The sequence below is a fragment of the Verrucomicrobiia bacterium genome (assembly GCA_035629175.1).
In the GTDB taxonomy this organism is placed as follows: Bacteria; Verrucomicrobiota; Verrucomicrobiia; order Limisphaerales; family DASXHY01; genus DASXHY01.
Genome location: DASPIL010000066.1, coordinates 1 through 57,671 on the forward strand (window position 1 = coordinate 1; position 57,671 = coordinate 57,671).

Here is a 57,671-nt window from a genome sequence, read left to right on the forward strand (position 1 = left end):
TGTCTGGAGGAACTCGAAGAAGCGAAGAAGACGAGAAGAAGGAAGAAGAGCTTTGGCGCGGGAAGAGCGAAGAAAATCAGCCGGAAGAAAACGGAATTTCATCCCGCCACTTTTCCACCGCTATCATTCCGCCGCTGACAAACAAGCCACGTAAAGTCTGCGACCACGTGGCAGGACGGGGAGAAAGCGGCGTGGCGGGTCGGAGTTAGAGAATTGGCACTTGTGTTTGTGCCCTTGATCGCGGAAACAGCAGGAGGAGGAAGTTTTTCAGCAAATTTTCCAGCGTAGTGATCCCTCTACGTTCCCGTGTAACGGGTGACAAACTCAAGCCTATGGCGGAAGTTTCGCGCCGGTATTCTTTTTCCTGTTCTTCCAGCGGAACGTGACGGATTGGCCGGCAACATCGACCAGGCTCGCGTCGTTGATGGCGGTGCGGGCGACATAGCTGCCCGAGATATTTAAGCGTGCTGGCACCAGGTCCGGCAGCTTGAATGTGAACGCCCCAGTCCGTATTCCAGACGGACGGATCGCCTTGCGCCCCCGCCCACGCGGTCCCGGCCGTACAACTGCATCCCCCATTCGGGGGAGCGGTCTGACACCCGCTCGGGGGATGGTCAGATCACGGCAGAGAATTATCATTCAAACTCTGTCACGACGAGAAACCATTCAACAATCCCAACCGGTACTATGAAAAGCTATCACCTGAAGACACGTTTGTGCGTTGTCGCGGCCGCTTTGGTCATCGGAAGTCCGCAGCTCAAGGCCGATCTTGTGGGACCTTACACGCCTGACGCCAACACGCTCTTTCTCTTTCACTTCAACGAACCCGCAGGCTCCTCAGCCACGGTGAACGCAGGTTCCAAGGGCGGCAATTCATACACGGTTCAGAACGACACGGCTGGCACTGGGCAGCCGAATCCTCCCGCAGTGACGGACCTGCTCGGCGCGGCCGGCTATTCCAGCGGTCCAATCAATTTCGGAAACAGCGCGAACTTCCACACAGCCGGATACCTGATTGGATACGACTTCAATGCGAATGGCGCCTACGAAGCCGATGTGCAGGGCGGACCCGTGAGTCCCGATCGCTTCGCGATGACCAACTTGAACGTGGGAAATGGAGGGCAATCCCCTTTCACGATCGAGGCGCTGGTTGCGCCCACCCGCATTGACGGCGCGCAGCAGGAGATTGTCTGCACCGACAGCTACGCGGGGGCGAACCGCGGATTCCAATTCCGCATCGTGGGCAGCCAGTTGCAGCTTCAGATGCTCGACGGCGCAACATTCTTCAATTCGTCGGCCCCCATTCCGACCACGGGGCCGCACGGGTTCACGAATGGTTTTTGGTATCACGTGGCGATCACGTACGACGGGTCATCTGTGAAGCTCTACTGGACCCGGTTAGATCCGAGCGTGAATGCCGCGAACCAGATTTCATCCGAAAATCGCGTGATCACCACGGGTCATGGAAACGTCCTGGCTCCGCTGGTTTTTGGAAATGACAACCGTGGTGCATCCAGCGAAATGTTTTCAGGCAGCATCGATGAGTTGCGGATCAGCAATGTTGCGCGCGGGCCCGGCCAGATGCAGTTCTTCTCGCCTGCGGTGACCATCGTTGCGAATCCCATCAGCCAGAACATCGATTACACCGAAACCGTCCGGTTCTCCGTCGTTGCCGCAAGTCCGACCCCAATGGGTTTTCAATGGCGTTTCGATGGCAATCCAATTTCGGGGGCGAACAGCAATGTTTATGTGATTTCACAAGTGGGTGCTGCGAATGCCGGGCTTTACGATGTCGTCGTTACGAACTCTGCGGGCTTTGCTTCAACGAGCGCACCGGCGAATCTCGTTGTCGGCGCAGCCAACTTCCTGGCGCATCGCTATAGCTTCAACGGCAATCTCAATGACAGCGTTGGCACGGCCCATGGCACCAACTTCGGGAATGCAACCGTGGTCGACGGCGCGCTCGTCCTCGACGGAACTGACAGCACCTACGCGCAATTGCCGGGCGGCCTGCTTGCGGGGTTGAACTCTGCGACTGTGGATTTCTGGGCAACGATCGGGACGACTCCGACTTCGTCACGCATCTTCGATTTCGGCAACAGCCTGCCCGATTTCACGAGTGCGATCGTTGGGTTCAACTATCTGTTTTTCACCCCGAATTCCGGTGGAGCCCATCGGCTGACGATTTCTTCGGGCGACGTTTCGTTCGAGCAGAATGCCGCGGGCACGGGCACGCTGGAGAATCAGACGGTGCACGTCACGTGCGTGGTCGATCCTCCCAACCAGAGAATGCTGCTCTACACGAATGGCGTCCTGGAAACGATCAACACGAACATGACCGCGCCTCTGTCGTCGCTGAATAACGTGCTGACCTATCTTGGCCGCTCTCTGTATGCGGTTGATCCGTATCTCAACGGCAGCATCGATGAGTTCCGCATCTACAACGGCGCGCTGTCGCCGATCACCGTGCAGCAGAATCACGAACAGGGGCCAAACATTGTTCTCAGCGATGGTCCCGTGGATTTCGTCGTGAACCCGGTCAGCACAAACATTCCTGTCGGCCAGACGGCGACCTTCACGGCAACTGCGGTCGGTTACCTGCCGATTCGGTATCAATGGTATAAGGGCGGTGTCCTGGTGCCGGGCGCGACGAATGCAAGCTACAGCCTCGTGTCGCAGCTGGCGGACAATGGCACATCGATCCAGGTCTTCGCCACCAATGTGATTGGCTCAACCGTGTATTCCGATGCAAGCACCGTGGCGACGCTGAACACCTTTGTGCCGCCGACGCTTGTCTGGCTGGGCGCATCGCATGGCGACTGGGATATGGCCTCGCTCAACTGGACGAACCTCGCGGGCGGCGCCCTGACGGCTTACACCTCCTTCGCATCGGCTCTGTTTGATGCTCGTGGCAGCGCGGCACCGACGGTTAACGTAACGCAGCCCGTGAACCCGGATTTGCTGACGGTGAATTCCGGATCCGATTATCTGATCACGTCGTTTGCCTTGAATGGTTCTCTTGTCGGGCAGGGCCGGCTGGTGAAGCAGGGAGCAGGAAGGCTTACGATCGATGTCACCAACAATATGTCGGGCGGAATCTTGATTTCCGCAGGCACGTTGCAGATTGGAAATGGCACGGGCACGGGAACGCTAGGAGGCGGTGCGGTCACCAACAACAGCGTCCTCGCGTTCAACCGCGGGGATACGCTGGCAGTTCCGAATGCCATCACAGGCTCAGGTTCAGTGCGCCAGGATGGCAGCGGTGCGGCCGCGCTTTCCGGGAACAACACCTACACGGGCCAAACGCTCGTGAACAGCGGCGTGATGTTCGTGCAGAGCAGCAACGCGCTGGGAGCCACCTCAGCCGGCACGGTCGTGGCCGCGGGCGCGCAGGTGTACATCACTGCCAACGTGAATCTCAGCGGCGAAGCGCTGACGATCAGCGGATCGGGCGCCGACAGTTCGGGATCACTTCGCAAGGGCGGAGCCGGAGCCACTACGCTCGGCGGACCCATTGCGCTGGCTGCGGACGCAACCGTGGGAGTGGACGGAGGCGCCGTGCTGACCGTCAGCAACTCGGTTTCAGGCGCTGCGATTCTTACAAAAAATGGAGACGGCACCCTGGCACTCAGCGGGCCGGGATCCTATACAGGCGGCACATTGCTCACGGCGGGCGCGCTGCAGTTGAATTCCAATAACAGCATAGGGCGGGGCAGCGTCACCGCTGAAGGCAACGGCCGGGTGATTCTCGGAAACGGAGTTACTCTGACGAATTCGGTGGTATTCAATGGCGTCAATCCCGGCGCTGCGCTTGGTGCCATCATGTTGCCGGACGGTTCCAATGCGATCGCGACTGTGAGTGGCCCCCTCACATTCCATGCGAACGCCGCGACCGGAGGGCACTTTGCCGGGCCGACAAATGGCCTGCTGAACGTCACGGGGCCGTTATCGTTTGAGAGCGGCGCCAATGTGCTGATGGTTCGATTGGGCAATGTCAGGTTGAGCGCGCCAGGGATTGGTTACACAGAACTGCAAATCCGGGCGAACACGACCAGCATCGGCGCCAACAACGCCATTGCACCGGGAACGGTTGTTGACATCGCAGGCAATGGAACTGCGACCGATCCGACCAGTCTGGACCTCAACGGGTTTAACCAGACGGTGCTTGGCTTGCGAAATGAAGTGGCGCCGGCAAATCTGGCGTGGGTCACGAACAGCGCTGGCTCCTTGAGCACCCTTACAATCGATCCGCAGGGCGGCGCCTATCTGTTCAGCGGCAGCATCGTGGGGAATCTATCGCTCGTGCTTGCTTCAGGCTCGCAGACCTTCCTGACCAACGGTTCCGCTTTGAGCGGTCTTCATACTTACACCGGCAACACGCTCATCAATGGCGGAACCCTCTCGCTCGGAACTGGCGTCCGGCTCACCGGGACTCCAGTGATTCATGTGGCAAATGGGGCGTCGCTGGACGTGACTGCTGCGGGATTGGTGATCGGACCGGGTCAAACACTGCGCGGCGGCGACGGCGCCTTCATTGTGAACGGCAGCGTCACCAACAACGGCACAATCGAGCTCGATGTGAACAAGGCGGGCGCGACGTTGAGCAGCGACAGCATCCAGGGACTGAACCATATTCGATTCGGTGGGACGTTGAAGTTGAACGTCACTGCTTCGCCAGCCCTGACGGCGAGCGACAGCTTCAAGCTGTTCAACGCGGCTGGTTACTCGGGAACCTTTGCATCGTTCGTTCCGTTCAGGCCAGCCCCGGGTTTGTCTTGGGACCAGAGCACGCTCGCGGTGGATGGAATCTTGCGCATTGCAGTCGGCGGAGGACCTGACACGACGCCGACAAACATGGTGACTGCGGTGACGGGTGGCGGAACTCAGTTGGAACTCGCATGGCCGGCATCGCATGTGGGATGGCGTCTGCAGGCACAAACCAATTCGCTGGCCACTGGCCTGAATGCAAGCTGGGTGGACGTCTCTTCTTCCACGGCCACCAACCGCATCATTGTGCCGATCTCGAAAACGAGCGGCGCGGTGTTCTACCGGCTGGTTTATCCCTGACGAATCTCAGTTAACTCAAACCACAAAAACGAAATGAAACACAGACTCAAACAGAACATGGGAGCGTCCCTGGTGCTCGCGGTTATCGCCTCATCGGCGGCAGCGGCCAGTGCGCAGATCACAATCTATTCGGACAACTTCAGCGGGAGCGGCGGGGCATTAAACGGCAGCGCTGTTGATGTCGGCGGCCAGAACTGGCAGGCGGGAAGCGCGTTCCTCGACAACGGAACAGTTAACACCGTTGTCGCTGCTTCCGCGAACGGCCAGGCCGCCTGGCTGCCGTTTGCCCCCGTAAACGGAACTGTTTACACGGCGACGGCAACCATCCTGAACACAAATCCCGATTGGATTGCGTTCGGATTCATGCCGGCGCTTCCGGTCGGTGGCGACTGGACGGCAACTGACTTCGGCGTGCGTCACTCCAACAGCGGTGCACACGCGTGGGGTTTTTCGCGAAACAACGCGACGCAGAATGACCAGGAGTTCTTCAATGGCGTCAATACCAGCAACAACACGGGTCTTGGCGGGAATCTTGCAGATCCGGCGAATCCGATCACGCTGGGAATTGTTCTGGACACGACTGGCGCAACGTGGACTGCGCAGTATTTCTTGAACGGGGTGCAGCAGGGTGGCTCGTTCAATCTTCCAGCTACCGCGAACACAGGCATCGGAGGTATCGGTTTCAGCCGCGACCGCAACGCAACTGCAGGCACCGGCGGTGTGATCTCTGCCTTCTCCCTGACACAGGTTCCCGAGCCCACCACGTTTGCGATGCTGGCACTAGGGGCTAGTTTGCTTGGGATGCGGCTGCGCCGGAACTTGAAGTAGTCGAAGGCAGAACAAGCGAGAGTCATTTGTTGAAAAAAGGGATTGGGTTCAATTCCCGGTCCCTTTCCAGTGAAAGTTGAAATGAAAGTGATTGAGCGAAACAAGAGCGTCCGAAACGGTTTTACCCTGATTGAGTTGCTGGTGGTCATTGCAATTATCGCGATCCTTGCGGCGATGCTGCTTCCGGCGCTGGGCAAGGCGAAGGAAAAGGCCAAGCGCACCCAGTGCCTGAACAACCTGCGACAGGTCGGGGTGGGTGTGATGCTGTATGCGGGAGACTTCAACGACCGCGTGTTCACCAACATTCATCCGCTCTCGCTCCATATCGGGCAGGCCGATGTCCTGAAGGCTTACGGAATGACGCTCAAGCAGGCGCCGAGTGAAGCAAACAACATTTGGAGCTGTCCCACCCGAAATTTTCTGCCGCGCCGCGACACGACCTATCCCAACGAAATTGCCCTGGGTTACCAATATTATGGAGGCATGAGGAACTGGCCGAACAACCCTGCGGGTCTTGGCAATTCCGGCAATGCACCCAGTCCCGTGAAGCTCGGAACTTCCCGCCCGAACTGGGCGATGGCGTCCGATGCCAATGCGCGGTTCACAGACCAGACGGCAAACAATGGGTGGGGGTATGACGGCCTGACGCCGGGACAGCCTCCACGGGTTCCGCATCAACGCCAGGGAAAACGGCATCCTGACGGAGGCATGGTGTTGTATGTCGACGGTTCCGTTCGGTGGATCAAGTTCGAGAGCATGTACATGTTCACTACCTGGAACCCGACCCGCCGCCTTTTCAGTTACCAGGAGGATTGGGGATCCTTGAATCCCACTGCGGCTCAGCTGCAGTTGATGAAGCCCACCACGGCAGATTTGCAGTAGCCCGCCTTGACCTTTGAAGCCATCTCCAGTCGCATTCACCCTGTGCATACACTGATGAGACGAATTGCGGGACTGTTCGCCGGGGCTGGCATGCTTTTGTCGTTGGCGGTTGTTTCGGCTGCGGACCTGGAGAGCGGTTTCGCGAACCCGCCGCGCGAGGCGAGGACGCGCGCTTATTGGTGGTGGTTGAATGGCAATGTCGACAAGGCCGCGATCACACGCGACCTGGAGGAAATGAAAGCGAAAGGGTGGGGCGGCGCCCTGATCTGCGACGCCGGCGGAGCGGAGCAGGACGGCAACGATCGCGTGCCTGCGGGGCCCGCTTTCTTCAGCACCGAATGGCGCGAGCTTTACAGGCACACATTGAAAGAGGCGAATCGCCTGGAGCTTGAGTTGAGCTTGAACATCCAGAGTGGATGGAACCTGGGCGGACCTGATGTTCTGGCTGAAGACTCCGCAAAAAAGGTGATCTGGTCTGAACTGGAGATTACCGGCCCCACGAATTTCAGTGGCGCACTTCCGCTGCCGCGCGTGCGGGATAATTATTCCCGGGAAATCGCCGTGCTCGCATATCGGATTCGTCCTGAAGTGCCCACCAACCGCCCCCCTCTTAAACACTGGCGCGAAAAGGCGATTCACAACGAGCTTCACTTTTCCGCGCCGGAAACAGCGATCCTCCACGAGGAGAACCAAGGTCTTCCAAATGAACACGACGCGCGGGTGGAGGACGTCGTTGACCTTCGCGGCAGGTTCGGTGCGGATGGTATTCTGCGCTGGGAAGTTCCGGCCGGCCGCTGGCAGGTGTTGCGCTTCGTCTGCACAATCGGCGATCGTTCGTATGTTTCCACTTCGAGCGACGGGTGGAAGGGATATTCGCTCGACGTACTGGACCAGGAAGCCTTGAAGAAATACTGGGATTCGGTGGTTGAACCCTTGATCGCCGACGCGGGATCGTTCGCCGGCAGCACACTTAAATACCTGCATACCGACAGCTGGGAAGTGGAGCCGCTGAATTGGACCCTTAAGTTCCCGCGGAAATTCCTGCAGTATCGCGGATATGACGTCACGCCGTGGCTGCCTGTTCTCGCAGGTCGTATTATCAATTCGCGGGAAGACAGCAATCGCTTCCTGCATGATTTTCGGCGCACGTTGGGCGACCTGGCCGTGGCGGAGCATTACACGCCATTTCGCGATTGGGCGCATCGCCACGGAATCCTGATTCATCCCGAGTCGGGCGGGCCGCACGCAGTTCCGATCGATGCGCAACAATGCCTTGGGATGAACGATGTGCCGATGTCTGAGTTCTGGGCGTGGTCGTGGCGGCATCGGGTCGGCGACCGCAATCGTTTTTTCCTGAAGCAGCCGGCTTCAGCGGCACACACCTATGGACGGAGGCTTGTCGCGGCGGAAGGATTTACCACGATTGGGCCGCACTGGCAGGAAACCGTTTGGGACAATTTGCGGCCGTCGTTCGACCACGCCCTGACTGAGGGAATGAACCGCCTCGTGTGGCATGCGTTCGTCTGTTCGCCTGAATCGGCCGGGATGCCGGGGCAGCAGTATTTTGCGGGGACACATTTCAACCCGAACACAACGTGGTGGAACCAGTCGGGCCCCTTCATCCAGTACATGAATCGCTGCCAGTTCATGCTGCAGCAGGGATTGTTCATCGCCGACGCATTGTATTACTACGGTGATCACGTGCCGAACTTCACCCAATTGCGGAGTTCCGATCCTGCAAAGGTGGGGAAAGGTTATGACTACGACGTGATTACGGAGGAAGCCATTCTCACCCGTGTCAGCGTGAAGGACGGCTTGCTCATACTGCCGGACGGAATGAGCTACAGGCTCATGGTTTTGCCGGAACGCGAAGTCATATCGCTGCGCGTGCTGGAGAAAGTGCGTGAATTGGTGAACGACGGCGCCACGATCATCATGGTGCGGCCCAGCCGGGCGAGCGGGCTGGCTGGGCATGAAAAGGCGGATGCCCGCGTCAGGGAAATCGCTGCGGAACTTCTTGGACGCGAGCCAGCGGCCGCCGCGCAGAGCGTGCGCAGATTCGGCAAGGGACGTGTTGTTTCCGGCCGCACAGCGCGCGAGGTTCTTCAGGCTGACGGGGTCGTTCCCGATTTTGAAGCGGCCGCCCCGAACGCCGATGCCGAGATCAACTACATCCATCGGCGTGATGGGCGTACCGACTTCTATTTTGTTGCGAACCGTTCGACGAACGCTGAAGAGGTTTCGTTGACGTTCCGTATTGGAGATCGCGCGCCCGAACTGTGGGATGCAGTCACTGGGGAGCGGCGGTTTGCCGCGGACTATCAGCAGTCGCAGGGACGCACCATCATTCCCGTTCAGTTGCCGCCGTGTGGATCGATGTTCGTGGTGTTTCGCGAGAATGCGTCAGCCCCCCCGGCAGCGCGGAGCCGAAATTACGATGAATATTCTCCGGTTCACGAGATTGCGGGTTCGTGGACCGTTGCATTCGATTCCAGGTGGGGCGGCCCGGGAACCGTGACATTTGACGATCTGGTCAGCTGGCCGGAGCGGCCTGAATCGGGCGTTCGTTTCTATTCCGGAACCGCAACCTATCGACGCCAGTTCACACTGCCCGAGGACGAGGTGACGAGCGGGCAGGGGGATCTCTACCTGGACCTGGGCGATGTGCGCGAGATGGCGGAAGTGAAAGTGAATGGAAAATCATGTGGCATTGCGTGGACGCCTCCGTTTCGTGTGAATATTGCCGGGGCTGTTCGCGCCGGAGTTAACGAGTTGCAGATCGAGGTCGTGAATTTTTGGCCGAATCGGATTATCGGTGACAGTTCCCTTCCACGGAACGAGCGCCTCACCCGAACCAACGTCCGAAAATTTACTCCCCAGTCCGCGCTCATGCGCTCGGGTTTGTTCGGCCCGGTGAAGGTGGTTCGGCGCGACGCAGCGGGTGGCCCCCGTGTGAGCCTGTCGACGGAAAACTTCAACGAGCACATGAGGTGAGGGAAAGGTTCACAGGATTCCCCAGTTCAAGGCAGGGAGCCATCGAGTTTTGAGAAATTCAATTCGTGCACTGTTGTTTTGGCTCACGCCATGTTCGGTCTTCAGTTCCGTTGCGCTCGGATGCGTCCTCCTTGCGGCCTCTATTGGGTGGCTGGGTGCCGCTCCGCAACCTTATGTGCCGGACGGATGGACGCTGCATCTATGGCATTTGGACGAAGCCACGACACCGTGCATCGATTCCGCGCCGGGAGGCACAAACCTGCTCGCACTGGCGGGAGGCGCAACGCTCGGGTATCCATCCCATGCAGGTTTTGGCACCGCGTTGAACACGGCCGATGGCGGGCAGACAGCGACAGGCGCATCGGGCCGGAATGCTGTGTTGTCAGCACTGCCGTTGGCGGATGGTTTGGATGACAATGTGCGAACATCGTTTGCAGATCCAGTGACGGGTGCTTTCACCTTTGAGGCAATCGTGCTCCTGCAGTTCGATCCGGCTCTCAACCTCGCCGCACGCGGGTCCGCGATGCAAATCCTCTCAGCAGATGCGGAAGATTCCGAAGAATCTTCGGGCCGTCTCTTCCAATGGCGTCTCGCGCCTGTCGGAGTTGGCTCAGGCGATGCCACGGTTCCGCGATTCGAATTCATCAACCTGCGGCAGGGCTTCGGCATCCAGACGCTGGTTGCGCCGATCCCAACAGTCGGACGCCACGCCATCGCGTCCAACGGCTGGTACCACGTCGCGGTGAGTTACAATGGCCTTGAGGGATCGGCCACCAACTTCAGTGTTTATTGGACGTCGATGAAAGCGACGAACGCAACGGCGAATCGTGTTTCGGCCTTGTCGCTGGATGATGATTTGGCCAGCGGCCTCGCAGCGGATCTCTGCATCGGGAACGAGGGCAGGGCGACGGGTGGATCAACTGATAACTTCATCGGGGCCATCGACGAGGTCCGCGTGAGCGGCATCGGCCGCAGTTCATCGCAGTTTTTCTGGAACGACGATTCCGACAATGACGGGCTCGCGGATGCGTGGGAACTGACGTTCTTCACGAATCTAACGCACGCGGCCGAGGGGGACTTCGATAACGACACGTACAGCAATCTCGAAGAATTCGAAGGCGAATCGAATCCAGCCATCTCTGCTTCAATTCCCGGAGGCACCGATCCAGACACGTTGCCAGAAGCAGGGCCTAGTCTGCCCCATACGCGTTATGTCCCGGTGGATGATGGGGATTCCAACACGAGCGAGTACGCGTATGCGGGATCGTCTGCGATCAATGCCGTTTCGTTCATTTGTTCGGCGCTGACAACCGTTAGCAATCAACAGTTCATCGCGTATTACGGCAGGCACCAGACGAATCCGGCTTTTCCTTTTAACAACCGGATTTGGATTGGGCGGCGAACAGTGGGTTCCAGCCACTGGGAAGTTTTCCGCACGACGTTCGCCGCCAACGCGATCACTGATGGTCATGATGTGGTTTGTTTTGGCATCGATGGCCATGGATTCATGCACATGTCCTGGGGCATGCATGGAGACGCATTTCATTATGCGCGCAGCCTGACGAATGTGATCGGAAGCGAACCCATCGCGTTCGGTCCCGATTCAACGATGACGGGAGCTGAGAATGCGGCGACATATCCGCAGTTCGTTGCAGTTCCTGGTGGCGATCTCTTGTATCTCTACAGGAAGGGAAGTTCTGGCGCGGGGGACACTTATTTGAACCGGTACGTGCTCGAATCGCGCACCTGGACGAATGTTCACAGGAGCGGATCCAGCGCGGTCCCATTTATCAAAGGCACTGGATGGCCGCTGGATTACAACGCTTACGGACAAATGCCGTGCATCGACGAGTTCGGGCGGTTGCACCTTGTGTGGACATGGCGTTACACACCTGCCTTTCAATCGAACCATGACTTCGCCTACGCGACGTCGCCGGACAGCGGCTTGAATTGGGAACGGAGCGACGGCAGCGCCTACGCCCTCCCGATTTCTGAGAGTCTCACCAACGGCGGTCCTGGTTCCGCGAACGTAGCCGAGCGCATCCTGGCGATCGCGCCGAACTCGAGCTTGATCAACCAGGCGGGCATGTGCCTCGATGCCGGCGGGCGCCCCGTCATCGCGACCTGGTGGTCTCCTGGGGCGGCGACCAACAATCATCGGCGGCAGTACATGGTGGCATTTCCAGACGATGCGAATGTTTGGCAGGTCCGCCAGATTTCAAATCGGACGAACGACCCTGTGGGAACCGTGCTGGGAGACTCCGCGGTTCGCGACCTTGGGCGCCCCGTTGTGGTATGCGATCGCGCAAACCGCATCGTGGTTCTCTATCGAGACAATGCGGGGAGCAACGGCTTGACCATTGTCCATAGCCTGCCGAAAGCGATGGATCCGGACCGCCTTGCGTGGACAACTGTGGATTTGACGACGACGAACCTTGGGAATTACGAGCCCGTCATTGACCTTGCGCGCTGGCAGCGGGACAACGTCCTGAGTGTGTTGTATCAGCCCAGCAGCGGCCTGGGCTACACGCCACCCGCGAACACGGCCTCGGAAATCGGAGTTCTGGAATGGGACGCGGCCGATTGGTTTTCGCATCGCCCTGCTTTGGAAGCCACCCTGGGGCATTCAGGCGAACAGGTCTCAATTGGTTTTCGATCTCAGCCAGGGTGGGGATATCGGCTTCAAGCGAGCAACGACCTTTCGGCCTGGACGAATGAGACTGCGTTCGACGGCACGGGCGGATTTCTGCGCCATGTGGAAACCAACGCGACCGCCAGCAGCCGTTATTGGCGGCTCATTGTTCGTGAAGGCGGATTGACCGGGTTGTGATCGACCGAAGCTCCTGCGCCACAAGTTTCTCCTGAAGATTGCGCATCGGTGGCCGATGACCATCCGGTGCAACCTCTGGTTGATTGCATTTTTGATTTTGCCTTAGAGCCGCGCGCTCCCGATCGCCTGTCACAGGCCATATGAAACGCGCGCGCCTGCCTGTATTCTTATCTGCGGTGTGCCTGTTGCTGTGTGCAGCATTCTCCGTTGCATCCGCGGACGGCGTGGCTGACTTCAGTCTGGAGGAATTGATCAACATTGAGGTGACTTCAGTTGGAAAAAAGGAGACTCGACTTCACCGCGCTCCGGCTGCGATTGCTGTCCTCACGGACGAAGACCTTCGGACGCTGGGGGCGAACACCATTCCCGAAGCGCTGCGCGCCGTGCCTGGTGTCCATGTCGCGCGAATCAGCGGAAATCGCTGGGCAGTGTCAGCCCGCGGGATGAACGATGAGTATTCCAACAAGCTCCTGGTCCTTATGGACGGGAGGAGTGTCTACAGTCCGATGTTCGGCGGGGTGCACTGGAACACCCCTGACCTTGTGCTGGAGGACCTTGATCGCATCGAGGTGATTCGCGGTCCCGGCGCCACATTGTGGGGAGCCAATTCGGTCAACGGCGTCATCAACATCATCAGCAAGAGCGCGCGCGAGACCCAGGGCGGACTCGTTTCCTCTTCATTTGGCACGGAAGAGCAGCCGTCCGTCAGTGCGCGTTACGGCGGAACCCTCAGTTCGAATTTCTTCTACCGGGTCTATACGAAATACTACAACCGCGAAGGTTTTGACGGCGCCAGCGGCAACAGCATGTCCGATGATTGGTCGCTTGCGCGCGGCGGGCTGCGGATGGATTGGGAGCCGGGAGACCAAAACCGGTTCACACTCCTTGGTGAGTATTACGGCGGCGTTTTCGGTGAGCAGATCGGGAAGATCGCCATTTACCCGGCGCCGGCCTTTCGCAATATCGGAATTGAGGCTGACGCGTCGGGCGGAAATCTGCTGGGTCGCTGGATCAGTCACTTCTCTGACGAGTCTGAGTTGAGCCTCCAGGTTTATTATGACCGCTACCAACGTGAACATGCTGTTGGAGGCGGAACCCTGGTCGCATCGCCCAACGAGTTTGCACCGGGCCAGAATCACGTTACCGAAACGCGCGACACATGGGACGTGGATCTTCAGCATCGCTGGCACGGACTCGCACGGCACGAGTTTGTGTGGGGCGCCGGTTTTCGCACCACGCGGGACTACGTTGATGCTGGCGGAGCAGAAGTGTCGTGGAATCCGGCGCGAACCAGCCAGAACCTGTTCAACGCATTCGTTCAGGATGAGATCTCGATTGTTGAGAACGCTTTCTCGGTCACGATCGGTTCTAAAATCGAGCACAATGATTACACTGGATTTGAGTTTCAACCGGGCGGGCGGCTTCTCTGGACGCCAACGGAACAGCAGACAGTGTGGGCTTCCCTGGCCCGGGCAGTTCGAAATCCAACGCGATTGGAAAGAGACGGAAGGATCAACATCGGGGCAGTGCCCCCGATGGCGCCCACCGATCCTGCCGTGATTGTCACGGCCACCCCGAACCGCCACGCGGATTCTGAAACGGTAATCGCTTATGAACTCGGCTATCGCATCGAGCCAAGCGCGTCGCTCTCGTTTGACGTGGCAGGCTTCTACAACGACTACGAACTGCTCGCAAACAGAGTGGGCGGCTTTTCATTCCAACCAACGCCCGTGCCGCATGTTGTACAGGATTACGGCCCGAAAAATGGCATCAGCGGCTACACGTACGGCGCTGAGTTGTTGTCGCGCTGGCAGGTCAGCCCGGCCTGGCGCCTCACGGCCTCCTACACCTGGTGGCGCAGTCACTTCGAGGTGAGTCCCTATTCCGACGTCACCAATCCAGAGCACCAGTTCAACGTTCGGTCGACCGTGTCGTTCGGCCGCGGATGGGAGATGCACGCGGCGGCATATTACGTCGGCTCTCTGGGAGCCGTGCCGCAAAACTCCCCAGGGCCCGTGCGCATTCCAGCGTATCTCCGGGGCGATCTCGGGCTGAGCTGGAAGCTGAGCGACAATTTTGAATTTTCTGTCTGGGGACAAAACCTTTTCGACGGCGGACACCCGGAATTCGGCGGCTACAAGTCGGCGCGTTTCGCGGAGATACCCCGATCGGTTTTTGGGAAGGTGACGGTGCGGTTTTGAACAGCCGATTACACGTTGACTGATGTTGATACTGCCTGCCACGAACCTTCTGGTTCAGCGCGCTCTGCGACGCTGCTGGGCGTTCGTGCTTGCGTCCGCGATGCTCGGCGGCCTTGGGGCGCTGCCGAACGCAGCGGGTTCAGACCTGGTGATGACGGAGCCGCAGGTGAAGGCGCTCTGCCTCCTGAATTTCGCGAAATACATCAGTTGGCCCGCAGAAGCCTTCGCGACAACGAATGCTCCCATCCGAATCGCGATTGCAGGCGACGAACGCATTCACCAGGAGCTCGAGCGCGCAGCGAAGAACAAGGTGATCTCGGGCCGGCCCGTGCTGGTGCTGGATTACGAGGACGGGCGTGTTCCGGAGAACTGCCACATGCTGTTCATCGGCGCGACGCAGAAGTCACGCACGCAGGAGATTCTTAAGGCAGTATCCGAAAAGCCAACGATCACGGTTGGCGATGCTGACGACTTCGCGGATCGCGGCGGGGTTATCATGTTCGTAAAGCGGGAGAATAAAGTGCGTTTTGAGGTGAACCTGAAGGCGGCGCGCGCTGCCCAGCTGCAGATCAGTTCCCGTTTGCTGGCACTGGCGGATGCCGTAAGGGGAAAGGAGTAGACGCATGCGATTCTTCACCAACGCATCCATCAAGCGCAAGCAGGTCCTGATCATCCTGCTGACCAGCGCTGCCACGCTGCTCCTCGCGTGCACGGCATTTGTGTGGTACGACGCAACGACATTCCGCAAGGAACTCGTTGAACAAGCCAGCAGCCTTGCTGACATCATCGGACGCAACTGCACTGCTGCAGTTGATTTTAATGACACCGAATCGGCGGAGGAAACCCTTGGCGCGCTCCACGGCGAACGCAACATCCTGGCGGCTGCTGTTTTCAAACGCGACGGGGCGCGTTTCGCGATGTTCCAGCGCATACCCTCGGCGCCCGTTGAACTTGCCGCTCCACGGTATCTGCACGCGGACCACCAGTTCACCAATGATTCCCTGATCCTCATCCGCCCTATGCTGCATCAGAAGGAGGCGATCGGGACCATCGTGGTCGTGTATGATCTGAAGGAGCTTTCAGAACGTCTGAAGCGTTATTTGTGGATCGTCGCCGCCGTCTTTGCAGTATCGCTGCTCGTTGCATTCGTGCTCTCCGCGCAACTTCAACGCGTGATCTCGCAACCGATCCAGAGCCTTGCACGCGCTGCCCGGGCGGTCGCGATCGAAAAGGATTATTCGGTCCGGGTGAAGAAGGAGAGCGAGGACGAACTGGGACAGCTGATCGTCGGATTCAATGAAATGCTTTCGCAGATCCAGGAGCGCGATTGCCAGCTTCAGAGCGCGCGGGATCAGTTGGAGAACCGTGTGCACGCGCGAACTGCGGAGCTCGCCAGCTCGCTCTCCTTGCTGAATGCAACGCTGGAATCGACCGCGGACGGCATTCTTGTCGTTGCCGAGAACGGCCGGGTCACGAAATACAACACCAAGTTCCTTAAGATGTGGAGCATCGGCGACGAGCTCATTTCGCAGCGGGATGACTCCAGGCTGCTTGAGTTTGTGACGTCACAGGTCAAGGATTCCGAGGCATTCCTGAGCCATGTCCGCGAGCTGTATGACAATCGGGAGGCGCAAAGTTCCGATATCATTGAGCTCACGGATGGACGTGTTTTTGAGAGGCACACGCAACCGCAGAACGTGAGCGGCAAGTATGTCGGCCGCGTTTGGTGTTTCCGCGACATCACGGAACGCAAGAAGGCTGAGGAGGCGTTGCGCGAGCGGCTTTCCATGCAGGAGCGCCTTGCGCGGATTGCGGCAACGGTTCCCGGCGTGATCCACACCTTCCGATTGAATGCCGACGGCACGACCTGCATGCCCTACGCAAGTCCGCGAGTGGAGGAAGTTTATGGCGTCAGCCCGCAGGAAGTTGAACATGACGCATCGGTGATCTTCAGCCGGATTCATCCTGACGACACCGGGCGCGTGCGCGCGTCCATTGAGGAATCAAAGCAGGCGATGACACCGTGGCGCGACGAGTTCCGCGTGCGCCATCCGGATGTTGGCGAAATCTGGGTGGAACTGCATTCGGTTCCGACATGTGATTCCGACGGCGCAGTGGTCTGGCATGGGTTTCTAAGTAACATTACCGAGCGGAAAAAGTCCGAGGCCAAGATCGCCGCGCTCAACAAGGAACTGATTGAAACATCGCGCCAGGCGGGCATGGCAGAAGTCGCGACCGGGGTGCTGCACAACGTTGGCAATGTGCTCAACAGCGTTAACATCTCCGCCACGCTGGTCGCCGACGGCATCCAAAAATCCAAGGCCGCCAATTTGCCGAAGGTGGTTGCGTTGTTCGAGGAGCATGGCGAGCGCATTGGAGAATTCATAGCTCGTGATCCGCGCGGCCAGCAACTGCCGCGGTATCTGCAACAACTCTCCCAGCAGCTGATCCTGGAACAGAAGAAGAATGTTGCCGAACTGGACCTGTTGCGGAAGAACATCGAACACATCAAGGACATCGTCGCGATGCAGCAAAGCTATGCGAAGGTGTCAGGGATCACCGAGACAGTCGCGGTGGTTGAGCTTGTGGAGGATGCCCTGCAAATGAATGCCGGCGCGCTGTCGCGGCACGAGGTGGAGGTTGTCCGTGAATTCTCTCCTGTGCCCACCGTCACCCTTGAGAAGCATAAGGTGCTTCAAATCCTCGTGAACCTCATCCGCAACGCCAAGTTCGCGTGCGATGAGTCGGGACGCTCTGATAAACGCATCACGGTTCGCGTCGCCGAATCGGGCGGGACGATCAGCATTGCCGTTGCAGACAACGGGATTGGAATCCCGCCTGAAAACATGACGCGAATCTTCAGCCATGGGTTCACCACCCGCAAGCAGGGCCATGGTTTTGGCCTGCACAGCGGCGCACTGGTGGCGAAGGAAATGGGTGGCATCCTGCGGGTTTGCAGCGATGGCCTGGGACGCGGCGCAACTTTTATTCTCGAATTGCCCATCGCAGTTCCCAAAGCCCGATGAAATCGAATTCCATTCACATTCCGCACCGATTGCTTGTCGTCGACGACAACCCGGCCATTCACGCAGATTTTCGTAAGATCCTGGAACCGGCGGCGGGGGCGCCGCACGTCATGATCGACATGGAGCAGCAGCTATTCGGGCCGGTTGATTCACGGGACGCATGCAGCCAGCCGTTCCTGCTATCATGCGCCAGCAGCGGGCAGGAAGGCCTCGCCCTGGTGCAATCGGGCGTGGCTGCAGGGAAGCCGTTTGCCATTGCGTTTATCGACGTGCGGATGCCGATTGGCTGGGATGGAATTGAGACCGCGTCGCGGGTGTTGCAGGAGGATCCGAACATCCAGATCGTGATGTGCACCGCGTTTTCGGATTATTCCTGGGGTGAAATGATGGAGAAGCTCGGCCAGAGCGACCGTATTCTGATTTTGAAGAAGCCGTTCGACAGCATTGAAGTGCTGCAATTGGCGCATGCGCTTGGCGAAAAGTGGCAGTTGGGCCAGCGCGCGAAATTACACCTGGCAGATCTCGAGGACACGGTGCGGCGGCGCACCGAGGAGCTGCAGAACGCCAATGCGCAATTGAAACTGGAGATGGAGGAGCGGGCGCGGGCAGAGGAGGCGCTTCGGCAATCGCAGAAAATGGACGCGCTCGGCCAGCTGGCTGGCGGAGTCGCCCACGACTTCAACAATCTCCTCACGGTGATTCGCGGCTACGCTCAGTGCCTGCTCGCGGACCCAGCGCAGGGAAACTCCGCGCTGGAAGCGTTGTCGCAAATCGACATCGCCGCGGAAAGGGCTGCGAATCTCACGTCGCAAATGCTGGTATTCAGCCGCAAGAAACGGATGCACAGGGAATTCCTGGACTTGAACGAGGTGATCACGCATTTGAACAAGATGTTGCGCCGCCTCTTGGGTGAGGACATCTGTCTGCAGTTCCAGCCTTCTGGCGCGAAGCTGGGCGTCAAGGCCGATCGCGCCATGGTTGAGCAGGTGATCATGAACCTCGTTGTGAACGCGCGCGATGCGATGCCGTCGGGCGGCTCGCTGATGATCCGGACTGACGAGGTGGTCATCAGCGATCCAGCGCGAATGACACTGCCCGCGGCGCGGGCTGGCGTTTTTGCCTGCATCACGGTCATCGATACGGGCTGCGGAATATCACCTGACGCATTGCCGCACCTGTTCGAACCTTTTTACACCACGAAGGAGCCGGGGAAGGGCACGGGCCTGGGTCTCGCCACGGTCTATGGGATTGTGAAGCAGCATGACGGCTGGATTGATGTGCAGAGCCGGCCCGGACGCGGCTCGACATTCAACGTGTTCCTGCCGTTGATTGCTGAAGATCGCCTGATGACGCATCACCATCGTCGAACCGAGAGCCCGGCCGGAGGAGACGAAACGATTCTGCTGGTCGAAGACGAGGAAGCATTGCGCGAGTTTGCCGCGAATCTGTTGAGGCAGAGCGGCTATCGCGTTATTCCGGCGGGTTCGGGCGTGGAAGCCCTGAAAATATGGGAGCAACGCGGTCATGAGATCGACCTGTTGTTGACGGATATGGTCATGCCTGAGGGGATTTCGGGCTGGTCACTCGCACAGCAGCTGCAACTCGCCAAGGCGGAGTTGAAGGTAGTTTATACGACTGGATACAGTCTCGAGGCGGTCGACCAGGAACACGCCCTTGCAGAGGGAGCCAACTTTCTGTCCAAGCCGTACCATCCGATTGATCTCATCTCCATCGTTCGGCGAAACCTGGATCAGCGGGCGCTCGAGCTTGCGATGTGATGAAGATCAACGGGCGACCGGAGCGGCCGCTGGAAGTTCATTGAACAGCACCCAATACATTCCAACGTGCCCCACGGCTTCGACAAACTTTTCGAAGTCCACAGGCTTGTAGAGGTAGCTGTTGGCGCCAAGATCATAAACGTCGGCGAGGTCCCGTTCTTCTTTTGAGCTGGTGAGCACCACGACAGGCAAGTGATGTGTGCGGGCGTGGCCGCGAATCTCACGCAACACTTCAATGCCGCTGACCTTGGGCAGCTTGAGATCAAGCAACACAACTGCAGGAAGAAACTCGCTGTCGGCGGTGTGGGCGGAATTGCCCTGTCCAAACAGGTATTCAAGAGCCTCGGCGCCGTCGCGCGCGACGATGACCTCATTCATGATATGGCTTTTGCGGAGCGCCCGCAGCGTGAGTTCTTCGTCATCGCGGTTGTCCTCCACCAGCAGGATTGTCTTGCGCGTGAGCGTGCGGTCCTCAACGGGTACAGTGATCTTTGTTGCCATAATGTTCGGAGCTTGCTGCACCTTATGGGAATCGTTCCTCACGCCACAACCCGGAGTTCACCCCATCAACGATGGGCTTTGCGCCCCCCGGAAAACGGATTCCGCAGCGCGGGCGCATCGAGCGAAAACTTGTTTTGACAATTCAAGGGCGGCCCTTAGATTTCCGTCGCTCTGGATGGGGTCGTAGCTCAGTTGGTAGAGCACCACAATGGCATTGTGGGGGTCAGGGGTTCGAATCCCCTCGGCTCCACCATCCACGCCTGCTTGGGTTTCCCTGCGATTTCGCATTCTCCGTTTTCGCCCGGCTTCCGTGTGTCAGGATTCTTCTCCGTGATCGATCTCCCGTTCCATCCTCCGCCCGATCGCGTCAACGCAAGCGATGCGCCCGCCTGTAACGAGCGCTGATGGACATCATCAGACAGAAAGAATCGGCTTGTTCTTTTTTAAGACAACACCGCGGCATGATGTCTTGAAACGGCGGTTCAACCGTGTCTCTCCACATGGGGAACTGGAGCTGTTCGCGTCCGTGTTTGAGACAGATTTGGCGCGGATCGGCGAAGGTTTTTGGGACGCGGCGGTACACTGAACGTTTCTTCAACCTTGCTGACGAATTCCGCACCGTTGGCAGCCCTTATGCAATGGGGAGTCCTCGTGATGGACTCGAATGTATTTTGTCGCTGCTGGACACGCCTTGCACTTCTGCTGGTTGCCATCAGTTCTCTCGTGCTCGGCGCTTCAAACGCGCGCGCCGCTCAAAGCGTAACCCTTATCTGGAATGCGAGCGCCGATACCAACGTCATCGGATACAACGTCTACTACGGCGTCGCCAGCCGCACTTACACGAACCGCATTGATGCCGGTGCGACGACAAACCTGGTCGTCAACGGGCTGCTTCCGGGCGTGACTTACTATTTTGCAGCGACCGCCTACAACATTCTCGGAATGGAAAGCGAATACTCCAGCGAGGTTTCCTACACGGTTCCGGTTCCTGTGAACACGCCGCCGACTTTGGACTCGCTTCCCAATCTGAACATTGTTGAGGACTTCGGCCTGCGCACAGTGCAGCTTTCCGGAATCAGTTCGGGTTCCGCCAGCGAAGTCCAATCCTTAATCGTCACCGCCTCTTCAAGCAATCCATCCCTGATTCCGCATCCTGTCGTAACCTATACTTCGTCGCAGACCGCCGGGTCGTTAAGTTTCACTCCTGTAGCCAATGGGTTCGGAACGGCGACGATCACTGTAACCGTCGATGACGGCGCCGGCACAAACCGAATCACGACCCGCTCTTTCCTTGTGACAGTTTCTGCTGTGAATGACACACCGACGCTGAACGCGATCAGTGCGATAACCATTAACGAAGACGCGGCCGCGCAAACGGTGGCGCTCAGTGGCATTTCATCAGGTGCGGCAAACGAGGCTCAGGTTCTGGTCGTCAGCGCAACGTCCAGCAATCCCTCTCTCATTCCCAATCCCACGGTTTCGTATGGCTCCCCGGCCGCTGCGGGTTCATTGACCTTCAGCCCCGTTGCAAACGCGTTTGGAAACGCAACGATTTCCGTGACGGTCAATGATGGCAGCGCGAACGTGACCCGGACGTTTGTGGTGACCGTGAACGCGGTGAACGATTCGCCGACGCTGAACTCAATTGCCAATCTTTCTGTTCCGCAGAATGCAGAAACGCGCATCGTGAACCTGGCTGGAATTTCTTCGGGCGCCCCCAATGAAAATCAGACCCTTGTCGTGTCCGCTGCTTCAAGCAACCCCGGGTTGATTCCAACGCCAGATGTTTCCTATGCCAGTCCGTCTGCGTCGGGGACACTGACGTTCACGCCCGTGACGGGCGCCAGCGGCACCGCGACGATTACTGTCACGGTGAATGACGGCGGTGGAAACAACAGCTCGGTTTCACGCAGCTTCGTGGTGTCCGTGGCGCAGGTGAATCAGGTGCCAACGCTCGAGCCGCTTGCAAACCTTTCTATCCCCGAGAATGCCGGCCAGCGCATCGTGCAGCTCAACGGCATCTCATCAGGATCTTCGACTGAAGTGCAGACGCTTACCATCACTGCTTCATCGAGCAACACTAACCTAATTGCGACCCCTGTTGTGACATACACCAGTCCTGACACAACAGGCACGCTGCGATTCTCGCCCGCCACCAACGCGCACGGGACCTCCACCATCACGGTTTCTGTGCGCGATGGCGGGTTGAGCAACAACATTGTCACCCGCAGCTTCACGGTCACCGTTTATCCGGTCAATACGCCGCCCACGTTGCAGCCTCTGGCCAATCTCGTTATTCCCCGCAATTCGGGCCAGCAAACCGTCAACCTTGCTGGAATCAGTTCGGGTGCCGCGAATGAAACGCAGGTGTTGTCAGTCAATGCCGTGTCCAGCGTCCCCGGAATCATTCCTAACCCCACGGTCAGTTATTCCAGTCCTGCGGCGACGGGCAAACTTACCTTCTCCCCGCAGTTCCTGGCAACGGGCACGACGCTCATCACCGTTACTGTCAATGACAACGCCGGGAGCAATAACATCGTGCAACGCTCGTTCTCCGTAACAGTTACGGCGCCGCCCACGATCAGCGATATTCCCGACCAACTGGTTGGAATCAACTCCAACACCGCACCCATAGCGTTCACCGTTGCAAGTGCTGATGTCGATCTGGGCGCGCTGACAATTACTGCAACGTCCACTGCTCCGGGATTGATTCCCACGACGAACATCGTCTTCGCCGGAACTGGCGCAGCCCGGACCGTGCGGCTGATGCCGATCAAAGGGCAATATGGCAAAGCCACAATCACAATCAGTGTGAGCGACGGCGTTGCCACTTCCAGCACATCCTTTGTATTGGAGGTCGTTGCTCCGCCTTCAGCCCCGGGTATGTTGATGATCCTCACCGCAGGGGACGGGACCGTCTCGGGCGCCAAGAGCGGACAACCGCTGGTGGCGGGAAAGGTTTATTCGCTCACAGCTGTCCCCGCCAAAGGCCAGGAGTTTGCCGGCTGGAGCGGCAGTTTTAGTTCGTCAGCCACAAAGATTCGTTTCACTGCGCGCTCCAACATGGTGGTGCAGGCCAACTTTGTTCCGTCGCCGTATCGAACTGGCGTTTACAGCGGGCTCATTCACGAAGAGGAAGGTATTCGCGTGGGAAGTTCCGGCATGTTCAACCTGGTGGTGGCGAATCACGGCCGATATTCAGGCAGGATTCAAGTAGGCACGACACGCGTCGCTTTCAGTGGAAAGCTGGATCTGCAATGCCGCGCAACGAATATCATCAACAGGCCCGGTATCGCTCCCATGGTCCTGACTCTGCAAATGGGTGAAGACGCCACGGTAGACCAGGTGTTTGGAATGCTGGAAGGCTCGGTCAACATGGTCTTGCGAGGTGATCGTTCCGTTTTCAATCGCACCAATCCGGCTCCTTTCGCCGGCAACTACACCATGGTGCTGCCTGGATCGGAAACATCCGGCGGGCCTGAAGGACATGGACACGGGATCATTAAAGTGAATGCGCTGGGCAAGGCGATGTTCGCCGGGTTGCTCGGCGACGGCACCAAGGTCACACAGAGCGCAGCGCTGTCGAAGGATGGCACATGGCCCTTCTTCGCAGCCCTCAATCGCGGACAAGGCGCGGTGATCAGCTGGCTTCAATTTACAAACCGCATCAACGATGACATCTCAGGTACGGTGTATTGGGTGCGGAACGCGGCTCAAGCGCGGTATTTCCCCTCTGGCATCAGCCACACCACGGAAGCAATGGGATCGCGCTACACGGCCATTCCCGGCACAAACGTGTTGAACAGCCCAGTGGCAACCATCGGATTCTTTGGTGGAAACCTGGAAGCTCCCGTTCAGAATGCCCTCGAAATCTCGCCTTTGAATCAGGTGTTGAATTTGAGCACGAACGCGATCGCCCTGCGATTCGCGCCGGGCAGTGGTTTGTTTAGCGGAAAAGTTTCGGTGCCCGGACAATCCAAGCCTCTGGCGTTCTCCGGCGTGGTGCTGCAAAAGCAGGGCGTTGGATACGGCTTCATGCTGGGAACCGACTCATTGAGCGCCGTTGAATTGAACGGGAACTAAGCGCGATCTACTCGAGGCCGAGGACCCGGCGGCCCTGCTCGGTGATCATCGAGTGATGCCACTGGGGATCCCAAACAATATCGACTTGGGCATCCTCCACCCCGGGCAAACCCAGAAGTTTCTGCTGCGCATCCCCCGCGATCACGCCACCCATTCCGCAACCTGGCGCGGTCAAGGTCATCTTCACCTGCACTGAGCACCCGCCGCTGGGGCGCGGTTCACGTTTCATTTCGTAAACTAGGCCGAGGTCCACGATGTTTACGGGGATTTCGGGGTCGTAACACGATTTTAACGTTTCCCACACCTGCTCATCCGTGGCGCATTCCCCGCTCGCTTTCGTGACAGATTGCTGCTCCCGAACATCGGCAAGGCCCAGTGCATCGGCATCGCCGCTTGCAATGCGAAACAAACCCCCACCCGTGTGCACGGTGTAGGTGCCGCCCAGCGTTTGCGTTATGTCGACCGCTGTTCCAGCAGGCAGGATGACGGAGTGGCCAGCGGGAATCTGGACTGCCGGGCAATCGCGCTTTAATTCAACTGTGGTGACCTGATGCATAATCTGGGATGGCTGAACTTAACCAACCAAGACGCGGATGCAATGCAGATTCGGAACTTTGAACTTTCAACTGCGAACACGATCTCCCTAGCCTGCAGTCCGTGAGCGACGACCTGCCCAGCGTCTCTGTGATCATCGCCGCCCGGCCCGATCAGTCCGAGATCAAGGCCGTGGCGGCGGCGCGCTGCCTGGAGTACCCGAAGGAACAACTGGAGATTCTTGTGGCGCGCGGACGTCAGCCATCAGTGCAGCGCAACACAGCGGTCCGCGCCGCGAGAGGGGAGCTTATCTATTTCCTGGATGACGATTCCGTTCCAGCTGTGACGAACCTGTTGCGAGCTGCGGCGCATTTTCGCGATCCCAAGGTGCAAATGGTTGGCGGGCCGAACCTGTGTCCGCCTGATGCCCCGCACATCGAGAAGGTTTTTGGCGTGGTGCTCTCGAGCTGGATTGCATTTGGTCCCAGCCGCGCGCGGTATGTGAAGACGGGGAAAGTCCGGGCCAGTGGAGAAAAGGAATTGATCCTGTGCAACCTCATGGCACGGCGCAGCGCGCTTTTGGACGCGGGCGGATTCAACGAGGCGCTCTATCCGAACGAGGAGAACGCGTTGATGGATGCATTGCAAAAACGCGGTTCAACTTTGCTGTACGATCCCGACATCTTCGTTCTTCGGCGGCCGCGACCTTCCCTGCGTTCGTTCGCACGCATGTTGCGGACGTATGGCCGGGGCCGCGCGGAACAATTCCGCCTTCACCCAACATTCGGCTCGGCGCCGAATTTTGTGCCGCCGTTGTTCGTGCTGTACCTGCTGTCGCTTGCGGCGATGGTTTTTGCGCCCGGAAATTTCCGGGATGCTGCGTGGAAGATTATTTGGGCGGCGCCGCTCGCAGGGTACGGACTTGCGTTGCTCCTCCAAACAATCGGCTCCATCCCAGCGCACGGCATGATCCGCAGCCTGTTCGCGCTTCCGTTGCTCTTGCTGAGCCACGTGTTCTATGGGATCGGATTCTGGCGTGGATTGTTCACGGACTTAAAACGCGATGCCGCCGATCGTCCACAAGTTCCCGTGATGCTTGAAACCGTGGCGCGATAGGCGTTGCAGATTCAATCCGTCATTCGGCTTTGGCCGGCGACGGCATCAATACCATTCGGCTCACAACGGGAAAGTGGTCACTTGGCCATTTGCCATCGGGACGTGTTGTGACGATCTCAGTCGAATCGACGCGAACATTGCCGCGGGTGAGAATCCAGTCGATCCGTGCGCCATTCGTGCGGATGGCTTGAAAACCGTTGAACGTCGCAATGCCTTCGCCGATGCGTTTGGCGGCTTCTGTCCAAGTGTCCTTGAGGAAACCCTCCCCCGTGAGCGCGTCGTAGACAGGGTTTGACTCAGCGTTGGTATTGAAATCCCCAACCAGGAGAACAAACGGGGAATTCACCTTGCCCAGCCGTTCGCGGATGAGTTGTGCGCTGCGGACGCGGGCGACCGGCACCTCATGGTCGAAATGCGTGTTTACAAAGTCGAAGGTGATTCCCGTTTGCCGGTCTCGAAATGCGACCGACGTCACCATGCGGCGGGTTCGGTTGCCCCATGAAGTGGACGCGGGCACTTCGGGTGTGTCGGACAGCCAGTAATGATTCGTCGACAACGGCTGAAGCCGGTTGGTGCGATAGAACACGGCCATGAACTCTCCGTTCATGCCGCCGTCGCGGCCCGCGCCAATCCAATGATATTGCGGTAATGCTTCGGCAATATCGTTCAGCTGAGGCAGGAGCCCTTCCTGCGTGCCCATGACGTCAGGATTCATGGCGCGAATGACATCGCACACCAGCGGCCGCCGCTCAGGCCAGGCGTTAGCGCCGGTGGGGCTTGCGTAGCGGATGTTGTAGGTGGCGACGCAGAGTTCGTTGGTTGGGCTTTCCGCTGCGTTCGCAGCGATGCACGACAGCAAACACGCGCTCCATGCAAGGGAGATTTGTTGAATGAATCGTTTCATAGTTGTTGGATCATACATTGCGGCGTTGGCGGCTGGCTTCATAGAGAAAAACCGCGGCTGCGGCGTTGACGTTCAAGGAATCGACGTTGGGCGGCATTGGAATCGCCACGCAGCTGTCGCAGATCTTCAGCACCTCGGGCGACAGCCCGCTGCCTTCGCTGCCGAAGACGAGGCAGCAATCGCCCGCGAACTGCGCATCCCAAAGCAAAGAGCCCGACACGTGCGGATGAGCGCCGATGACGCGAACGCCTTCCCGTCGAAGTGTCTGCAGGCTGTCGACGAGGTTGCGGCTTTCGATGATGGGAAGGTGAAAGATGGCACCCATGGAGTTGCGAACGGCGCGGCGGAGGTAGGGACTGGACGAATTCTCGCCGACCAGCAGCGCGTGGGCATTGAACGCGGCGCAGTTGCGCACAATCGTTCCCACGTTCTCCGCGCTGGTGAGTCCGTCAATCGCCACCCACAAACGCGGTGCAGCGGTTCGATCCAGCACATCGCTGAGGCTGGCGCGCTCCGGGATTTTTCCAACGGCCAGAACTCCCTGGAACATTGGGAAACCCACCAGTTGCTCCAGCACCTGCATTTCCGTGACGAATACCTGGAGGTCCTTTTCCGGCCTGGCCCGAACCAATGGTTCGTAATCGGCGACCCATTTTTGCGGCAGGAGCAACGAGACCACCTCGAATCCGCTCTCAAGCAACCGCCGCACGACCTTTTCACCTTCGGCCACAAAGATTCCGCGGTCGCAATGCTCCTGTGGACGCCGCATTGTGCGATAAGGTTCCAGTTCGGGGAGCTCGAGCGAGTCGATGGTGCGAACCGTAAACATGCCGGGCCGTGTGCCCCTTCAAAGGCTGAGCGTGGGGCAGGGAGTGTCCTGGCTGGCGACGGTTGTCGGAAGGTGGCTTGCGCCGATCTGTTCCAGCCGTTGCATCACGGCGGCATGCGCCAGGGCTGGCTTGTTGCATTCGCGGCTTAAATGACCAAGGAACAGATGCTGCAGGTTCGCGGACATCACGTCTGCGATCGCATCCGCTGCCGCCGCATTCGACAGATGCCCGTGTCTTCCAAGAATCCGCTGCTTCAGGCTCCAGGGCCGATGAGGGCAATCCTGCAGCAGCTTGACGTCGTGATTTGCTTCCAGCACGAGAACGTTTGCCGTGCGGACCCGTTCCGTCACCAGCTTCGTCATGTGGCCGAGATCCGTAAGGAACGCAACGCTCGCGCTCCCCGCCCGCAGCACATAGCCCACGGGATCCTGCGCGTCGTGGGGGATCGAAAAAGTCTCCACGTGGACATCGCCGAGGTCGAAGGATCCGCCTGTCGCAAAAAGGCGGCAATCAATCTTCACGTTGAACTGGAAACGAATGGCGTCGTGCGTGGCGCGATTGCAATACACGGGGATGTTTAACTTGTGCGCGAGAACTCCAAGGCCGTGGATATGATCGATGTGCTCGTGGGTGACGAGGATCCCGGTGAGATTCTCGGGCGTGCGGCCTATGGAGGCGAGGCGCTGTCGGATCTGCTTGGCGCTGAATCCGCAGTCGATCAGCACACGCGTTTCGGGTGTTTCCAGATACGCGCAATTTCCGGCCGAACCGCTGCCGAGAATGGTGAATTGCACAGGCACGGTTGACGTTATTCACCGCGTGAAATCGGGGCAATCAATTTCGCCAAAACGCGAGCGGCTACTCAGTTTGGGGTCGTCACCCTATTTGTGCGGCAACATCGTCCTGTTAGAACACTCGCAACAAACCTATGAGAAAAATCTCCGTGCTACTCGTTGATGATCACACTGTTGTTCGCCAGGGCCTCAAGGCTCTGCTCCGCCCTGAAGAGGATATTGAGGTAATTGGCGAAGCTGAAAATGGCCGCGTCGCTGTCCAGATGGTCCGCAAGACCCCGCCGGACGTTGTCGTCATGGATGTCGCGATGCCGCTGCTGAATGGACTCGAGGCAACCCGTCAGATTCTGAAGGCGGTGCCTTCCACGAAGGTTCTGGTTTTGACATCCTACAGCGATGACGATTGTGTGCAGCAGATGACGGAGGCTGGAGTTTCCGGTTACCTGTTGAAACAGACCGCGGCGAACGACCTGCTGAAGGCGATCCGCGAAGTCCAGAAGGGCAACGCCTTTTTCAGCCCGACGATCGCCAAGCGCCTGCGCGACCAATGCCGCGAAGCCTTTGCAAACGGCCAGCCTGTGAAGAAGAGCATTGAGCTCACCTCGCGCGAGGCGGAAGTTCTGCAACTGATTGCCGAGGGATTTTCCAACAAGCAGATTGCCGCCGAGCTCTGCATCAGCATCAAGACTGTTGAAAAGCATCGGCAGCAAGTCATGAACAAGTTGAACATTCATGATGTGGCCGGATTGACCCGGTATGCCTTGTCCAAGGGACTGGTCGATCGCGGTGTGCCGGCTGGCGTTCTTGCCTGAGCGGGGATATCCTGAACTTTGCGAAAAGCGCGTCCGCAGCCGGGCGCGCTTTTTCGTGTCAAGATGCGGTTCTCCTGGCCTTTTCTTTAGGAAAATATGCAGGGAAAAGCGAAAGCCGTGCCAATTGATGCTTGTGCTTTATTGGCAGGCCTTTAGATTACCGGCCATACATGGCACAGGGCTTACAACTGTCGCAAAGATTGACGCAGTCGCTGGTGCTGGCGCCGCAGCTCCAGCAGTCGCTTGCGCTGCTTCAAGCGCCGACCCTGGAACTCAAGGCTTTGGTTGAGCAGGAGCTTCAGCAGAATCCGGTTCTTGAGGAGATTGCTGATACGGACATGGATATGCAGGAGCGGGAACGGGAGAGCGACGCCGCAGCTGAAGCCGCGGATCCCAGCGAGCCGCCTGCAGACTTGAATTTTGATCCCGCGACGGAACAGCCCTCCAGCGAGCCTGTCGACGACTTCCAGGCGGAGTTTGAGCGGCTTGTTCAATTGGACCAGGAGTGGCGCGACCATTTTTCCCAGACGAACACGCCAACGCGCATGTCGCCTGAAGATGAAGAGAAGCGGCAGTTTATGTTCGATTCGCTGGTTGCGGGCACTTCGCTCCAGGAAATCCTGATGGAACAGCTTCGGGAATCCGCCCTTCCAGAGTCCGACCGGCCGATTGCCGAAAATATCATCGGCAACATCGATGACTATGGTTATCTGAAGGCCACGGCGGAGGAATTGGCAGCCAGTTCGAATGTCCCCGTGGAGAAGGTGCTGGAGGTTCTCAAGGCCGTGCAGGCGTTTGACCCGCCTGGCGTCGCTGCGCGGGACCTGCAGGAATGCATGCTCATCCAGCTCAGCCGCTCCGGCAAGGAGACCACGCTGGAATTTCAGATCATTCGCGATTACATGGAAGCCTTGGGCAAACGCCGCATCCCCGAAATCGCGAAAGGAATCGGCATTGAGGTCGACGAAGTTCAGGATGCGCTGGAAAACATCGCGCGGCTTGAGCCGCGTCCTGGGCGTGCCTTTCTTCCCGACAACGATCAGTACGTGCTGCCTGAGGTCTTCGTTTTGCGATCGGGCGATGAATTTGTAGTCACCACCAACAACGAGCACATTCCTCACCTGCGCATCAGCAACACCTACAAGGATCTGATGTCCCAGGGAGAAAACTCCAGCGAGGTTCGCAATTACATTCGCGAGAAGATCCGTGCCGGGAAATTTCTGATCAAGAGCCTGCACCAGCGGCAGCAAACCATTCTCAACATCGGCCGCGAGATCGTGAAGCGTCAGCGCGAGTTTATGGAGAAGGGCGTCGCGCACCTCAAGCCTCTCACAATGGTGCAGGTCGCGGAGGTGGTGGGTGTCCACGAAACAACCGTGAGCCGCGCGGTGTCAGGCAAGTACATGGATACGCCGCAAGGCATATTCGAAATGAAGTATTTCTTCACTGCCGGCATCCAGACTGAGAGCGGCGCGGGAATGTCGAACACGAGCGTGAAGGACATGATTTCCGAGATCTTCAGCAAGGAAAACACAGCGAAGCCGCTGTCAGACCAGGAAGTTGTGAAGATGCTGAAGGAAAAGGGCATTGTGATTGCCCGGCGGACCGTCGCCAAGTATCGCACCGAGTTGAACATCCTGCCGTCGAACCTGCGGAAGGTTTACTGACGCGCGGATTACTTCTTCCTCGCCTTCAATTCCGCCTTCGTCTCGGCCTGGAGCATGTCCAGCTCATCCTGCACTTCCGCCTTCGCGGTCTTGTCCATCCGATCTATAAACAGAATTCCGTGCAGGTGATCGGTTTCATGCTGGACAGCGCGCGCGAGCAGGCCGCCGCAGCGGAACTCGAATGGATTTCCATCCTTGTCGAGCGCCTTCACATCCACGCTTTCCGGCCGCAAGACATCGGCATACACCTCGGGGAAACTCAGGCATCCCTCCGGCCCTGGCACGGGTTCGTTGATGGGCTTCACTTCAGGATTGATAAGGACCAGCGGCATGAAGTCTTCGGGGACCGCCGGTTTGCCATCCAGTTCCAGGGTGGACGGACGGTCGGTAACGCCGCGGATGTCGATGACTGTGAGTTGAACCGCCACGCCGATTTGCTGCGCTGCAAGACCGACGCCCTTGTAGGCGTACATCGTTTCAAACATGTCCGCGATCAACTGCCGAATCTCCGGCGTGATTTTTTCGATGCGGCTGCCCTTTTTGCGCAGGATAGGTTCTCCGTATTTGACGACTTTTAAGATCATCCCGTCTCCTCGATGCTAATCCGTGGTCACGCCGACAATCTGCAAAATCCGTTCGAGATCGTCGTCGTTAAAAAATGCTATTTCCAGCGCTCCTTTTCCCGAGGCGTATCGCAGCTGCACCTTGGTTCCGAATCGTTCGCGCAGCTTGCCTTCAAGGCTGGTGATGTTGGCGTCCCGGATCGGTGTCTTGCCAGGCTTTCGGGGATCGGTGCCGCGTGCCTGCAGCTTGGCGACAAGGCCTTCCGTCTGGCGCACGTTCAAACCGTCCTTGATGACCCGTTCCGCCGCGCCCTGCTGTTCTCGATCCGTGGGCAAGCCGAGGATCACTTTTGCATGGCCCACCGAAAGGCGATTTTCACGGAGGTAACTTTGCAGCGCCGCGGGAAGCTTGAGCAGCCGCAACGCATTCGCGACCACCGCGCGGCTTTTGCCAACCTTCTGCGCAACTTCCTCCTGGGTGAGTTGAAACTGGCTGACCAGCTGCGAATAGCCGAGTGCCTCTTCCATCGGGTTCAGGTTCTCGCGCTGCAGGTTTTCGATGAGCGCAAGTTCAAGAACCGCGCGATCATCGGCCTCACGCAGAATCACTGGAACCTCCGTCAATCCCGCAAGCTGTGCGGCACGCCAGCGGCGTTCCCCGGCGATGAGTTCGAGGTGATGACCCACGTCGCGGACGATCAGCGGTTGAACGATGCCTTGCTCCCGGATGGAATCGGCGAGCTCCTGCAGTGCTTCGGGCGCGAAATCCTTTCGCGGCTGAAACGCGCAGGGCTGGATGCGATTCAGGGGCACCCGTTGCACGCGTTCACGATCGTCGGCGACAATGGCAGCGGAAGGAGCGGATGCGGGGGACGCCTGGGCAGGGGACGGCGATGGCGGTTTCGCCGCTGTGGGCGCACCGCCCAGAAGAGCGCCGAGACCTCGGCCCAAAGCTGGTTTTGCCATGCACGCAGAGTGTCGCAGCATGGAAGCGATGTCAACGCGACGCGAGCATCTCGCCGCTTGCAATGGTCTCCTTGCGTTTGTTTAATCCCGGCGTGTTACATCAGCAGACACTCAGTCGCCCTGCAGAGTTCTCCGGTGTTGGCCTGCACAGCGGCAACCGGGTGAACATGACCTTCCTGCCCGCGCCCCCCAATTCCGGCATCCGATTCCGCCGCATCGACCTTGATGGCAAGCCGGAGATTGAAGCGCGCGTTGAGAATGTCGCGGAAACAAACCGCTCCACAACGCTGGCCAAGGGCAACACGCGAATTCACACCGTCGAACACGTGCTTGCTGCGTTCGCTGGTTACGGGGTCGACAACGCAGTGGTGGAGCTGGATTCAAATGAACCCCCCATTGCGGATGGCAGTTCACGCGAGTTTTGCCGCATGATCCAGGATGCAGGCTTCGCGCCGCAGAACGAACGGCGCGATGTTTACAAGGTGTCAGCGCCGATCGAACTGCAATTGGGCGAAACGGAAATGACGTTGTTTCCGTACGACGGCTTTAAAATTACTTGCACCAGTTCGGATCGCGGCGGGCGATTCACGCAGTTCTACAGCGTGGAGTTGACCCCCAAGACGTGGGAGGAGGAACTCTCCAACGCGCGCACGTTCTGCTTCTACGAAGAGATCGAATACCTGATCAAGAACGGACTGATCCGCGGCGGCAGCCTTGAGAATGCGGTTGTCATTCGCGATGACGCCGTGCTGACGACTGAACCGCTGCGTTATGCGGAAGAATTTGTTCGCCACAAGATTTTGGACATCGTGGGCGACCTGTCACTCGTCGGGCGTCCGCTGCAGGGACATTTGATCGCGGTCAAACCGAGCCACATGGCGAACTGTGAATTGGCGCGCCTTGTGACCGCGCAAATGCAGAAACCCTTGCGGGCCGCCCAGGCTTTCGGGCCGCCGCCACCGAGCGATGGCAAGGAGTCCCTGGTTGAAATCATGGACGAGCAGGGGGCGCTCGATGCCAACCAGGTGATGCGAATTCTGCCGCATCGCTATCCGTTCCTCATGGTCGATCGCATCACGAAGATCGAGGGGAATTTGATTGTCGGCGTGAAGAACGTCACAATCAACGAACCGTTTTTTCAGGGCCATTTTCCCGGGCACCCCATCATGCCGGGCGTTCTGCAGCTCGAGGCGATGGCGCAGGTTGCAGGCATCCTGATGTTGCGCCGGGCAGAGAATGTCGGCCAAATCGCCTATTTCATGGCTGCTGAAGACGTCAAATGGCGCAAGCCCGTGGTGCCTGGAGACGTGCTGGTCATGGAAGTGCAGATGACAAAGATTCGAGGGAAGCTCGGAAAGGCGAAGGGCGTCTGCAAGGTGCGGGGCGACATTGTGAGCGAAGCGGAAGTCACGTTCATGCTGGTTGAAGCCTGAGTATGTCCGACATTCATCCTTCCGCCGTCATCCATCCCTCCGCGCAGGTCGGCGAAGGCTGCAGGATTGGGCCGTATTGCATCGTCGGTGAGCACGTGAAGCTCGGCGCGCGCTGCAGGCTCCACTCGCACGTGGTGATCGATGGCCATACCACGCTGGACGCCGAGAATGAAGTGTATCCGTTCTGCAGCATTGGGTTGCAGACGCAGGATTTGAAGTGGAAGGGCGGGTTAACGCGAACCGTCATCGGCAGCAACAACACGTTTCGCGAATACGTGACGATCCATAGCGCGACAAGCGACGGCAATGCAACGACGCTGGGTTCGCACAATCACGTCCTTGCATACTGTCACATCGCTCATGACTGCCGCGTGGGCAGCCATATCATCATGTCCAACGCCGCCACGCTTGGCGGCCACGTGACTGTTGAGGATCATGCGGTGATCAGCATCTCCGCCGTTCATCAGTTCTGCCGGGTTGGCAGGCTGTCGATGATTGGGGGTTGCTCCAAGGTGGTGCAGGATGTCCCGCCATTTATGCTCGCGGATGGCAACCCGGCCGAGACCCGCACGATCAACAAGATAGGTTTGGAACGCCATGGCGTTGCCGATGAAACCATCAGCGCGCTGCGGCAGGCCTACAAACTTCTCTTTCGGGAAGGGCTTACGTTGACGAACGCAATTGCCCGGATCGAAAAGGAACTGCCGCAATCTCCGGAGATGGCGCACCTTGTGCAATTCGTCCGCACGAGTGAACGTGGCATCAGCAAGTGACAGCGCCGGCGGGCTGAAGCCTTTCGCCACTGAGTCAACCATGCCGAATGACCTTCCCCCATTGGCGCCAGGAACGCTTTACCTCGTCGCGACGCCCATCGGCAATCTTGAGGACATCACCTTGCGCGCTCTTCGGGTGCTGCGGGAATGTGATGTGGTTGCCGCCGAGGACACCCGCCGTTCCGGGCAATTGCTGAGGCATTTTGAAATCAGCAAGCCGATGTTGAGCTACTTCCAATTCAACGAGGCGCGCCGCAGCGAAGAGATCATTGAACGCCTGCGTCGTGGCGAAAAGGTCGCGCTCGTGACCGATGCTGGCAGCCCTGGAATCAGCGATCCGGGCGGACGCGTGGTGAAGGCGGCAATCGCTGCAGGCTTGCGGGTTGAGTCCGTTCCCGGCGCGAGCGCGTTGGTGGCGGCGCTTACTGCGAGCGGGCTGCCGACTGACGAGTTTCATTTCGTGGGCTTCCTCCCGCACAAATCAGGGCAGCGGCGCAATCAGTTGCGGGGACTGGCAACGGTTCCCGGAACTCTGGTGTTTTACGAATCACCTTACCGCGTGGAAAAGTTGCTGGGCGAATTGCTCGAAGTCATGCCGGAGCGGCAGGTGGTGCTTGCGCGCGAACTCACAAAGAAATTCGAGGAATACCTTCGCGGCACTCCCGCCGAACTGCAGGAGAAGCTGAAGACGCGATCGCTCAAGGGCGAATTTGTCGTCTTGGCCGCACCCAGCCTTGCGCCCGCACGCGCGGCGGAGTAGTTCTCTGCCGTGGTCCAACTGCAGGCATTGAGGCAGATTTCGCGGGACGATTGGCTGCGCCCGTCCGTGATCGCGCTGCTCGCCGCCAACCTCGTTCCGATCTTCGGCGTGCTGCTCCTCAAGTGGGACGTCTTCTCACTGATGTTCCTGTTCTGGGTCGAGAACGTCGTCATCGGCTTGTTCAATGTATTACGGATGGCTGTCGTTCCTCCGACGCCCGGTTTTCCCCGCGCCACGAAACTGTTCCTCATCCCGTTCTTCTGCTTTCACTTCGGGATGTTCACGCTGGTCCACGGAATCTTCGTCCTGGCGCTGTTCGGTGAGGAACCGGGCGGCGGCATGAGTTCACCCAACCCGATGCTATTCTTGAACGTCATCCGCGAGTATCACCTGTTCTGGGCTGTCGTCGGTCTCGTGGCCAGCCACGGGGTGTCTTTCGTCTCGAACTTTTTGCGCGGAGGCGAATACAAACGCGCCGATCTCGGACGTCTCATGGCTCAACCGTATGCGCGGATTTTCGTGCTGCACGTAACAATTCTTGGCGGCGGACTGCTCATGGCTGCGCTGAAGGAGCCGTTCGCAGGCCTCATCGTCCTCATTGTCCTGAAGATCATGATCGACCTCGCCAGCCACCTCGCTGAACGGAAGAAGTTTGAATCCGATCCCGCGACCGCTGCATCCAGGCACTGACGATCAGCTTTGAAGCGGGTTATTTCGGCTTCAATTGCGGGAACAGGATCACGTCGCGAATGCTCTCCTGGCCGAGCAGCATCATGCACAGGCGATCGATCCCAATTCCGATCCCGCCTGCGGGCGGCATCCCATGCTCGAGCGCGATCAGGAAATCCTCGTCGACCTTCTGTTGTTCGCCTCCCGCCTGATGCTCCAGGCGGTCGCGCTGGACGATCGGATCGTTCTGCTCGGTATAGCCCGGGGAAATCTCCTGGCCGTTGATGCAGCATTCGAAGACTTCAACACACGTGGGATCCTCAGGCGACAGTTTCGCGAGCGGCACGAGTTCCTTGGGCAGATGCGTGACGAACGTTGGCTGAATCAGGGTCGGTTCAATCAGCTTTTCGAACACCGCACCCGTGACTTCAAAATCCTCGTAGCCCTTGGCAATGTCGCCGGCGAGCTTCAGATCTTCCATGGCCCGGCGGCGGCGTTCTTCGGGCGTGACGTCAAACCAATCATTCCCCGCCACACCACGGACGAGATCCTTGTACTTCGCGCGCTTCCAATGCGGCGTCAGGTCGATCGTCTTTTGCACGCCGCCTTCAGCGTCCTTGTGCTCGATCACCAATGTTCCAAGGACTTTCTCAGCCACGTGGCAGATCAGCGATTCCACGGTCTCAAGCATCACCTCATAATCCGCAAACGCGTGATACGCCTCGAGCATTGTGAATTCCGGATTGTGCCGCCGCGATAATCCCTCATTGCGAAAGTTCTTTCCGATCTCGAACAGTTTGTCGATTCCGCCGACGAGCAGCCGCTTGTGGTAGAGCTCGGGCGCGATCCGCAAATAGAAATCGCTGCCAAGCGCGTTGTGAAACGTCTTGAACGGCTGGGCCGCGGCGCCGCCGGGGATCGGCTGCATCGCGGGGGTCTCCACCTCGATGTAACCGCGGCTGGCGAAGAACTGCCGGATCTCGTGCACAATGGCGCTGCGCTTCAGGAAGACGTTCTTCACGTCAGGGTTTCCGATCAGGTCGAGATACCGCTGGCGATAGCGAATCTCCATGTCTTCAACCCCGTGCCACTTTGCCGGAGGAGGCCGCAGGGCCTTTGAAAGGATGGTGAAGGATTCCAGCTTGATGCTTGGCTCGTTTGTCTTGGTGCGGAACAGCGTGCCCGTGACGCCAATGAAATCACCCAGGTCGAGATGCGTGAAGATGCTGAACTGCTCGTCGCCAATGACGTTCTTCTGCGCGTAGACCTGGATTCGGCCGCTTTGATCGCGCACGTCGATGAACATGCTCTTGCCCATGTCACGGTGCGCGGTGATCCGGCCAGCGACGGAGACACGTGTGCCTTCGGGCAGTTCGCCCTGGTCGAACCGCGAGCGGGCGTCGTTGCAGGAACGGTCAGGCGTGAACTTGTTCCTGAATGGATCAATGCCCTTGCTGCGCAAAGCCTCGAGCTTCGCCTTCCGCTGCGCCATCAGCGCGTCCAAAGATTGATGCTGCTGTTCCATAAATGCAGCGGGCAGGAAACACCAAAGCGAAGGCGAATCCAAGAAGCGAATCGCTGGAGCGCCGGCTTGCAGCCTAATGCCTTACGATGATCAAGGAACCGATCGCGCGCGAATTGGCGAATGGCGGATGCCACAAAGGAGAAACGTGTCGCAAGGTTTTTAGGTGCCCGCATTCACAGCAGCCTGCCGGCTTGGAAGCGCGGCGATACAGTCCCGACTCGTCGCGAGAAACCGGCGCCACGGCCGGACGCTGCGCAGTCCCGCTTTGACACCTTTGTCGAAACGGGCTTTGCTACGGGCATCCAGATATGAGCCGTGAAGCAACTGAAATGACTGTGGAGTCAGTGACAAGTGAAGTTTCCGACACGAAAACCGTTCGGCTCAAGTGGCCTGACCGTTACAACCCCGACTTCAAAACAGGCCAGTTCATCACCTGCTTTTGGCCCGACGAACCGAATTACAAGCGCGCCTATTCGCTTTCCTCCTGCGCGCTGGATCGCGGCTTTTATGAGTTCACTGTTCGGCGCGATGGCAAGATGGGCACGCGCATTGTGGATTGGATCAAGCCGGGCCAGAGGATGATGGTCCTTCCGCCGACGGGACGATTCCTTCCTGTTTACGAGCCGGGCAAGCATCTCATCTGCATCGCGGGCGGCTCGGGTGTTACCCCCTTCCGCAGCTTTGTCCGTGAAGCCACATGGCGAAAGCTGGAGACGAAGATCACCATTCTCTACAGCGTTCGCACAACAAACGACGTCATTTTCAACGAGGAATTTCGCCGCTTGGAACAGGAGAACCCCAACTTCAAGTTCCTGGTGACCTGCACGCGCCTGGCAGCGCAGGACCCTTGGATCGGCCGCCGCGGCCGCATCGAACCTGCATGGCTCCGCGAGCATACAACGGACCTCGCCAACACAGTTTTTTATGCATGCGGGCCCAACGCGCTTGTCGAGTTTGCCGAGGGCATCGTCTTTGAACTGGGTGCAACGAAGCAGCAGATGAAGACCGAAAAGTGGGGATAAGCGTCCTTCCCGTGGCGCACACGAATCAGCGAAGCCGTTGATGATCAGACAGAAGGGTGAGTCGCCCAGGCTCAGCTCCATCTTAACTCCCTCTCTTCCGCTCGGAGCGGAGGAGAGGGGCTGGCGAAAGGAGGAGCGTTTAGACCTGAAATTGACGTCACGCTGTAGGATGAATCAGAGCTCCCTCTCCCCCGACCCCTGGATGCTGTGGGAGAAACCGGCTTTTCATTTCCCGTCTTCAAACCTACCTTCAACCGCCATGTTGAAACGAACACCCCTGTTTGAGTCGCACCAGAAGCTTGGCGGCAAGCTGATCGAATTCGGAGGCTGGGAAATGCCCGTGCAATACACTAGCATCAGCGACGAACATCTCGCCGTGCGAAACGGGGCAGGGGTTTTCGACATCTCACACATGGGCGAGATCACCGTGAGCGGCGACGCAGCGTCGGAGTTTCTGAATTCGGTCCTCACCAACGACATAAAAAAACTCTCCCCAGGTGAGGGCCAATACACCTTGATGTGCAACGAACGGGGCGGCGTTGTGGATGACCTGTATGCCTATCAGTTGTCGGAAAACGTTTTCCTGCTCGTCGTCAATGCCTCGCGAACTGTCGGTGATGTCGCATGGTTGCAGCAGCGGCTTCAGGCATTCGCGAATCAAGCCAGCGTGAAGATGACGGACGCATCGCATAATTATGCGGCCATCGCCGTTCAGGGGCCACGCGTGGCTGAGTTCATCAACGAATGCATTCAAGGCCCGTCCACGTGCGGGCTTCGCGTGGGGCGGGTAACCGACCTGAAGAAAAACCAGATCGGCGGCTTTCCCTGGCACGGTGCCACGGTGCTGGTCTCGCGCACGGGCTATACCGGCGAGGACGGTTTTGAAATCGTCGGTCGCGATGAGTCGATCCAGCAGATTTGGGATTCCTTGCTCCTGCATGGCCAGCCGTTCGGTATCAAGCCGTGCGGCTTGGGGGCGCGCGACACGCTTCGAACCGAAGTGTGTTATCCGCTTTACGGCCATGAGCTCGATGAAAACACCACGCCGATCGAGGCGGGACTCGCCTTTTTCGTAGCGCTCGACAAGGGAGATTTCGTTGGCCGGACTGTGTTGGCTGAGCAAAAAGCGAACGGCGTCGCGAAAAAATGCGTGGCCTTCAAGATGTCGGACAAATCCGCTCCGCCGCGGCCGCATTATCCGATCTGGATCAATGGCAAGCAGGCCGGCGAAGTTGTCAGCGGAACGCAGAGTCCTTCCCTCAACGCCGGGATAGGTCTTGGATACGTCCCGGCTCAATTCGCGAAGGCAGGAACCGCGATTGAAATTGAAATCCGCGGCAAACGCTTTCCCGCTGTCACGGTGAAAAAACCGATTCTAACGAAACGCGTTTCGGGTAGTCCCGCTACGTAGCGCAGGTCTCCGAACCTGTCCCGCCCTCCGCAGTAGCTGCTACGAAGGACGGGCCGCATCGCCGCGCGTCCAGGCCGGCTGGGGGTGAATCTCGCCGGGCAGAAGAAAATCTGCGAAACACGCACCTTGGAAACCGGCCTGGAAATCTGCCCGGCGTTCGAATTGAAGAATTCAGTTTCCAAACGAGATGCAAGGCGTAATCTGCTGCGGCTTTTAAACTGTTATGAGCAACGTTCCTTCCGATTTGAAATATACGAAATCGCATGAATGGGTGCGGATTGCGGGCGATGTCGCCACCGTCGGCATCACCGACCACGCCCAGCATGAACTGACCGATGTGGTATTTGTCGAGCTGCCTGAAGCTGGCCGCAAGGTCAAGGCAGGTGAGCCGTGCGCCGTGGTGGAGTCGGTCAAGACAGCGAGCGACATCTATTCTCCCGTGACTGGCGAGATCACCGAGATCAACAAATCGGTCACGGACAATCCCGCGCTTGTAAACACAGATCCTTACGCTGGCGGCTGGTTCTACAAGGTGCGGCTCTCCAACACGGGCGAACTCGACGGCCTCATGGCTGCCGCAGAATACCAGGCGCAGATCGGCGGATGAATTTTCCAGCGAACACCCGTTGCATTTTTATCGGGCGTGGCGAGTTTATACCGTGAATGCGAAAAGGATCCGACTTTTCATCAAGCCGTATTGCGGCTGGTGTCACAAGGCAATGCGATGGCTCGACGATCACGACATCGAATACGAAACCATTGATGTCATGGCGGATGAATCTGCCTACGACGAAATGATCCGCATTTCCGATCAGGAGCTGGCGCCCGTCATCGATGTGAACGGCGAGGTGCTCGCCGACTTTGGGCCGGATCAGCTCGAAGCGTTCTGGAACAAACTGGAAAAGAAAAATGCCCGCGCCTAGTTCGACGGAAATCCGCCCGCGTCCGCGCCTGCCGGAATGGCTGCGCATCAAGCTGCCGACGTCCGACACGTTTTCCCATACCCGCTCGCTGCTCGACGAGTTGAAGCTGCACACGGTTTGCGAAAGCGCCAAGTGCCCAAATCATTGGGAATGCTGGAGCAAGGGAACGGCGACGTTCATGATCGCAGGCGATCGATGCACCCGTGCTTGCGGTTTTTGTGCGGTCTCCACGGCCAAGCCATTGGCGCTCGAGGCGGATGAACCGCAGCGGGTCGCTGAGGCCGCGCGGCGGATGCGATTGCGGCACGTGGTGATCACGGCCGTGGCGCGGGACGACTTGAAGGACGGCGGGGCGGAACATTTCCGGAGAACAATCGAGGCAGTGCGCCAGTTGAGCCCTGGAATCGTGATTGAAGTGCTCACGCCTGATTTCAACGACAGCGACGCGTGCATTGAGAATGTTCTTCACGCACGGCCGCAGATATTCAATCACAACCTGGAAACTGTGCGCCGCCTCACGCCCGCCGTCCGGCATCGCGCCACCTACGATCGCTCACTGAGCGTGTTGCAAAAGGCCAAGTCGCGAGCGGACTATGCCCTGCACACGAAGTCGGGGATGATGCTTGGTCTTGGCGAGCGGGAGGACGAGGTTGTCGAAGCGATGCGCGACTTGCGCGCTGCGGGTTGCGACATCCTCACGCTTGGCCAATATCTGCAGCCGACGTTGAAACATCTGCAGGTCGTTGAATTTGTCAGCCCCGCCCAATTTGAACGGCTGGGTGCGATCGCGAGGGAAATGGGATTCGTGCACGTCGCGAGCGGCCCGATGGTGCGGAGTTCGTATCATGCGGACGAGTTTCACGGAGCCGAGCAATCTGCTGAACCGCGCTGCTAGCCGGCAGCCGCATTTCGGCGCAGCAGGAAGATCATTGCGGCCAGCACCAGCAGGCCGAAGATCAATGCGATCACGGTTGCGATGGTTTTGACGGTCTTCGCCTTGTTCAGCGCCCGCGCTGTGCGCTGCTTTTCTGCCTGCATGAAGAGCGCCAATTCCTTCTCCAATGAAACGATTGAGTCCTCGTCCTTGAGCGACAGGGTCAGCCAGGGGGTTGATGAACTTCCAATTTCGGCTGGCAGGCGCTTCAAGACTTCAGCCGACGCAGGCTGAAATCCATTTTGCTTCCAAAAGGGAGCGTCTTCACGCGTCCAGAGCCGTGCGATCCCGTGGTTCAACGCCAGCGACTGCATGCGTTCCCAGAACATTGGACGCACGGTCTCTGCGAGGCTGAAATCGGGGAACGCTTCCCCGCGCAACACAGCGTGCCGTTGAACGATCTGAAACCCAATTCCGCCCACAACGTTTTCTGCGCCGTCCACGGCGACCTGATACTCGGTCAGGCGGCGTTCCATGTCTGGCACGTCGAATCGCATGCTGTTCCATAGCGGACGCAGGGCAGGGAGGTCATCCAGAGTGGCGCGGCGCACGCGCAGGGGACCCGGGTTCATGATTTGTGATCTTAGGCAACCCAGTTGCGAGGTTCAATAGCTGGGTCGCGGAGAGTTCCAGGGCGGTGGTCTGTCGCGAGTATTGCACGTGTGGGAGTTGTCCATGTGAAGCCCGCTTGGAAGCCAGCGATAGTCCCGACTCATCGGGAGAAACGCGCGCTACCTGTAGCGCCGACTTCCGAGTCTGCTGTGTCGCAGGATTCCCTACCTGTCCGGCGCGATTCACGCAGTACCGCTTTAGAAGCGCGGCGATACTGCCCTGTCGTCGGCAGCGGGGTTTTGTGAATGGCAGGAAAGGTTTGGAAAGGTGCGCTGCGCTTGTTGGAAACGGCTTGCTTCAGGTGCGTCCGGGTCTAAGTTTTGCGCCCATGCAGAATCAGACGTTGACGCTTGGCCACTCGCCCGACCCGGATGACGCTTTCATGTTTTACGCCCTGGCGAAGGACTTGATCCCAACGAGCGGATTCCGTTTCGAACATATACTCCAGGATATTCAAACCTTGAACGAGCGGGCCACGCGCGGGGAGTTGGACATTTCCGCCGTGAGCATTCATGCGTATGCATATGTGAGTGATCAATACGCGCTGCTGCCGAGCGGTGCCAGCATGGGTGACGGTTACGGACCCATGCTCGTCGCGAAGCAGCCGTTTACGAAGTCCGAGATTTCGAAGCGCCGGATCGCCGTCCCCGGAACAATGACGAGCGCGTTCCTTGCCCTGCAACTCTGGCTGGGAAAACCTGCGAAGGAATTTGAGTTTGTCGTCGTGCCGTTTGACCAGATTTTCGAGGCTGTCCGATCGGGGAAGGCGGATGTGGGCCTGATCATTCACGAGGGGCAGTTGACGTATCAAAACGAAGGGCTCGTTGTCTGCGAAGACCTCGGCGTGTGGTGGGGTCGCGAAAACGATGGCTTGCCGCTGCCGCTCGGCGGGAATGTGATACACAAGCGTTTCGCGCCCGAGGTTCGCAGCACGATTTCCGAAGTTCTCACGGCAAGCATTCAGTTCAGCCTGGATCATCGCGCTGAAGCAGTGCAACACGCGCTCCAGTTTGCGCGCGACATGGGCCGCGATCTTGCCGACAGGTTTGTTGGAATGTACGTAAACCATTGGACCCTGGACTATGGCAAGCGCGGACGGGAATCGATCCGCCGTTTCCTGCATCGCGGATTCGAGCAGGGGCTCATCCCACATCGGCAGGAGTTGGAGTTTGTGCACTGAGTGGGAATAAGTTTTTGAGAATCCTTTTGACTCACAAGGACATGGGAGTACGGTTGTCGGCATCACCGGAAGAACCACCTGATCCCGGTATTATTTTTTTCGCGGAATGAATGAACGAGACGCGACATCAACATCGGCTGATTTCGACAGCGGCGGGACCAAGCCCCGAGAGGGCATCACGGTCCTGCATGTCGACGATGACCCCAATGACACTGCGCTTCTGCAGGCGGCCAGCCGCAACGCGCGGGTCGACTTTCGTTTGCATAATGTCGAGGACGGCGAGCAGGCGATCGCCTACTTGAGCGACGCCCAGCAGGCGCGTGGGCCGATGCCATCCCTGGTGCTGCTGGACATGAAGATGCCGAGAGCGACGGGCTTGGAAATTCTTCAATGGATCCGAAAGCATCCTGACTTGAATCGGCTTCCAGTGATCGTCTTGTCGGGATCGGAACTTCAAGAGGATATTCGCAAGGCCTACGCCGAAGGTGCGAATTCGTATTTTGTAAAGCCTCTGGGATTTGATGCGCTCGTGGACCTGATCCGCAACATCAGCAGTGTTTGGCTGGCGGAGAAGGACGGCACGTCGGTGTAGATCTTCAAGGTGCTGAGCGTTGCGCCGCTTCAACGCGCGAACAGTGCACGTGTCCGGCGTGGTTTCAAGAGCTTCAAGGAACTCCCGGTGGTGAACCCGGCAACGCCCCGGGACTGACATCCGTTTTAGTGCGAATTGCTGAAGCCGCTTGCTTTGTGATGGAGTGGGCGGCACATGAAAACCCGTTTTGATTCCGCCTTGCACAAGCCCGTTTCGGGCAGCGGCGTTGTCGGGTTTTCTACGCAGAAGACCCGTTGGAAACCTTTCCATTCCAACGGCTTAGGCCGGAACGACACAGGCGACATTACCGAAAAGAATCGGTGTAAAGTGTTGATCCACAAGCAACTGCGGCAACTAATCATCTGGGGTGTTCACCCCGGTATGGAATCCGCTAACGCGTTAATGTCCCCTTCTGCCCAATTGTGTCGGGCGCTTGGGATTTTTATCTGATCGAAACCAAAGAACAAAAAGTCAAATGAAACACTCCATAGTTATCGCTGCGCTCGCACTCATGGCTACCGTGCCCAGTGCCCTCGCTGTTGCACCTCCCCCGAGCGTTCCCGATGCGGGAGCAAGCGGGCTCCTCCTCGCAATTGCCTGCGGCGGCTTGATGGTAGTCCGACGCTTTGTGTCTAAGCGCGACTAAACAAAGCACGACTGAGGATTCCCGCTGGAAAGCGGGAATCCTCGGTTTCGCTCCTCCAGAATTTTGATCACGGTTTTTCAGAAGGTTAGTTGAACTCTACGGACTCATGAAAACAATCCAGTCACTCCGGGCGCTTTTTCTCGGCCTACTTTTACCTTTCGCTACTGTTCCCACAACCCAAGCCATGACGAATGGCTGCTGCCTTGAACTCCCGGCCATTCCGAATAACGAGGCGGATGGTTTGGTAAAGGTCGCTTGGGGCAATCAACCTAATTTTCCAGGAGTTGCTCCGGAATTCAGCTGGTTTACCGTCGACATTCAGCCGGGCGGACCAGGCGTTCCAACGCCACCGATTCCCGCTGGCCGCTATGCCGCGTGGTGTTTCGATGTCGCGACCGAGCTCGCCCCGCCTCCCAATGGAATCCTCTTCGGCGGCTATTTGTTTTCCAGTTGCGATCCCTCCGTTGCGTTCAATCAGTACCTCCCCGGTCACCCGAACGTGCAAAAAGATGCCGCAACATGGAAACGCATCAATTACCTGATAAACCATCGGTTTCAAGCATGTGGTGGTCTTGTACCCCGGATGTGGGAAGTGCAACGCGCGATCTGGACGCTCATGGGTCAGCCCCTTACGACTGTTCCCAGTCCGCCGTATCCTCCTTATAGGGCTAACGTAGTTCAATGCCTGGTTGACAGTGCCATTGCGAATGCTCCGAGCTGGCAACTATCCTGCGGCGACAAAATCGCTGTTATTTACAACGTCGATGTAAACTGGGACACAGTCGCGCCTGAAGTTCAGCTTATCTTCCTTGAAGTCCCGTACTGCCCCCCGATCAGCTGCCCGCCCGACGTCACAGTTAATTGCGAACAGGTCGCAAGCGGCGCGCTCACGAACCTGACACTCCTCGGCCAACCCACCACCGATCCTTGCTGCCCGATCACAAATCGGTACGTTGATGTGATCACCCCCGGCAACTGCCCGAACAGCTACACGATCACGCGCACCTGGACTTCGATTATTTCCTGCGCAACGAAGACATGCGTGCAAACGATCACAGTCGTCGACAACACGCCTCCCACCCTGACGGTTCCCCAAGGTGCCGCTTTGGGATGTAATCCGACCCTCGTTCCGACCGACGATCTCATTCGATCCCTCGTGACAGCGACTGACCTCTGCGGCCAGGTGATCACCAACGTTTCACACATTGATGAACCGAACGGTTGTAGCATTACCCGCACGTTCACCGTGACTGCTGTCGACGAATGCGGCAACACCGCAGGTCCGAAGACAATCGTCTTCACGTGGAAGGTCGACAAGGAAGCTCCTGTTCTGATCGGTCTGCCCCCGGCAACCGCGACATATTCCTGTGAGATGCCGGTCCCTGCGGCTCCGACAGTCACCGCGCTGGACAACTGCGATACCAATCTCACGGTCCATTTCACCGAAACGCCCTCTGGCGACGCCTGCAGCCGCACCCTTACGCGTGTCTGGTCTGCGGTGGACGGCTGCGGAAACCCTGTTTCGTTCACCCAGGTAGTCACCGTTCGTGACACCACGGGTCCTGTGCTGACGATCCCCGACAATGTTGAAGTTGAGTGTGATTCCATCCCTGAAGTCGGCATCGCCACCGCGACCGACAACTGCGACAGCAATCCTGTCATCACATTCGTTGGCGAAACCAACATGCTCCAGAGCTGCACGAACTTCCTGCTGCGCACCTGGAAGGCAGTGGATGCTTGCGGCAATCCTTCGTTCAAGACCCAGACCATCACATTGGTCGACACCACGGCGCCTGTGCTCGACGGCGTCCCGGATGATGTAGCGGTCGAATGCACGGATGTGCCCGCAGTTCCGGAAGTGACCGCGACGGATGCGTGTGACACGAACACGATCGCTGTCATCTTCAGCCAGTTGCGCACCAACGGCGACTGCACCAACAACTACACGCTTCTGCGCACCTGGATTGCCACGGACATCTGCGGCAACTCCGTCACCAACACGCAGACGATCGTCGTGACGGATACAACAGAGCCTGTGATTACCGCGCCGGCCGACCGGACAGTCGAGTGCGGCCAGTCCTGGGCCTTCGGAAATCCGACGGCAACCGACACTTGCGGCAAAGCCGTTGTGACCATCCTCGGCACCGAAACGAATCGCACGGGCTGCGGTTTTACGGCCACGCGCACATGGGTCGCGACCGACGCCTGCGGTAACACTGCGACAGCGACACAAACGGTCTCGGTTGTTGATAACACTCCTCCCGTGATCACGTGCAGCCCGAACAAGACGGTTGCCTGCGGCTCAGCCCTGTCGTTCGACGCTCCGACGGCGACTGATAATTGCGGCACAGTCACGATCAAGATCATCAGCACTGTGACAGCAACGAACAAATGCGTCGTCACATCCACGCGCACCTGGAAAGCCACAGATGCTTGCGGCAACGTTGCGCAATGCAGCCAGACGCTGACCAGCGATTGCGGATCACTCTGCGTCAAGAAGGTCTTCAAGTTCGACGGCAGCACGTCGTCCTACGGAACCTGCGGAAACGTCCGCACCTACACGGTCAACGGCCTCTCAGTCCGCGTTAGCGCATTCAGCCGCGTGAAATCGACCGGCGCATGGGCAACGGCGTTCCTCGGAGCGTATAGCGGCGGGCTTGGCGTGACCGACACCAGTGAAGGCACAGGTTCCGGCAACTCGCACACGGTTGATAACATTGGCCGCGACAACTTTGTCCTGTTCGAATTCTCGGAGCCCGTCGCTGTCAAGAAGGCGACCCTCGGCTACGTGGTTGATGACAGTGACTTCATGCTCTGGGTCGGCAACTTCGCCAATCCTTACGCCAACCACATGACGCTGAGCGATGCCCTTCTGGGAAGTTTCTCGCATGTTGAGACAAACCTGACGGGCAGCTCCTCGGCCCGCACGGCCCTGTTCAACAACGACGACGTCGTCGGGAATGCGTTCGTCGTGGCAGCACTGCCGGGCACGAGCTGGTGCGATGATCAATTCAAGATCTCGATGCTCGAGATTTGCCAGAGCACCTGCGAACCGCCTCCTCCTCCATGCTCGGGAAGCATCTGCGGCAAGATCCTTCGCGACTGCAATGCCGACGGATCGCTCTACGGCGAAGAAGGCCTGGAAGGCATGACCGTCAAGTTGCGCAATTCGGCTGGAACGATCGTGGGTTCCACAATGAGTGAGCCCGATGGCGAGTTCTGCTTCAGCGGCCTCAGCGCCGGATCCTACACGGTTGAAGTCGTCCCTGGCGACTACTGCCAGACCTACGACCCCGATTCATACAAGAACGACAAGACCACGGTTACGCTCGGTGCGTGCGAGGCGAAGAGCGGCATCAAGTTCGGTTACACGGGAACAGATGCTTCGGTTTACCTGGTCAAGACTGGTCCGGCCACCGCCAAGGTGGGCGAAACCATCACGTTCAAGTTCGCCGTGACCAACACGGGCAACACCTGCCTCTACGGCGGCATGAGCATCTATGATCCGATGCTGGGCGGAACGATCTGGCAGCAGAGCCCTGTTGTTCCGGGCGAAGGATTCGTCATCACCAAGACCTACACGGTGAAATCCACCGATCCAAAACTGTTGTGCAACACAGCGACTGCCATCGGCCACCCGCCGACCGGTTACGCGGTGAAGCATCAGTCCAGCTGGACAGTATCCATCAGCAATGTTGCGTCGCTGCCGAAGCCGAACTGCCCAGTGGTGCAATCCGGCAACTGCTACGTGAAGCTGAACTTCAGCGGCATCTCTGGGTGCACGAGCTTCAAGATCAAGCGCTCCCTGACGTCGGGTGGACCTTACACCGTCATCAAGAGCGGTTATACCTCGACCAGCTATACGGACACGACCTGCGACAACGGGAAGCTGTATTACTATGTGATCTCCTGCATGGTGAACGGCGTCGAAAGCCCGAACTCGGATGAGGCATGCGCGGTGCCGAGCGCCGGATTGCCGAGCCCGTGGCAGACCCGCGACATCGGTAATGTCGGCTTGTCAGGCAACGCCAGCTACGCCTCCGGCACGCGCAAGTTCACGCTCATCGGTTCCGGAGAAGACATCTGGAACGGTTCGGATGAATTCCGCTTCGCCTACCAGGTCGCCAGCGGCAACTGCACCATCGTGGCCCGGGTGGCCAGCGTTGGAAACACCGACCCATGGGCGAAGGCCGGCATCATGATCCGTGACAACCTCACGTCCGGATCGGAGCACGCCTCACTGTTCGTGACGCCTGGGAATGGTGTTGCGGCCCAATACCGCGACAACACTGGCGGCAGCAGCGAAAACGTGAACACCACCGGCCTATCGGCGCCTTACTGGGTGAAGCTGATTCGCAGTGGAAACACATTCACTGCCTATCGCTCAGCGAATGGATCTTCCTGGACCCACATCGGATCCAAGACGATCTACATGTCGAGCACCGTCTACATCGGCCTGGCGGTCACCAGCCATAAGGACGGCACAGCGTGCACGGCCACGTTTGATAACGTGACGGTCTCGCCTTAACCACCAACGAATGAACAACGCCCCCGGCTTTCGAGCCGGGGGCGCTTTGCAATGAAGCAACGCGCAATCATCGGAATTTGCCTCGGGGTTCTTGTCATCGGCTGCTATCTGGCATGGCGATCCACCCCGGCCACAGCCCCGATCGAACCTTCGGTGGTTGCATTGGAAAACGAAAAGCAAATAGAGAAAGTCGAAGCCGCGGTGCCTGTGATCCCAGCTGACGGGTCCGAGCCGACCGCCGCAAATCTTCCGCAGACGCAATTGTTGCGGGATGTCCTGACCGCCATTGAAGGCGTGCAATCCACGGCCGACGCACTGGAGCGCGAAGCTCGTCTGGCGAAGGCCGCTGCTGAAGTTGCTGTTGAGGATATTCCTGAAGTCATGGCCTTCCTTTGGAACAAGGAACACATTTCTACACATGGGGATGAGCTGCGCAAACGATTGCTGCAGCGGTGGGCCGAACTGGATCCGAAGGCGGCCGCAGAATGGGTTAAGAACCAGCCGCAGGACGCGCGGCAAACCGATGCCATGAGCCGCATCGCGGGAATCTGGAGCGGCCAAAATTTTGAAGAGGCAAATGCCTGGGCGGGTGCGCTTCCCGAAGGCGACCTGAGGAACGAAGCGCAGGCCCATATCGCGTACGAGGTCGCAACGACCTCGCCCATGGACGCAATGCAGCTGGCGGTGGCGATGCCACCCGGGGCAACGCGCGATGACCTGCTTGCGCATGTGGCGAGCATGTGGGCGGCGGCAGATTCGGCAGGCGCGCTGGCCTGGACCAAACAGATTGAAGATGTGGAACTGCGCGAGCGATTGCTCGTGAGCGTAATCACTGCGATGGGCAATGCCACTCCCGCTGAAGCCGCGAAACTCGCGCTGGAGCTGCTGCCGCAGGGCAGAAACCAGGAGGACGCGGTGATGTCGCTGATCCAGGTTTGGGCGCAGCGCGAGCCCGAAACGGTCGCACAATGGGTGGCCAGCTTTTCCGTTGGAGAGCTGCAGCAAACGGGCGTGCAGAACCTGGTGAAGATCTGGGCGGATGCGGACATGCAGCGCGTGGGGCAATGGCTGAATGGTTTGGGAGAAGGCGCTGTTCGCGACGCCGGCATTTGCGCGCTCATCGAGAAGATTCTGCCTCAGGATCCAAAAATCGCGGCTGATTGGACGCGCAGCATCAGCGACGTCAAATTGCGCCAGCAGGAAATTGAGAATCTTGGCGAGGTGTGGCTGACCATCAATCCAGCGGCTGCGCGCGAGTTCCTTGAAAAGGCGCCCATTACTCCAGAAGCCCGCCAACGCCTGCTTCAGCCCCCTGCACCTGCCTCGGCGTAAAAGCTGGAATCCGCCTCCTGCCTGAGTAGGCAAGTTCCCCGTCGCATTTTCCCCGGATCGACTTACGGTTACCTCGAGATTTCGGAGGAACTAATGCCGTGGACACGTTCGCAGGGATGGCTGCTGCGCTTTGCGCAATTCAGCGGCATCGCGCTGGTGTGCATTGGGACGGTCGTGCTCTGCGGCTGGGTCGCGAACCTTCCCGGTCTTGCGAGCTGGACCGCAAGCGGGAGCCCCATGAACCCCCTCTCTGCCCTGTTGTTCATGCTCGGCGGCATGACACTGTTGCGTCGGACGGCGCGCCTTCGGAAGGAAGGACGCGATTGGTTTTCGGGGATCGCCTCAGCCATTCTGATCGTCGGTGGCGCCATCAAGTTCGGTGAATGCTTCGGATGGCAAAGCACCGCCGCGGCCGCCTTGTACCAGATGCTCAACGGGATCAATGCGGGTTTCCCTACGCATGAGATCGCGACCGCCAGCGCCCTGGGTTTTGTTCTCTGCGGGTTGGGCCTTGGATTGATGGATTATCGAACCTCCGCAGGATACGGCCCGGCGCGGGCATGCCTCCTGGCGAGCCTGTTCCTCAGTCTTCTGGCACTCGTCGGTTACGCATTCCGGGTCCTGCCACTCTACAGCATCGGTTCAACAATCCCCATGCCCCTCGCATCAGCAGTGAGTCTGGGATTAATCAGCGCGGGCGGACTTGCAGCGCGGCCAGATTCCGGCTTCATGCGGCTGATCACTAGCGATACCACTGCGGGGGCAACCGCGCGGCGTCTCCTGCCAGCGGCGTTGTTGATTCCGCTGATCCTCGGCGCAATCCGTTTCACAGGAGCGCGGCATGGCGTTCTTGAATCGGAATTCGGCACATCGCTTTTTGTCGTCGCAAACATCGTGCTGTTTGCGCTGCTGATCTGGTGGAACTCGCGGATGTTGTTCGCCGCTGAGCAGGAACGGACCCGGGCCGAACGCCGGCTCGCCGTGCAATATGGAGTCACACGCATCCTGGCCGAAGCAACCGATGTGAGTGCCGCGATGCAATCGATCGTGCGATCCATCTGCGATTGCATGGGCTGGGACGTGGGGGAGGTGTGGCGCGTTGATGATAACGGGAAGTTGATCCGTTGCGAACACGTTTACACCCGCTCACTCGAATTTGATCATTTCGCGGAAATCACCTGCAGGCTGGCGTTGTCGCAGGGAACCGGGCTTCCAGGGCGCTCATGGGAAAAGCGTGAAGCGATATGGCTCGCGGACATCAACAGCAGTTCGCAGCAGTTCTCCCGCGCGATTGCTGTCACTGAAGCAGGATTGCGCAGCGCCATCGTTTTTCCCATCCGATTCAATGGAAGCGTGTGCGGCGTGTTTGAGTTCTTCAGCGCCCGTTCGCAGCAGCCCGACGACGCATTGCTGCAGACGCTCACTGCGATCGGCTATCAGATTGGGCAGTTTGCCGATCGCAAGCAGGCCGAGGATCAGTTGAAACGGACCAGCGCCGACCTTGCGCGTTCGAACACGGAACTGCAGCAGTTTGCTTACGTCGCGTCGCACGATTTGTCAGAACCGTTGCGCATGATCGTCAGCTACCTGCAACTTCTTGTTTCCCGCCACCGGGCCCGCCTGGACGCAGAGGCGATGGAGTTCATCGGGTATGCAGTCGACGGCGCCGAACGCATGCAGAAGCTGATTCACGATCTGCTGGCTTATGCCCGCGTGGATAGCAAGGCGCGGGAGTTTCAACCGACAGACTGCAACCAGGTTCTGGCGGGAGTGCTGTTAAACCTGAAGGTAATCATCGATGAAACGGCGGCCGCCATTGAACACGAAACGTTGCCCACGGTGTTGGGCGACGCCATTCAATTGACCCAGGTCTTCCAGAACCTGATCAGCAACGCCATCAAGTTTCGAGGTCCGCGGCCACCGCACATTACGATTTCAGCTGAACCGCGAGAGGGTGAATGGCTATTCAAAGTGGCCGACAACGGAATCGGGATTGATGCCCGAAATTTCGAGCGCGTCTTTGTGATCTTCCAGCGACTGCATACGCGGCAGGAATATCCCGGCACGGGAATTGGGCTGGCGATTTGCAAGAAAATCATCGAGCGGCATGGAGGAAGGATCTGGGTGGAGTCCGAGCCGGGGCAGGGAACCACTTTTTGGTTCACAATTCCCGCGCGAACGTAAGGGCGGGCCGCCGCGCATGTCCCTTAAGTGCTGGAGCGCACGCCGGAGCGCAGCCTTCAAGTTGCTTGAACGTGACGAATGCGAGAGTGTTGGAATTGTCGGCGCGCCTCACTCCACGCGCGCTGGAGCGGCAGGAATTCCGCGCGCCTGGAAGGAAGGTATCCTGCCCATGTCCGCCGCCGCAGCCGAGCTTATAGACTTCGCCCAATACCCGACTTCAACATGCGATGCACTCGCTTGAAACAACCCGGATGCCATCCGAGCAGAACCTGAAAGCTTTCGCCCCGCAGATTCGCGCTCTGCTGGTCGAGGACAATCCTGCCGACGCCCGTCTCATTGAGGCAATGCTCAGCGAAGCCGAGGGCGGCTCATTTCGCCTCGAGCGAGTCGACCGCGTCAGTCGCGGCATAGAGCGGCTTCAGCAGGGAGGCATTGACGTCGTGTTGTCCGACCTGTCGCTTCCCGACAGTCACGGCCTTGAGACATTCACTCAACTCCATGCCGCAGCGCCGCGGATTCCCATCATCGTTCTGAGCGGGTTGAGCGACACGACCATCGCCGTCAAAGCGGTGCATGAAGGCGCGCAGGATTTTCTCGTGAAAGGTGAGGTGGATGGCCGGCTCCTCGCGCGTTCCATTCGTTACGCAATCGAACGGAAGGCCATGTCCGAGCAATTGCATCGCTACGCAGATGAACTTCGCAAAAAGAACGCCCAACTTGAGGCGGACTTCAGCATGGCGCGTGAGATCCAGCAGATCTTCCTGCCGAACCAGTATCCTACGTTTCCGCAGTGGGAAACCCCTGAGCGGAGCGCCCTTGGTTTTTCGCATCGATACTTGTCGGCCGAAGCCGTCGGCGGGGATTTCTTTGATTTCTTCGCGATCAACGATTCCACATGCGGCGTGTTGATCTGCGATGTCATGGGCCATGGGATGCGGGCGGCGCTGATCACGGCAATCATGCGGGGCCTGATCGAGGAGTTGATGCTGACGGCGGGAGACGCGGGCCGGTTTCTCACGGAGATCAACCGCAGTCTGCGTGCGATTCTGCGGCAGACGCGGGAGCCGTTTCTTGCCACGGCTTTTTACGGCGTGCTGGACGTTGGGGCAGCCGAAATGCGCTTTGCCAATGCTGGACATCCGAGCCCGTTTTTCCTGAGTTGGAACCGCCGGCTTGTGGAGCCGTTGAAACATTTCGATGCGCGACATGGGCCTGCGTTGGGATTGTTTGAGCGATCGGTTTACCCGACGTGCAGGATTGAATTGAGCGGACGTGATCGGCTGATCCTGTTCACGGACGGCATTTACGAAGTGAACAACGAAGCCGGCGAAGAGTGGGGCCAACAACGGTTGCTGGAAATGGTGCAATCTGGATTGGATTCGCCGACTGAAAAGATTTTTGACGACCTGTTGCGGGAGGCGCAGCGGTTTTCGGGCACGAGCACTTTTGAAGATGATGTCTGCCTCGCGGGCGTTGAGGTGCGCGCCCTGATGACGCATGGAACTTAGGCCGGGAGCCGGGTTTGACCCTAATGCCGGCGGGGCAAACTGCGGTTATGTTCAACACATGCAGCAGCCTGCTCTCACCCGTTTGCTCGTGCGAAATGCGCGATCGCAAAAGTTCCTTAAAGCCGCCGGGGGGTGGACAAAAGAGGCTGAGGCTGCATGGAATTTTCCGAATCCCGTCAATGCCATCCACACTTGCATGGCAAAGGGATTGCGCCAGGTGGAGTTGGTGGTGCGGTTTGAAGGCGACAGCGGCGACCGCCGCCTGGTGGTGAATTGCCGTTGAACGTTGGGCGGGTGAATTGTTCAGGCCGCAGTTCTCTTGCGTTCACCGAACAACGCGGTTCCGATCCGTACAATCGTCGCGCCTTCCTCGATCGCCAGTTCAAAATCCCCGGACATTCCCATGCTCAAGTGCGGGAGGGGCGCGCCGAGAACGTCTTCGCAACGCTGTTTGAGTTCCCGCAGTTGCCGAAAGATCGGCCGCAATCGCTGCGCGTCTGTCGTGTAAGGCGGAATCGTCATCAGCCCATGAATTTCCAGTCGCGGCAGGGCATTGATCGAAGCCAGGTCGGCGAGCAGCTGTTCTGAACGGTAGCCAAACTTGCTCGCCTCGCCCGCCAGATTTATTTCCAGGAGAATCGGCATCCTGCGTGCGGCCTGGTCGCAGCGCTTGTTGATTTCCTCCGCAAGAGGGAGGCTGTCGACGCTTTGAATCATCTCAAACAGTTGCACCGCCTCGCGTACCTTATTCGTTTGCAGGTGGCCGATCATGTGCCATCGGACCGACGCCGTGCAGAGGGGGATTTTCGAGCGGGCTTCCTGCACCTTGTTTTCGCCGATGAACCTTATTCCGAGCCTGGCGGCTTCGTTTACCGCTTCAGGAGGCTGTCCCTTTGAAACGGCGAGCAGCAGGACGCCCGAGGGTTCCCGGGCGCTGCGTTCGCACGCTTCGCGAATGCGTTGTTGAATCGATTCAAGGTTCTTGTCCAAACTCACGAGGCAATCGTAGATCGACCATTGCGGATCGTAAATGCCTATGAACTACTGGCTCGTGAAACAGGAACCCGAATCGTATTCGTGGGAAGACTTTGTGGGAGACGGGAGGACTGCCTGGACGGGGGTTCGGAATTTCCAGGCGCGAAACAACCTGCGCGCGATGAAACGCGGCGACCTCGTTTGCTTTTATCACAGCGTTTCTGAAAAGCAGGTAATGGGCATCGCCCGCGTCGATAGGGAAGCGTATGCCGATCCCACTGCGGATGAGGGAGATTGGTCCTGCGTGGATCTCAAACCCGTCAAACCACTGAAGAAACCCGTGACGCTGGACACAATCAAGGGCGACAAGGCATTGCAGACGCTTCCATTGGTCAAGCAGTCGCGACTCTCGGTCACCCCGATGAATGAAGCGCAATTTGCGCGCATTCTGGAACTCGGCGGCACGAAGGCCTAAAAGACCAACGATTTCCCCTTGCAGAACGGTAAAACAGGAGTAAAAACGCTGATGTAGTCGTTTTGATTGGGAATGTTAGGGTCCGGTAGAAGCACACAATCAAATCTCGGTTCCTCACCAATTAGTTGTGCTTTGGGAATAACTTTTGCCCATATGTAGTGGTTTTTCACTTTACTGCTCTGGGCAGCTTTGAAAGTGTAGGCGCCAATGTATCTCAAAAACTTAACCGTTTTAGGATTCAAGTCCTTCGCGGACAAGACTTCCCTCAATTTCGAACCGGGAGTGACAGGAATAGTAGGCCCCAATGGGTGTGGTAAGTCCAATGTGTCAGACGCTATACGTTGGGTACTGGGAGAACAGTCGGCCAAGGCGTTGCGTGGTGGCGAGATGGCGGACGTTATCTTTAACGGAACCGACGGCCGAAAACCGCTCAGCATGGCTGAGGTGTCGATCACCCTGGGGGATGTCGACGAGGAACATCTCCGCGCGGCCGGGGTGGAGGTGTCCTATAGCGAGGTGACCGTCACCCGCCGGATTTTTCGCGATGGCGGAAGCGAGTATTTCATCAACAAAATCCCCTGCAGGCTTAAGGACATCCAGCAGCTTTTCATGGGCACGGGCATGGGCAAGACCAGCTACAGCATTCTGGCGCAGGGGCACATCACGCAGATTCTTTCCAGCAAGCCGGAAGACCGCCGTTTAATTTTCGAGGAAGCCGCGGGCATCACGAAGTTCAAGGCGCAAAAGAAGGAATCGCTGCGGAAGCTCGAATACACCGAACAGAACCTGTTGCGTGTCGCCGACCTGATCAAGGAAGTGAAGCGCCAGATCGGATCGCTCCAGCGCCAGGCGGGCAAGGCACGCCGATACAAGGAACTGGCGCAGAAGCTCCAGCATCTCGATACCCAGCTCGCGCGGCATCAGTTTGACCAACTGCAAACTGAGATTTCGGAGCGCCAGGACGCGGCCGAGCGGCTGCGCGGGGAAATCGAGGAAGGCTCCGCGAATGTGCTGCGTTGCGAGGACGAGATTCTTCAGTTGCGCGCGCGCCTCTCCGAATTGGAGCACGAGATCGCGGCGATGCAACAGCGCGGTTTGGAGCTGAAAGGCGAAGCCGATCGTCATGAGAGCCGGATTCATTTTAACGAGGAACGCTTGCGCGAGTTGGAGTCGCAAAACTCCCGCGCGCTGGCTGAAATTGCGCAGGCTGAAGAGCGGCGCCAGGGAGCTGCGGATGAGCTGACCTCGATCACCGAACGGCTAGCAGTGAGTGAAGCGGCCATGGCGCAGCATCGCGAAGCGCTGGAGACGCGGCAGGAAACATTGCGGCAGGTGGAAAACGAACTGCGGGAGCGGCAGGAGGAATTGCGGCGCGCGCAGTCGGCTGCATTCAGCGCAGCGCAGGATTTGACCCGCGTTCGCAACGAAATCACCGCGCTGGACCTGCAGAAGCAGGGTAATACGGTGCGGCTCGAAAAACTTTCCGCGGAAAAGATCCAGCTCGAAGAAGAGCGGAATCGGCTGGAGGTGAGGCTCGAGGAGTTCGCGCTGAACGTCGAAGCCGAGAAGTTAAACGTGCAGACGACCCGCGGCACCGTCGAGGAACGCCAGCAGCGCTTGCGGGAAATCCAGGAGGAACTGAATCGCGCCGCGCAGGAACAGGAGAAACTGCTGCACGCGCAGGCCGACAAACGTTCGCGCCTCAATGTTCTCGAACAACTTGAAGGATCGCACGAGGGATTCAGCGCGGGTGCGTTGGCGGCTTTGCGACGCTCGCAATCCGTCATTGGATCGCTGGCGGAACGCATTCGGG

The 57,671-nt window shown here is 58.5% G+C and carries 44 protein-coding genes and 1 tRNA gene (1 of these 45 running past the window's edge); 34 read left to right on the plus strand and 11 right to left on the minus strand.

Going from position 1 to position 57,671, the window contains the following annotated elements; genetic code table 11:
- Window positions 1-209 (plus strand): hypothetical protein (locus VEH04_10610; GenBank protein HYG23223.1); only part of this gene is annotated, 209 nt, incomplete at its 5' end.
- A gap of 121 nt (window positions 210-330) precedes the next feature.
- On the opposite strand, the gene VEH04_10615 is transcribed toward VEH04_10610, so the two are convergent.
- Complete coding sequence (locus VEH04_10615) at window positions 331-474, minus strand: transposase (GenBank protein ID HYG23224.1); 144 nt, start codon at window positions 472-474, stop codon at window positions 331-333.
- A gap of 213 nt (window positions 475-687) precedes the next feature.
- Here VEH04_10615 and VEH04_10620 point away from each other — a divergent pair, with 213 nt between their 5' ends.
- The 9 genes from VEH04_10620 to VEH04_10660 all read left to right on the plus strand — a co-directional run bounded on the left by VEH04_10620 (window position 688) and on the right by VEH04_10660 (window position 19,606).
- A complete protein-coding gene (locus VEH04_10620) occupies window positions 688-5,067 on the plus strand; it encodes a LamG-like jellyroll fold domain-containing protein (protein ID HYG23225.1) in 4,380 nt (1,459 codons plus the stop codon).
- Between the two features lie 33 nt (window positions 5,068-5,100).
- On the plus strand, window positions 5,101-5,895 hold the full coding sequence (locus VEH04_10625; protein ID HYG23226.1) for a PEP-CTERM sorting domain-containing protein: 795 nt from the start codon (window positions 5,101-5,103) through the stop codon (window positions 5,893-5,895).
- A gap of 81 nt (window positions 5,896-5,976) precedes the next feature.
- On the plus strand, window positions 5,977-6,777 hold the full coding sequence (locus tag VEH04_10630; protein HYG23227.1) for a prepilin-type N-terminal cleavage/methylation domain-containing protein: 801 nt from the start codon (window positions 5,977-5,979) through the stop codon (window positions 6,775-6,777).
- A gap of 54 nt (window positions 6,778-6,831) precedes the next feature.
- A complete protein-coding gene (locus VEH04_10635; GenBank protein ID HYG23228.1) occupies window positions 6,832-9,771 on the plus strand; it encodes a glycosyl hydrolase in 2,940 nt (979 codons plus the stop codon).
- Window positions 9,772-9,820: 49 nt separating this feature from the next.
- Entirely contained in the window at window positions 9,821-12,601 is a 2,781-nt protein-coding gene (locus VEH04_10640; protein ID HYG23229.1) for a BNR repeat-containing protein, read from the plus strand.
- Between the two features lie 224 nt (window positions 12,602-12,825).
- A complete protein-coding gene (locus VEH04_10645; protein HYG23230.1) occupies window positions 12,826-14,802 on the plus strand; it encodes a TonB-dependent receptor in 1,977 nt (658 codons plus the stop codon).
- 22 nt (window positions 14,803-14,824) lie between these two features.
- The gene (locus VEH04_10650; protein HYG23231.1) at window positions 14,825-15,421 is read left to right on the plus strand and encodes a YfiR family protein; all 597 of its coding nucleotides are present in this window, start codon (window positions 14,825-14,827) and stop codon (window positions 15,419-15,421) included.
- Between the two features lie 4 nt (window positions 15,422-15,425).
- Window positions 15,426-17,828: a PAS domain S-box protein gene (locus VEH04_10655; protein ID HYG23232.1), complete on the plus strand. Its 2,403-nt coding sequence runs from the start codon at window positions 15,426-15,428 to the stop codon at window positions 17,826-17,828.
- Window positions 17,825-19,606 carry a response regulator gene (locus tag VEH04_10660; protein ID HYG23233.1) on the plus strand — a complete coding sequence of 594 codons (1,782 nt, stop codon included), beginning with the start codon at window positions 17,825-17,827 and terminating at the stop codon, window positions 19,604-19,606. Before VEH04_10655 ends, VEH04_10660 begins: the two co-directional genes overlap by 4 nt.
- A gap of 6 nt (window positions 19,607-19,612) precedes the next feature.
- Here the strand turns inward: VEH04_10660 and VEH04_10665 are convergent, their stop codons facing one another.
- Window positions 19,613-20,107 (minus strand): response regulator, encoded by a 495-nt coding sequence (locus tag VEH04_10665; GenBank protein HYG23234.1) that lies wholly within the window; start codon window positions 20,105-20,107, stop codon window positions 19,613-19,615.
- Window positions 20,108-20,284: 177 nt separating this feature from the next.
- Here VEH04_10665 and VEH04_10670 point away from each other — a divergent pair.
- Both VEH04_10670 and VEH04_10675 read left to right on the plus strand, forming a co-directional pair.
- Window positions 20,285-20,360 (plus strand) — tRNA-Ala (locus VEH04_10670).
- Window positions 20,361-20,761: 401 nt separating this feature from the next.
- Window positions 20,762-24,190 carry a tandem-95 repeat protein gene (locus VEH04_10675; protein HYG23235.1) on the plus strand — a complete coding sequence of 1,143 codons (3,429 nt, stop codon included), beginning with the start codon at window positions 20,762-20,764 and terminating at the stop codon, window positions 24,188-24,190.
- A gap of 7 nt (window positions 24,191-24,197) precedes the next feature.
- On the opposite strand, the gene sufT is transcribed toward VEH04_10675, so the two are convergent.
- A complete protein-coding gene (gene sufT / locus VEH04_10680; protein ID HYG23236.1) occupies window positions 24,198-24,746 on the minus strand; it encodes a putative Fe-S cluster assembly protein SufT in 549 nt (182 codons plus the stop codon).
- A gap of 101 nt (window positions 24,747-24,847) precedes the next feature.
- Here sufT and VEH04_10685 point away from each other — a divergent pair, with 101 nt between their 5' ends.
- Window positions 24,848-25,840 (plus strand): glycosyltransferase family 2 protein, encoded by a 993-nt coding sequence (locus VEH04_10685; GenBank protein ID HYG23237.1) that lies wholly within the window; start codon window positions 24,848-24,850, stop codon window positions 25,838-25,840.
- 19 nt (window positions 25,841-25,859) lie between these two features.
- On the opposite strand, the gene VEH04_10690 is transcribed toward VEH04_10685, so the two are convergent.
- Genes VEH04_10690 through VEH04_10700 form a run of 3 tightly spaced genes read right to left on the minus strand, consistent with a single transcriptional unit; the run spans window position 25,860 to window position 28,368 of the window.
- The gene (locus VEH04_10690; GenBank protein HYG23238.1) at window positions 25,860-26,744 is read right to left on the minus strand and encodes an endonuclease/exonuclease/phosphatase family protein; all 885 of its coding nucleotides are present in this window, start codon (window positions 26,742-26,744) and stop codon (window positions 25,860-25,862) included.
- A 10-nt stretch (window positions 26,745-26,754) separates the two neighbouring features.
- Complete coding sequence (locus VEH04_10695) at window positions 26,755-27,573, minus strand: RNA methyltransferase (GenBank protein ID HYG23239.1); 819 nt, start codon at window positions 27,571-27,573, stop codon at window positions 26,755-26,757.
- A gap of 18 nt (window positions 27,574-27,591) precedes the next feature.
- Window positions 27,592-28,368 (minus strand): MBL fold metallo-hydrolase, encoded by a 777-nt coding sequence (locus VEH04_10700; GenBank protein ID HYG23240.1) that lies wholly within the window; start codon window positions 28,366-28,368, stop codon window positions 27,592-27,594.
- A gap of 134 nt (window positions 28,369-28,502) precedes the next feature.
- Between VEH04_10700 and VEH04_10705 the strand changes: the two genes are divergently transcribed.
- Together VEH04_10705 and rpoN are read left to right on the plus strand one after the other, a co-directional pair.
- Complete coding sequence (locus VEH04_10705; protein ID HYG23241.1) at window positions 28,503-29,180, plus strand: response regulator transcription factor; 678 nt, start codon at window positions 28,503-28,505, stop codon at window positions 29,178-29,180.
- Between the two features lie 170 nt (window positions 29,181-29,350).
- Window positions 29,351-30,847 carry an RNA polymerase factor sigma-54 gene (gene rpoN, locus VEH04_10710; protein ID HYG23242.1) on the plus strand — a complete coding sequence of 499 codons (1,497 nt, stop codon included), beginning with the start codon at window positions 29,351-29,353 and terminating at the stop codon, window positions 30,845-30,847.
- A gap of 8 nt (window positions 30,848-30,855) precedes the next feature.
- On the opposite strand, the gene def is transcribed toward rpoN, so the two are convergent.
- Together def and VEH04_10720 are read right to left on the minus strand one after the other, a co-directional pair.
- Window positions 30,856-31,431 (minus strand): peptide deformylase, encoded by a 576-nt coding sequence (def, locus tag VEH04_10715; protein HYG23243.1) that lies wholly within the window; start codon window positions 31,429-31,431, stop codon window positions 30,856-30,858.
- Window positions 31,432-31,446: 15 nt separating this feature from the next.
- On the minus strand, window positions 31,447-32,376 hold the full coding sequence (locus VEH04_10720) for a ParB/RepB/Spo0J family partition protein (protein ID HYG23244.1): 930 nt from the start codon (window positions 32,374-32,376) through the stop codon (window positions 31,447-31,449).
- A 62-nt stretch (window positions 32,377-32,438) separates the two neighbouring features.
- Here VEH04_10720 and VEH04_10725 point away from each other — a divergent pair, with 62 nt between their 5' ends.
- The 4 genes from VEH04_10725 to VEH04_10740 are packed head-to-tail and all read left to right on the plus strand — an operon-like array spanning window position 32,439 to window position 36,032.
- Window positions 32,439-33,809: a bifunctional UDP-3-O-[3-hydroxymyristoyl] N-acetylglucosamine deacetylase/3-hydroxyacyl-ACP dehydratase gene (locus VEH04_10725; GenBank protein ID HYG23245.1), complete on the plus strand. Its 1,371-nt coding sequence runs from the start codon at window positions 32,439-32,441 to the stop codon at window positions 33,807-33,809.
- Between the two features lie 2 nt (window positions 33,810-33,811).
- Window positions 33,812-34,582, plus strand: coding sequence for an acyl-ACP--UDP-N-acetylglucosamine O-acyltransferase (gene lpxA, locus VEH04_10730; GenBank protein HYG23246.1), 771 nt, complete (start codon window positions 33,812-33,814; stop codon window positions 34,580-34,582).
- Between the two features lie 40 nt (window positions 34,583-34,622).
- Complete coding sequence (rsmI, locus tag VEH04_10735) at window positions 34,623-35,342, plus strand: 16S rRNA (cytidine(1402)-2'-O)-methyltransferase (protein HYG23247.1); 720 nt, start codon at window positions 34,623-34,625, stop codon at window positions 35,340-35,342.
- Between the two features lie 9 nt (window positions 35,343-35,351).
- Entirely contained in the window at window positions 35,352-36,032 is a 681-nt protein-coding gene (locus VEH04_10740) for a DUF6498-containing protein (GenBank protein ID HYG23248.1), read from the plus strand.
- A gap of 19 nt (window positions 36,033-36,051) precedes the next feature.
- On the opposite strand, the gene lysS is transcribed toward VEH04_10740, so the two are convergent.
- Window positions 36,052-37,536 carry a lysine--tRNA ligase gene (lysS, locus tag VEH04_10745; protein HYG23249.1) on the minus strand — a complete coding sequence of 495 codons (1,485 nt, stop codon included), beginning with the start codon at window positions 37,534-37,536 and terminating at the stop codon, window positions 36,052-36,054.
- Between the two features lie 329 nt (window positions 37,537-37,865).
- Here lysS and VEH04_10750 point away from each other — a divergent pair, with 329 nt between their 5' ends.
- The 5 genes from VEH04_10750 (at window position 37,866) to lipA (ending at window position 41,787) form a co-directional block, all read left to right on the plus strand.
- Window positions 37,866-38,558 carry an FAD-binding oxidoreductase gene (locus VEH04_10750; GenBank protein HYG23250.1) on the plus strand — a complete coding sequence of 231 codons (693 nt, stop codon included), beginning with the start codon at window positions 37,866-37,868 and terminating at the stop codon, window positions 38,556-38,558.
- Between the two features lie 259 nt (window positions 38,559-38,817).
- Window positions 38,818-39,969, plus strand: coding sequence for a glycine cleavage system aminomethyltransferase GcvT (gcvT, locus tag VEH04_10755; GenBank protein HYG23251.1), 1,152 nt, complete (start codon window positions 38,818-38,820; stop codon window positions 39,967-39,969).
- Window positions 39,970-40,192: 223 nt separating this feature from the next.
- Window positions 40,193-40,576 (plus strand): glycine cleavage system protein GcvH, encoded by a 384-nt coding sequence (gene gcvH / locus VEH04_10760; protein ID HYG23252.1) that lies wholly within the window; start codon window positions 40,193-40,195, stop codon window positions 40,574-40,576.
- 52 nt (window positions 40,577-40,628) lie between these two features.
- Window positions 40,629-40,892: a glutaredoxin domain-containing protein gene (locus VEH04_10765; protein HYG23253.1), complete on the plus strand. Its 264-nt coding sequence runs from the start codon at window positions 40,629-40,631 to the stop codon at window positions 40,890-40,892.
- Window positions 40,879-41,787: a lipoyl synthase gene (gene lipA, locus VEH04_10770; GenBank protein ID HYG23254.1), complete on the plus strand. Its 909-nt coding sequence runs from the start codon at window positions 40,879-40,881 to the stop codon at window positions 41,785-41,787. The genes VEH04_10765 and lipA overlap by 14 nt, the downstream gene beginning before the upstream one ends.
- Here lipA and VEH04_10775 read toward each other — a convergent pair.
- Window positions 41,784-42,398 carry a hypothetical protein gene (locus VEH04_10775; GenBank protein ID HYG23255.1) on the minus strand — a complete coding sequence of 205 codons (615 nt, stop codon included), beginning with the start codon at window positions 42,396-42,398 and terminating at the stop codon, window positions 41,784-41,786. The genes lipA and VEH04_10775 overlap by 4 nt on opposite strands.
- A 368-nt stretch (window positions 42,399-42,766) precedes the next feature.
- Between VEH04_10775 and VEH04_10780 the strand changes: the two genes are divergently transcribed.
- From VEH04_10780 to VEH04_10815, 8 genes are all read left to right on the plus strand, one after another.
- The gene (locus VEH04_10780; GenBank protein ID HYG23256.1) at window positions 42,767-43,618 is read left to right on the plus strand and encodes an MqnA/MqnD/SBP family protein; all 852 of its coding nucleotides are present in this window, start codon (window positions 42,767-42,769) and stop codon (window positions 43,616-43,618) included.
- A gap of 106 nt (window positions 43,619-43,724) precedes the next feature.
- Complete coding sequence (locus tag VEH04_10785) at window positions 43,725-44,210, plus strand: response regulator (protein HYG23257.1); 486 nt, start codon at window positions 43,725-43,727, stop codon at window positions 44,208-44,210.
- A gap of 475 nt (window positions 44,211-44,685) precedes the next feature.
- The gene (locus tag VEH04_10790; GenBank protein ID HYG23258.1) at window positions 44,686-44,856 is read left to right on the plus strand and encodes a VPDSG-CTERM sorting domain-containing protein; all 171 of its coding nucleotides are present in this window, start codon (window positions 44,686-44,688) and stop codon (window positions 44,854-44,856) included.
- 106 nt (window positions 44,857-44,962) lie between these two features.
- Window positions 44,963-49,384 (plus strand): SdrD B-like domain-containing protein, encoded by a 4,422-nt coding sequence (locus tag VEH04_10795; GenBank protein HYG23259.1) that lies wholly within the window; start codon window positions 44,963-44,965, stop codon window positions 49,382-49,384.
- A gap of 51 nt (window positions 49,385-49,435) precedes the next feature.
- Complete coding sequence (locus VEH04_10800; GenBank protein HYG23260.1) at window positions 49,436-50,716, plus strand: hypothetical protein; 1,281 nt, start codon at window positions 49,436-49,438, stop codon at window positions 50,714-50,716.
- Between the two features lie 93 nt (window positions 50,717-50,809).
- Window positions 50,810-52,900 carry an ATP-binding protein gene (locus VEH04_10805; protein HYG23261.1) on the plus strand — a complete coding sequence of 697 codons (2,091 nt, stop codon included), beginning with the start codon at window positions 50,810-50,812 and terminating at the stop codon, window positions 52,898-52,900.
- A 227-nt stretch (window positions 52,901-53,127) separates the two neighbouring features.
- Window positions 53,128-54,408 (plus strand): SpoIIE family protein phosphatase, encoded by a 1,281-nt coding sequence (locus VEH04_10810; protein ID HYG23262.1) that lies wholly within the window; start codon window positions 53,128-53,130, stop codon window positions 54,406-54,408.
- Window positions 54,409-54,466: 58 nt separating this feature from the next.
- Window positions 54,467-54,691 (plus strand): hypothetical protein, encoded by a 225-nt coding sequence (locus tag VEH04_10815; protein HYG23263.1) that lies wholly within the window; start codon window positions 54,467-54,469, stop codon window positions 54,689-54,691.
- Window positions 54,692-54,711: 20 nt separating this feature from the next.
- Here the strand turns inward: VEH04_10815 and VEH04_10820 are convergent, their stop codons facing one another.
- Entirely contained in the window at window positions 54,712-55,404 is a 693-nt protein-coding gene (locus VEH04_10820) for a YggS family pyridoxal phosphate-dependent enzyme (GenBank protein HYG23264.1), read from the minus strand.
- Between the two features lie 40 nt (window positions 55,405-55,444).
- Between VEH04_10820 and VEH04_10825 the strand changes: the two genes are divergently transcribed.
- On the plus strand, window positions 55,445-55,858 hold the full coding sequence (locus VEH04_10825; GenBank protein ID HYG23265.1) for an EVE domain-containing protein: 414 nt from the start codon (window positions 55,445-55,447) through the stop codon (window positions 55,856-55,858).
- Between the two features lie 207 nt (window positions 55,859-56,065).
- A protein-coding gene (gene smc / locus VEH04_10830) for a chromosome segregation protein SMC (protein HYG23266.1) crosses the window boundary here: on the plus strand, window positions 56,066-57,671 show its beginning. Its footprint extends 2,180 nt past the window's final position; the window shows 1,606 of its 3,786 coding nt (coding positions 1-1,606); it begins with the start codon at window positions 56,066-56,068; the stop codon falls past the right edge of the window.

Excerpts from the sequence above, each read along its gene's own strand:
- VEH04_10620 (HYG23225.1), top strand. The coding sequence starts at position 688 with ATGAAAAGCTATCACCTGAAGACACGTTTGTGCGTTGTCGCGGCCGCT.
- VEH04_10625 (HYG23226.1), top strand. The coding sequence starts at position 5,101 with ATGAAACACAGACTCAAACAGAACATGGGAGCGTCCCTGGTGCTCGCG.
- VEH04_10630 (HYG23227.1), top strand. The coding sequence starts at position 5,977 with ATGAAAGTGATTGAGCGAAACAAGAGCGTCCGAAACGGTTTTACCCTG.
- VEH04_10635 (HYG23228.1), top strand. The coding sequence starts at position 6,832 with ATGAGACGAATTGCGGGACTGTTCGCCGGGGCTGGCATGCTTTTGTCG.
- VEH04_10650 (HYG23231.1), top strand. The coding sequence starts at position 14,825 with ATGTTGATACTGCCTGCCACGAACCTTCTGGTTCAGCGCGCTCTGCGA.
- VEH04_10655 (HYG23232.1), top strand. The coding sequence starts at position 15,426 with ATGCGATTCTTCACCAACGCATCCATCAAGCGCAAGCAGGTCCTGATC.
- VEH04_10660 (HYG23233.1), top strand. The coding sequence starts at position 17,825 with ATGAAATCGAATTCCATTCACATTCCGCACCGATTGCTTGTCGTCGAC.
- VEH04_10665 (HYG23234.1), bottom strand. The coding sequence starts at position 20,107 with ATGGCAACAAAGATCACTGTACCCGTTGAGGACCGCACGCTCACGCGC.
- VEH04_10675 (HYG23235.1), top strand. The coding sequence starts at position 20,762 with ATGGACTCGAATGTATTTTGTCGCTGCTGGACACGCCTTGCACTTCTG.
- sufT (HYG23236.1), bottom strand. The coding sequence starts at position 24,746 with ATGCATCAGGTCACCACAGTTGAATTAAAGCGCGATTGCCCGGCAGTC.
- VEH04_10690 (HYG23238.1), bottom strand. The coding sequence starts at position 26,744 with ATGAAACGATTCATTCAACAAATCTCCCTTGCATGGAGCGCGTGTTTG.
- VEH04_10695 (HYG23239.1), bottom strand. The coding sequence starts at position 27,573 with ATGTTTACGGTTCGCACCATCGACTCGCTCGAGCTCCCCGAACTGGAA.
- VEH04_10705 (HYG23241.1), top strand. The coding sequence starts at position 28,503 with ATGAGAAAAATCTCCGTGCTACTCGTTGATGATCACACTGTTGTTCGC.
- rpoN (HYG23242.1), top strand. The coding sequence starts at position 29,351 with ATGGCACAGGGCTTACAACTGTCGCAAAGATTGACGCAGTCGCTGGTG.
- def (HYG23243.1), bottom strand. The coding sequence starts at position 31,431 with ATGATCTTAAAAGTCGTCAAATACGGAGAACCTATCCTGCGCAAAAAG.
- VEH04_10720 (HYG23244.1), bottom strand. The coding sequence starts at position 32,376 with ATGGCAAAACCAGCTTTGGGCCGAGGTCTCGGCGCTCTTCTGGGCGGT.
- VEH04_10725 (HYG23245.1), top strand. The coding sequence starts at position 32,439 with ATGGTCTCCTTGCGTTTGTTTAATCCCGGCGTGTTACATCAGCAGACA.
- lpxA (HYG23246.1), top strand. The coding sequence starts at position 33,812 with ATGTCCGACATTCATCCTTCCGCCGTCATCCATCCCTCCGCGCAGGTC.
- rsmI (HYG23247.1), top strand. The coding sequence starts at position 34,623 with ATGCCGAATGACCTTCCCCCATTGGCGCCAGGAACGCTTTACCTCGTC.
- lysS (HYG23249.1), bottom strand. The coding sequence starts at position 37,536 with ATGGAACAGCAGCATCAATCTTTGGACGCGCTGATGGCGCAGCGGAAG.
- VEH04_10750 (HYG23250.1), top strand. The coding sequence starts at position 37,866 with ATGACTGTGGAGTCAGTGACAAGTGAAGTTTCCGACACGAAAACCGTT.
- gcvT (HYG23251.1), top strand. The coding sequence starts at position 38,818 with ATGTTGAAACGAACACCCCTGTTTGAGTCGCACCAGAAGCTTGGCGGC.
- gcvH (HYG23252.1), top strand. The coding sequence starts at position 40,193 with ATGAGCAACGTTCCTTCCGATTTGAAATATACGAAATCGCATGAATGG.
- lipA (HYG23254.1), top strand. The coding sequence starts at position 40,879 with ATGCCCGCGCCTAGTTCGACGGAAATCCGCCCGCGTCCGCGCCTGCCG.
- VEH04_10775 (HYG23255.1), bottom strand. The coding sequence starts at position 42,398 with ATGAACCCGGGTCCCCTGCGCGTGCGCCGCGCCACTCTGGATGACCTC.
- VEH04_10780 (HYG23256.1), top strand. The coding sequence starts at position 42,767 with ATGCAGAATCAGACGTTGACGCTTGGCCACTCGCCCGACCCGGATGAC.
- VEH04_10785 (HYG23257.1), top strand. The coding sequence starts at position 43,725 with ATGAATGAACGAGACGCGACATCAACATCGGCTGATTTCGACAGCGGC.
- VEH04_10790 (HYG23258.1), top strand. The coding sequence starts at position 44,686 with ATGAAACACTCCATAGTTATCGCTGCGCTCGCACTCATGGCTACCGTG.
- VEH04_10795 (HYG23259.1), top strand. The coding sequence starts at position 44,963 with ATGAAAACAATCCAGTCACTCCGGGCGCTTTTTCTCGGCCTACTTTTA.
- VEH04_10800 (HYG23260.1), top strand. The coding sequence starts at position 49,436 with ATGAAGCAACGCGCAATCATCGGAATTTGCCTCGGGGTTCTTGTCATC.
- VEH04_10805 (HYG23261.1), top strand. The coding sequence starts at position 50,810 with ATGCCGTGGACACGTTCGCAGGGATGGCTGCTGCGCTTTGCGCAATTC.
- VEH04_10810 (HYG23262.1), top strand. The coding sequence starts at position 53,128 with ATGCACTCGCTTGAAACAACCCGGATGCCATCCGAGCAGAACCTGAAA.
- VEH04_10815 (HYG23263.1), top strand. The coding sequence starts at position 54,467 with ATGCAGCAGCCTGCTCTCACCCGTTTGCTCGTGCGAAATGCGCGATCG.
- VEH04_10825 (HYG23265.1), top strand. The coding sequence starts at position 55,445 with ATGAACTACTGGCTCGTGAAACAGGAACCCGAATCGTATTCGTGGGAA.